This window comes from Bacteroides sp. D20 (genome assembly GCF_003436255.1).
GTDB classification, from domain to species: Bacteria; Bacteroidota; Bacteroidia; order Bacteroidales; family Bacteroidaceae; genus Bacteroides; species Bacteroides uniformis.
On the sequence record NZ_QSOO01000009.1, the window covers coordinates 57,672 to 115,342 of the forward strand.

Annotated in this window: 55 protein-coding genes and 2 pseudogenes (2 of these 57 cut by a window edge); 26 read left to right on the forward strand and 31 right to left on the reverse strand. The window is 42.7% G+C overall.

The features are described from left to right. The 3 genes from cbiD to DXD78_RS10900 form a co-directional block, all read left to right on the forward strand. Nucleotides 1–1,734, forward strand: partial view of a cobalt-precorrin-5B (C(1))-methyltransferase CbiD gene (gene cbiD / locus DXD78_RS10890; RefSeq protein WP_009038552.1) — the 3' portion only. Its footprint begins 162 nt before the window's first position; only the last 1,734 of its 1,896 coding nucleotides appear in the window; its start codon lies beyond the left edge, outside the window; it ends in the stop codon at nt 1,732–1,734. Beyond that, on the forward strand, nt 1,731–2,405 hold the full coding sequence (locus DXD78_RS10895; RefSeq protein WP_009038553.1) for an outer membrane beta-barrel protein: 675 nt from the start codon (nt 1,731–1,733) through the stop codon (nt 2,403–2,405). The genes cbiD and DXD78_RS10895 overlap by 4 nt, the downstream gene beginning before the upstream one ends. A 67-nt stretch (nt 2,406–2,472) precedes the next feature. Then, nucleotides 2,473–3,558 (forward strand): linear amide C-N hydrolase, encoded by a 1,086-nt coding sequence (locus DXD78_RS10900; RefSeq protein WP_005829400.1) that lies wholly within the window; start codon nt 2,473–2,475, stop codon nt 3,556–3,558. Nucleotides 3,559–3,571: 13 nt separating this feature from the next. Here DXD78_RS10900 and DXD78_RS10905 read toward each other — a convergent pair whose 3' ends face one another. From DXD78_RS10905 to DXD78_RS10935, 7 genes are all read right to left on the reverse strand, one after another. Continuing rightward, complete coding sequence (locus DXD78_RS10905) at nt 3,572–4,951, reverse strand: MATE family efflux transporter (RefSeq protein ID WP_050756867.1); 1,380 nt, start codon at nt 4,949–4,951, stop codon at nt 3,572–3,574. Then, nucleotides 4,948–5,967, reverse strand: coding sequence for an ABC transporter ATP-binding protein (locus DXD78_RS10910; RefSeq protein ID WP_009038555.1), 1,020 nt, complete (start codon nt 5,965–5,967; stop codon nt 4,948–4,950). The genes DXD78_RS10905 and DXD78_RS10910 overlap by 4 nt, the downstream gene beginning before the upstream one ends. Further along, on the reverse strand, nt 5,960–6,997 hold the full coding sequence (locus DXD78_RS10915; protein WP_034529853.1) for an iron ABC transporter permease: 1,038 nt from the start codon (nt 6,995–6,997) through the stop codon (nt 5,960–5,962). The genes DXD78_RS10910 and DXD78_RS10915 overlap by 8 nt, the downstream gene beginning before the upstream one ends. After that, nucleotides 6,997–8,166 carry an ABC transporter substrate-binding protein gene (locus DXD78_RS10920; RefSeq protein ID WP_009038557.1) on the reverse strand — a complete coding sequence of 390 codons (1,170 nt, stop codon included), beginning with the start codon at nt 8,164–8,166 and terminating at the stop codon, nt 6,997–6,999. Before DXD78_RS10920 ends, DXD78_RS10915 begins: the two co-directional genes overlap by 1 nt. A 102-nt stretch (nt 8,167–8,268) precedes the next feature. After that, the gene (locus DXD78_RS10925) at nt 8,269–9,624 is read right to left on the reverse strand and encodes an FAD-dependent oxidoreductase (protein WP_009038558.1); all 1,356 of its coding nucleotides are present in this window, start codon (nt 9,622–9,624) and stop codon (nt 8,269–8,271) included. A 4-nt stretch (nt 9,625–9,628) separates the two neighbouring features. Further along, complete coding sequence (locus DXD78_RS10930; protein ID WP_009038559.1) at nt 9,629–10,219, reverse strand: DUF417 family protein; 591 nt, start codon at nt 10,217–10,219, stop codon at nt 9,629–9,631. Nucleotides 10,220–10,309: 90 nt separating this feature from the next. Then, nucleotides 10,310–11,167, reverse strand: a complete 858-nt coding sequence (locus DXD78_RS10935; RefSeq protein WP_009038560.1) for a helix-turn-helix domain-containing protein — start codon at nt 11,165–11,167, stop codon at nt 10,310–10,312. 123 nt (nt 11,168–11,290) lie between these two features. Here DXD78_RS10935 and DXD78_RS10940 point away from each other — a divergent pair, with 123 nt between their 5' ends. The 6 genes from DXD78_RS10940 (at nt 11,291) to DXD78_RS10965 (ending at nt 19,596) form a co-directional block, all read left to right on the forward strand. After that, nucleotides 11,291–11,998, forward strand: coding sequence for a precorrin-2 C(20)-methyltransferase (locus tag DXD78_RS10940; protein ID WP_187370428.1), 708 nt, complete (start codon nt 11,291–11,293; stop codon nt 11,996–11,998). Between the two features lie 91 nt (nt 11,999–12,089). Next, nucleotides 12,090–12,485: a DUF1573 domain-containing protein gene (locus DXD78_RS10945; RefSeq protein WP_005836647.1), complete on the forward strand. Its 396-nt coding sequence runs from the start codon at nt 12,090–12,092 to the stop codon at nt 12,483–12,485. 97 nt (nt 12,486–12,582) lie between these two features. Continuing rightward, nucleotides 12,583–14,574 (forward strand): OPT family oligopeptide transporter, encoded by a 1,992-nt coding sequence (locus DXD78_RS10950; RefSeq protein ID WP_009038562.1) that lies wholly within the window; start codon nt 12,583–12,585, stop codon nt 14,572–14,574. A gap of 18 nt (nt 14,575–14,592) precedes the next feature. After that, a complete protein-coding gene (locus DXD78_RS10955; protein ID WP_005836645.1) occupies nt 14,593–15,480 on the forward strand; it encodes an alpha/beta hydrolase in 888 nt (295 codons plus the stop codon). Between the two features lie 8 nt (nt 15,481–15,488). Continuing rightward, nucleotides 15,489–18,710, forward strand: coding sequence for a glycoside hydrolase family 2 TIM barrel-domain containing protein (locus DXD78_RS10960; RefSeq protein WP_009038563.1), 3,222 nt, complete (start codon nt 15,489–15,491; stop codon nt 18,708–18,710). 97 nt (nt 18,711–18,807) lie between these two features. Further along, nucleotides 18,808–19,596, forward strand: a complete 789-nt coding sequence (locus DXD78_RS10965; RefSeq protein ID WP_034523162.1) for an N-acetylmuramoyl-L-alanine amidase-like domain-containing protein — start codon at nt 18,808–18,810, stop codon at nt 19,594–19,596. 78 nt (nt 19,597–19,674) lie between these two features. Here the strand turns inward: DXD78_RS10965 and DXD78_RS10970 are convergent, their stop codons facing one another. Both DXD78_RS10970 and DXD78_RS10975 read right to left on the reverse strand, forming a co-directional pair. After that, nucleotides 19,675–21,240, reverse strand: coding sequence for an ATP-binding protein (locus DXD78_RS10970; protein ID WP_005836639.1), 1,566 nt, complete (start codon nt 21,238–21,240; stop codon nt 19,675–19,677). A 128-nt stretch (nt 21,241–21,368) separates the two neighbouring features. Further along, on the reverse strand, nt 21,369–22,319 hold the full coding sequence (locus DXD78_RS10975; protein ID WP_057098064.1) for a glycosyltransferase family 4 protein: 951 nt from the start codon (nt 22,317–22,319) through the stop codon (nt 21,369–21,371). 60 nt (nt 22,320–22,379) lie between these two features. Between DXD78_RS10975 and DXD78_RS10980 the strand changes: the two genes are divergently transcribed. Further along, nucleotides 22,380–23,240: a KilA-N domain-containing protein gene (locus DXD78_RS10980; protein ID WP_005836635.1), complete on the forward strand. Its 861-nt coding sequence runs from the start codon at nt 22,380–22,382 to the stop codon at nt 23,238–23,240. A 17-nt stretch (nt 23,241–23,257) separates the two neighbouring features. On the opposite strand, the gene DXD78_RS10985 is transcribed toward DXD78_RS10980, so the two are convergent. From DXD78_RS10985 to DXD78_RS11025, 9 genes are all read right to left on the reverse strand, one after another. Beyond that, nucleotides 23,258–24,238, reverse strand: coding sequence for an NAD-dependent epimerase/dehydratase family protein (locus tag DXD78_RS10985; protein WP_009038566.1), 981 nt, complete (start codon nt 24,236–24,238; stop codon nt 23,258–23,260). A gap of 121 nt (nt 24,239–24,359) precedes the next feature. After that, nucleotides 24,360–25,190 (reverse strand): glycosyltransferase, encoded by an 831-nt coding sequence (locus tag DXD78_RS10990; RefSeq protein ID WP_022400683.1) that lies wholly within the window; start codon nt 25,188–25,190, stop codon nt 24,360–24,362. Between the two features lie 38 nt (nt 25,191–25,228). Then, entirely contained in the window at nt 25,229–26,419 is a 1,191-nt protein-coding gene (locus DXD78_RS10995; RefSeq protein ID WP_009038568.1) for a glycosyltransferase family 4 protein, read from the reverse strand. 13 nt (nt 26,420–26,432) lie between these two features. Next, complete coding sequence (locus tag DXD78_RS11000) at nt 26,433–27,269, reverse strand: phosphorylcholine transferase LicD (protein WP_009038569.1); 837 nt, start codon at nt 27,267–27,269, stop codon at nt 26,433–26,435. Continuing rightward, nucleotides 27,269–28,519, reverse strand: a complete 1,251-nt coding sequence (locus DXD78_RS11005; RefSeq protein WP_034529821.1) for an oligosaccharide flippase family protein — start codon at nt 28,517–28,519, stop codon at nt 27,269–27,271. The genes DXD78_RS11000 and DXD78_RS11005 overlap by 1 nt, the downstream gene beginning before the upstream one ends. 19 nt (nt 28,520–28,538) lie before the next feature. Next, on the reverse strand, nt 28,539–29,522 hold the full coding sequence (locus DXD78_RS11010) for a hypothetical protein (RefSeq protein ID WP_022400686.1): 984 nt from the start codon (nt 29,520–29,522) through the stop codon (nt 28,539–28,541). Between the two features lie 6 nt (nt 29,523–29,528). Next, on the reverse strand, nt 29,529–30,962 hold the full coding sequence (locus tag DXD78_RS11015; protein ID WP_157131994.1) for an O-antigen polysaccharide polymerase Wzy family protein: 1,434 nt from the start codon (nt 30,960–30,962) through the stop codon (nt 29,529–29,531). 229 nt (nt 30,963–31,191) lie between these two features. Next, the gene (locus DXD78_RS11020; protein ID WP_009038573.1) at nt 31,192–32,532 is read right to left on the reverse strand and encodes a Gfo/Idh/MocA family oxidoreductase; all 1,341 of its coding nucleotides are present in this window, start codon (nt 32,530–32,532) and stop codon (nt 31,192–31,194) included. Between the two features lie 4 nt (nt 32,533–32,536). Beyond that, a complete protein-coding gene (locus tag DXD78_RS11025; protein WP_022400688.1) occupies nt 32,537–33,616 on the reverse strand; it encodes an alanine--glyoxylate aminotransferase family protein in 1,080 nt (359 codons plus the stop codon). A 468-nt stretch (nt 33,617–34,084) separates the two neighbouring features. On the opposite strand from DXD78_RS11025, the gene DXD78_RS11030 reads away from it, so the two are divergent. Together DXD78_RS11030 and DXD78_RS11035 are read left to right on the forward strand one after the other, a co-directional pair. After that, a complete protein-coding gene (locus DXD78_RS11030) occupies nt 34,085–34,714 on the forward strand; it encodes a BT4734/BF3469 family protein (protein ID WP_009038575.1) in 630 nt (209 codons plus the stop codon). Between the two features lie 54 nt (nt 34,715–34,768). After that, nucleotides 34,769–36,544, forward strand: a complete 1,776-nt coding sequence (locus DXD78_RS11035) for a DUF3987 domain-containing protein (protein WP_009038576.1) — start codon at nt 34,769–34,771, stop codon at nt 36,542–36,544. Nucleotides 36,545–36,647: 103 nt separating this feature from the next. Here DXD78_RS11035 and DXD78_RS11040 read toward each other — a convergent pair whose 3' ends face one another. After that, complete coding sequence (locus tag DXD78_RS11040; RefSeq protein WP_005829478.1) at nt 36,648–36,866, reverse strand: DUF4248 domain-containing protein; 219 nt, start codon at nt 36,864–36,866, stop codon at nt 36,648–36,650. A 208-nt stretch (nt 36,867–37,074) separates the two neighbouring features. Here DXD78_RS11040 and DXD78_RS11045 point away from each other — a divergent pair, with 208 nt between their 5' ends. From DXD78_RS11045 to DXD78_RS11110, 14 genes and pseudogenes are all read left to right on the forward strand, one after another. Next, on the forward strand, nt 37,075–37,560 hold the full coding sequence (locus DXD78_RS11045; RefSeq protein WP_009038578.1) for a DNA-binding protein: 486 nt from the start codon (nt 37,075–37,077) through the stop codon (nt 37,558–37,560). A 39-nt stretch (nt 37,561–37,599) separates the two neighbouring features. Continuing rightward, on the forward strand, nt 37,600–37,707 hold the full coding sequence (locus tag DXD78_RS21055; protein WP_005829485.1) for a smalltalk protein: 108 nt from the start codon (nt 37,600–37,602) through the stop codon (nt 37,705–37,707). Nucleotides 37,708–37,709: 2 nt separating this feature from the next. After that, nucleotides 37,710–37,916, forward strand: a pseudogene (locus DXD78_RS11050) (N-acetylmuramoyl-L-alanine amidase); the annotation flags it as partial. A gap of 68 nt (nt 37,917–37,984) precedes the next feature. Then, nucleotides 37,985–39,664, forward strand: a complete 1,680-nt coding sequence (locus tag DXD78_RS11055; RefSeq protein ID WP_009038580.1) for a recombinase family protein — start codon at nt 37,985–37,987, stop codon at nt 39,662–39,664. 61 nt (nt 39,665–39,725) lie between these two features. After that, nucleotides 39,726–40,682: a hypothetical protein gene (locus tag DXD78_RS11060; RefSeq protein WP_009038581.1), complete on the forward strand. Its 957-nt coding sequence runs from the start codon at nt 39,726–39,728 to the stop codon at nt 40,680–40,682. A 196-nt stretch (nt 40,683–40,878) separates the two neighbouring features. Beyond that, nucleotides 40,879–41,172 (forward strand): hypothetical protein, encoded by a 294-nt coding sequence (locus DXD78_RS11065; protein WP_009038582.1) that lies wholly within the window; start codon nt 40,879–40,881, stop codon nt 41,170–41,172. Between the two features lie 499 nt (nt 41,173–41,671). Continuing rightward, nucleotides 41,672–41,854 (forward strand): hypothetical protein, encoded by a 183-nt coding sequence (locus DXD78_RS11070; RefSeq protein ID WP_009038583.1) that lies wholly within the window; start codon nt 41,672–41,674, stop codon nt 41,852–41,854. A gap of 505 nt (nt 41,855–42,359) precedes the next feature. After that, on the forward strand, nt 42,360–43,205 hold the full coding sequence (locus DXD78_RS11080; RefSeq protein ID WP_009038585.1) for a winged helix-turn-helix transcriptional regulator: 846 nt from the start codon (nt 42,360–42,362) through the stop codon (nt 43,203–43,205). Between the two features lie 201 nt (nt 43,206–43,406). Beyond that, nucleotides 43,407–44,420 carry a DUF3871 family protein gene (locus DXD78_RS11085; protein ID WP_009038586.1) on the forward strand — a complete coding sequence of 338 codons (1,014 nt, stop codon included), beginning with the start codon at nt 43,407–43,409 and terminating at the stop codon, nt 44,418–44,420. Nucleotides 44,421–44,479: 59 nt separating this feature from the next. Continuing rightward, nucleotides 44,480–44,752, forward strand: a complete 273-nt coding sequence (locus DXD78_RS11090) for a hypothetical protein (protein WP_009038587.1) — start codon at nt 44,480–44,482, stop codon at nt 44,750–44,752. Between the two features lie 92 nt (nt 44,753–44,844). After that, a complete protein-coding gene (locus DXD78_RS11095) occupies nt 44,845–45,480 on the forward strand; it encodes a recombinase family protein (protein WP_009038588.1) in 636 nt (211 codons plus the stop codon). A 580-nt stretch (nt 45,481–46,060) separates the two neighbouring features. After that, nucleotides 46,061–47,005 carry a DUF4595 domain-containing protein gene (locus DXD78_RS11100; RefSeq protein ID WP_009038589.1) on the forward strand — a complete coding sequence of 315 codons (945 nt, stop codon included), beginning with the start codon at nt 46,061–46,063 and terminating at the stop codon, nt 47,003–47,005. Nucleotides 47,006–47,042: 37 nt separating this feature from the next. After that, nucleotides 47,043–49,034 (forward strand): PL29 family lyase N-terminal domain-containing protein, encoded by a 1,992-nt coding sequence (locus DXD78_RS11105; RefSeq protein ID WP_009038590.1) that lies wholly within the window; start codon nt 47,043–47,045, stop codon nt 49,032–49,034. Between the two features lie 423 nt (nt 49,035–49,457). Next, nucleotides 49,458–49,676 (forward strand): annotated as a pseudogene (locus DXD78_RS11110) (N-acetylmuramoyl-L-alanine amidase); the annotation flags it as partial. Nucleotides 49,677–49,689: 13 nt separating this feature from the next. On the opposite strand, the gene DXD78_RS21060 reads toward DXD78_RS11110, so the two are convergent. From DXD78_RS21060 to pseC, 12 genes are all read right to left on the reverse strand, one after another. Beyond that, nucleotides 49,690–49,827, reverse strand: coding sequence for a hypothetical protein (locus DXD78_RS21060; RefSeq protein ID WP_162612924.1), 138 nt, complete (start codon nt 49,825–49,827; stop codon nt 49,690–49,692). A 104-nt stretch (nt 49,828–49,931) separates the two neighbouring features. Next, a complete protein-coding gene (locus DXD78_RS11115) occupies nt 49,932–50,327 on the reverse strand; it encodes a HEPN domain-containing protein (RefSeq protein WP_034529826.1) in 396 nt (131 codons plus the stop codon). Continuing rightward, nucleotides 50,327–50,641, reverse strand: coding sequence for a nucleotidyltransferase domain-containing protein (locus DXD78_RS11120; RefSeq protein WP_008663357.1), 315 nt, complete (start codon nt 50,639–50,641; stop codon nt 50,327–50,329). Before DXD78_RS11120 ends, DXD78_RS11115 begins: the two co-directional genes overlap by 1 nt. Nucleotides 50,642–50,729: 88 nt before the next feature. Continuing rightward, nucleotides 50,730–51,743, reverse strand: a complete 1,014-nt coding sequence (gene pseI / locus DXD78_RS11125) for a pseudaminic acid synthase (RefSeq protein ID WP_009038591.1) — start codon at nt 51,741–51,743, stop codon at nt 50,730–50,732. 8 nt (nt 51,744–51,751) lie between these two features. After that, entirely contained in the window at nt 51,752–51,976 is a 225-nt protein-coding gene (locus DXD78_RS11130) for an acyl carrier protein (protein ID WP_009038592.1), read from the reverse strand. Between the two features lie 4 nt (nt 51,977–51,980). Continuing rightward, nucleotides 51,981–53,561: an HAD family hydrolase gene (locus DXD78_RS11135; RefSeq protein ID WP_009038593.1), complete on the reverse strand. Its 1,581-nt coding sequence runs from the start codon at nt 53,559–53,561 to the stop codon at nt 51,981–51,983. Continuing rightward, complete coding sequence (locus DXD78_RS11140; RefSeq protein ID WP_009038594.1) at nt 53,558–53,962, reverse strand: VOC family protein; 405 nt, start codon at nt 53,960–53,962, stop codon at nt 53,558–53,560. The genes DXD78_RS11135 and DXD78_RS11140 overlap by 4 nt, the downstream gene beginning before the upstream one ends. A 6-nt stretch (nt 53,963–53,968) precedes the next feature. Then, nucleotides 53,969–54,571, reverse strand: a complete 603-nt coding sequence (locus DXD78_RS11145; RefSeq protein ID WP_009038595.1) for a GNAT family N-acetyltransferase — start codon at nt 54,569–54,571, stop codon at nt 53,969–53,971. An 87-nt stretch (nt 54,572–54,658) separates the two neighbouring features. Then, complete coding sequence (gene pseG, locus DXD78_RS11150) at nt 54,659–55,648, reverse strand: UDP-2,4-diacetamido-2,4,6-trideoxy-beta-L-altropyranose hydrolase (protein ID WP_009038596.1); 990 nt, start codon at nt 55,646–55,648, stop codon at nt 54,659–54,661. Further along, the gene (pseF, locus tag DXD78_RS11155; protein ID WP_009038597.1) at nt 55,629–56,312 is read right to left on the reverse strand and encodes a pseudaminic acid cytidylyltransferase; all 684 of its coding nucleotides are present in this window, start codon (nt 56,310–56,312) and stop codon (nt 55,629–55,631) included. Before pseF ends, pseG begins: the two co-directional genes overlap by 20 nt. Next, entirely contained in the window at nt 56,309–56,644 is a 336-nt protein-coding gene (locus DXD78_RS21320) for a DapH/DapD/GlmU-related protein (protein WP_227224503.1), read from the reverse strand. Before DXD78_RS21320 ends, pseF begins: the two co-directional genes overlap by 4 nt. A 286-nt stretch (nt 56,645–56,930) precedes the next feature. After that, nucleotides 56,931–57,671, reverse strand: the 3' portion of a protein-coding gene (pseC, locus tag DXD78_RS11165) for a UDP-4-amino-4,6-dideoxy-N-acetyl-beta-L-altrosamine transaminase (protein ID WP_009038599.1). It continues 423 nt past the right edge of the window; the window shows 741 of its 1,164 coding nt (coding positions 424–1,164); the start codon falls outside the window, past its right edge; it ends in the stop codon at nt 56,931–56,933.

The following is a 57,671-nucleotide window of genomic DNA, read 5'->3' on the forward strand; positions in this document are numbered from 1 at the left end:
ACATTCTGTGCACAGCATCACATAAAGCTGCTGATAGACGCCGCGCACCCCTTTGCCACACAGCTGCATGAGACTCTGGAACAAGTCTCCGTGGAATCGAATATCCCCGTCATCCGTTTCGAGCGTATCTTCCCGGAACGCGATGAAGAACACATCACCTGGTGCAGGGATTATGACGATGCCATCGAGAAGATACAGAAAGAAAAGATTTTCATCTTACTTGCACTGACCGGCGTACAGACCATAGGTAAGCTGAAGCCTTTGTGGCAGAATGCCTGCTGTTACTTCCGCATCCTTGACCGTGACAGCTCGCGCAAGCTCGCCCGGGAACAAGGTTTCTCCGAGAAGAACCTCTACTACTACACGCCCGGAGAAGACGAGCAAATCCTGATGAAACAGCTTCATCCCGAAGCCATCCTCCTCAAAGAAAGCGGGATATCCGGTGGATTCTGCGAGAAGGTGGAAGCTGCCCGGCAACTGGGTATACGCATCTTTGCCATCTGCCGCCCCAAGACATCCGGCAAGTTTATCTGTGTAAACGGCGAGCATGGCCTGCGCCGCATAATCGAGAAACATTTACCCGACTTCTTCCCCCTGCGCAGCGGACTGACCACCGGAACATGTGCCGCCGCTGCCGCCGTAGCCGCCACCTGGGATGTATTCAATATCTACTTCAAAAAGCGTCCTACGGAATTTCCGGTAGTTCTTCCCAACGGAGAAACCATCCAGGTTCCCGTAGAGCCTCAGCACCATATTCCCCACTCCGACCTTCTGGAAAACGGTGACGGCATGTTCGAGACAAGCGCTACCGTCATCAAGGATGCCGGCGACGACCCGGACATCACCAACGGGATGAAAGTTGTGGCCAATATAGCCATACCTTTCCGCATAGACGACCCGCTGCCGGAAGACACTCCCCAGGACGACTACAACATCATCGTCTGCGGCGGCGAAGGCGTAGGTGTCGTCACCATGCCCGGTCTGGGACTTGAGCTCGGTAGCTCTGCCATCAACGACACCCCGCGCGAAATGATAAAGAAGAACGTCAAGCTATGGCTTGAACGCCTCCATATTGCCAAACAGCCCAATCCTATTCTCATTACCATCTCCATCCCCGGTGGAGAAGAAATAGCCAAACGCACCTTCAATCCCCGCCTCGGTATCGAAGGAGGCATTTCCATTATCGGGACCTCCGGCATCGTGAAGCCATTCTCCTCGGAAGCCTTCGTCAATTCCATCCGGAAGTCCATGGAAGTGGCAAAGGCGACCCGGAACCCTCGTATCGTCATCAGCTCCGGTGCAAAGAGCGAACGTTTCATCAAGGCGTATTATCCCGACCTCCCCACCCAGGCTTTCGTGCATTACGGCAACTTTATCGGCGAAACCTTGAAAATAGCAGCCGAAGAGCAAGTACCGCACGTCACCCTCGGCGTGATGATGGGAAAGGCCGTGAAACTGGCCGAAGGCAATCTGGATACCCACAGCAAGAAAGTGACCATGAATAAGGAATTCATTCAAGACCTGGCACGCCAGACGGGATGCAGCGAAGAAACACTTGCCGCCATCGGACAGATGAACCTGGCGCGCGAACTCTGGGACATCATTCCCGAAGAGCTGCTGGAAAAGTTTGGCAAGGCACTGATTGAGCTCTGTCACCGGCACTGTGCCCCCTTACTGCCCAATGGCGAACTAACAGTATTACTCATAACCGAAAACGGAAAAATTTACTCATGAAGAAGAAGATAATCATTACCGTCTGTATGGCAATGACCGTACTGACCGGTCTGGCACAAAGCCCGCTGTCCTTTCATGCAAAAGCTGGAATCGGTACCTCCCATTTTCATGGAAAACACTCCAGTAGTGACACCCAAATAGCTTACAAAGCTGGTGTCGGTGCAGAATATGTCCTCAACAAGACCTGGGTGCTGCAATCCGCATTGGAGTTTGTGTCCATCGGCGGTAAAGACGAGATAAGCCACATCGGCAAGGCCAAAATGCATGAACTGTATCTGCAAATCCCCCTCATGATAGCGGCCCGCCTCCATCTGGGCAGGGATTATCATGCCTCGCTGAGCGTCGGCCCTTATGCGGCCATAGGCGTGGCAGGCAAGACCTCCGGCGAGACCTACGATTATAGCAGCAGCAGTATGCAGGGAGGATACCAGTTCAAGATAGACACTTTCGGCAGTATGGTAGACGGGAAAATGGGTAACAACCGTTTCGATGCAGGTATTGCCCTGGGACTTACTTTTGAATACAGAAGATTCATCATCGGTGCAGAGACACAAGTGGGACTGGTAAAAGTCAATGAGCAGATAAACCAGATGATAGGTCATTCGGAAGAAGGAGGATATTTTCCCAAGAACTTCGCCGCATTCTTTACGCTGGGGTACCGGTTCTGGTAAGGGAACATTTTGCCATACAGAGTTGTTTAGTATACAAACAGATACTCAACAATATAAACTGAATAATATGGCAAAAAGAATTCCTATCCTGCTGGCAGCAATGACAGCCCTCACCTTCGCCCCTCAAACAGCAGAGGCATGTACCGGTATCACCCTGACGGCCAAAGACAATGCGCACGTCGTAGCCCGCACCATCGAATGGGGAGGCAGTGAGCTGAACAGCCAGTACGTCATCGTACCGCGCGGTTATTCGCAACAATCACTGACACCCGGAGGCAGTCTGTCCGGCATGGAGTTCACCTCACGCTATGGCTACGTAGGCCTGGCAGTGGAGCAAAAGGAGTTCGTGGCCGAAGGTCTGAATGAAGCCGGGCTCTCCGCCGGGCTGTTCTACTTTCCCGGATATGGCAAATATGAGGAGTACGACCCCACACGAAAAGCGTCGAGCATAGCCGATTTACAATTGGTATCATGGCTGTTGGGAAGCTTTTCTACTGTGGACGAGGTAAAGGAGGCTATTGAAAATGTGACGGTCATAGCCATTGACCCACGCGCCTCCACCGTACATTGGCGGATTGCAGACAAGACCGGCCGCCAACTGGTATTGGAGTTCATCGACGGACAGCCCCGTTTCTATGAAAACAAACTGGGAGTATTGACAAACTCCCCCGGCTTTGACTGGCAGATGACCAACTTAAACAATTATGTGAACCTCTACCCGGGCAGTGCCGAAAGCAAATCGCTAGGCAATGTGACTATAGCCCCTTTCGGTTCGGGAAGCGGCTTTTTGGGAATTCCGGGAGATGTGACTCCCCCTTCCCGCTTTATCCGTGCCGCTTTCTACCAGACTTCTACACCACCACAGAATACCGCACAGGAAACCGTTCTCCAATGTTTTCAGATACTGAATAACTTTGATATACCCGTAGGCATCGAGTTTCCCCTCGGCCAGGTTCCTGCCAATATTCCAAGTGCCACCCAATGGACATCGGCCACAGATATGACAAACGGTATCATCTACTATCGCACCATGTACAACAGTACAATCAGAAGCATTGATTTGAGACAGATAGACTTCGGGCGCATCGAGTACCATGCAGCTCCCCTCGATAAAGTGAAGCGGCAACCGATAGCTCCCGTGAAAATTGAATAGGGACGCAGAAACTTCAAGATTGCCGCTGTTGCAGTTGTTCCGCCTCCTTCCTCTTCATCTCCGCCAGCACCCCGCAGGTCAATGGAATGGCGAGGAAGAAGGTCAGCATGTCCGACGCCGCCTGGCACATCTCCACCCCTTTCAGTCCTAAGAAATAAGGAAGAATGAAGATGAGGGGGATGAAGAACAGCCCTTGACGGGCAGAGGAAAGTATCGTAGCGCGTACGGGCTTGCGGATAGTCTGCAGCATCATGTTGCTGACCACAATCCATGCACCCAACGGATAGGTGATGAACTGCCAGCGCAATGCTGCCGCACCGGTAGCTACAACAGCAGGGTCTCCCTTGCGGAAGATGGAGACAATCTCCTCGGCATATCCCATACCTGCCACCACACAAACCAGCAAAAAGAAAAAGCCTACCTTCACACAGAACCAGAATCCTTGGCGCACTCTGGCATACAGCCCGGCACCATAATTGAATCCGCATACCGGTTGGAAGCCTTGCCCGAAACCAATTAGGAAAGCATTGATAAACATAGAGATACGCGTCACAATGGACATCCCTGCAATAGCTGCGTCACCATATGCACCGGCCGCCACGTTCAGCAAAATGGTTGCCACGCTTGCCAGTCCCTGCCGGGTGAGTGACGGAGTTCCACCCCCAATAATTTCCTTGATGAAAGCCAGTGTAGGCGTAAAGTTTCTGTAACGTATACGTATATTTCTTCCTCTGCGCCCCATATATAGCAAAAGGATGAAACTACATATCTGGCTGACTACTGTGGCAAGTGCGGCACCGGATATGCCCATATCGCATACAAAAATCAGGATAGGGTCGAGCACCACGTTGATGACCGCCCCACTCACAATCCCCACCATGGCATACGCCGCATTACCTTGAAAACGTATTTGGTTATTCAGCACCAATGAGGCGGTCATAAAAGGAGTACCCAGCAGAATGATTCCCAAATAGCGCTCCGTATACGGAAGAATAGTAGGCGTCGACCCCAAAGCAAGGGAAAGCGGTGTAAGGAACAGCAATCCCAGCACAGCCAGAGCCGCTCCGATAAACAAGGCAAAAAAGAAGCCGGTGGATGCCATCTTCTCGGCACTCTCCGTTTCCTGCGCCCCCAACTTACGGGAGATGTAGTTCCCCGAACCATGACCGAAGAAGAATCCCACAGCCTGGATAATGGACATCACAGAAAACACGATACCTACGGCAGCCGTAGACTGGGTATTTATTTTACCCACAAAATAGGTATCTGCCATGTTGTAGAAGGACGTCACCAGCATGCTGATGATGGTCGGCACAGCCAATGACGTAATCAGCCGGGGGACCGGAGTCGTCGTTAAGTGGACATAATTATCCTTTGCAGAATGGTGCATCATAGGGAATGGAATGACAAGACTATTTGCAGCAATTTCTCAATGGAGTACACTGTTACCGGCTCCTTGCCCGGTCGATGGAATACGAAGCTGCCGTCTCCCTTCAAATCTCCGGTTTCGATATAAATCTCCGATTCAACATTCCGGTTTGCCAGAATCCCGTTTCTCTGGAGTGCCTTGCGCACCATGGCATACTTCTGCCCGTGGCCCGCCAAGCGTATCTGGGAGGTATATTCATTGGCTACCCTGAACAGTCCCGTTTCCAAATCAAAGGCAATACCCTTACGGGCAAAGAAGTTGCTCAGGCTGCCGTTCAACGAAAGGTCCTCGGGCGTACCGATAGTTACGCCGTTCACCTTGTCCATCAGCCATATTTTGTCCGCTATCTGCAGGGCCAGTTCCAGGTCGTGAGTAGAAAGGAAAATCGTCTTGTCCGTTTGCCGGCTGAGCTGGTGAAGCAGTTGCATCATCTCTACTTTACTGGGAAAATCAAGGAAAGCTGTCGGTTCATCCAGATAGATGACGGGAGTTTCCTGGGCGAGCGCCTTGGCTATCATCACCTTCTGCCGTTCACCGTCACTCAGCGTATGCACCATGCGGTGTGCCAGATGGGGAATGCCTACCAGGGCGATGGATTTGTCCACCACAATCTTGTCCTCTTTCGAAAGGGTTCCCCAGAAACCGGTGTAGGGGCTACGCCCCAGACCTATCAGTTCTACGACGGACATATTGCGTATATCGCACTTCTCCGTCAGCACCACACTAATGACGCGCGAAAGCTGCTTGTCGGTATAGTCCCCAATCTCTTTTCCTTCAATAAATATGTTTCCGCCAAGTTTCGGCTGGAAGGCGGACAACGTACGGAGCAGCGTGGACTTCCCCACTCCATTAGCTCCCAACAAGCAAGTCAGCTCACCACTGTTGATTCCGGCGCAAATGCCGTCTGCCACCACTTTCACATCCCCCTTACCGGGGTAACCGATGGAAAGATTCTCTATATGTATGGTTTCCTTATTCATTCAATTCTCCTTTCCGTTTTCTAAAAAGTACAGAAGCCACTACCGGCGCACCTACCAGTGCCGTCACCGAGTTGACCGGCAAAGCTCCCTCGAAGCCGGGCATACGGGCTATCAGATTGCAGACCAATGCCAGGGAAGCGCCTACCAGCAATGTGGCAGGCATCAGTACCCGATGGTCCGAAGAGTGGAAGATGGCACGGCACAGATGGGGAACCGCCAATCCGATAAACATAATCGGACCGCAATAGGCCGTTACAATAGCCACCAGCACGCCGGAGCATGAGATAACCAGCAGGCGTGCCCGCTTGATGTTCAGTCCCAGATTGCGTGCATAGCCATCGCCCAGCAGCAACAGATTCATCGTCTTTATCAGCAGGAAGGACAACGGAAGCAGCACAGCCATGATGCAGACAAACAGCACCATCTGGTCGCCCGAAACACGGGCAAAGCTACCCAATCCCCAAATGACATATGCACGTATATCTTCCTCCACACTGAAATATTTCAATACGCCGATGACGGCACTTGCCACATAGCCTATCATCACACCGATTATCAGCAGCGTCACGTTGCCCTTCACCTTCTGGGAGACATAGACAATGAGCGCCATCACAGCCAGCGCACCGATAATGGCGGCAACCGACAAGGCAACCTCGCCCATATACCCCAAACGGCTCAATGCCACACCGCCCATCGCCCCGGACAGTAATACCACACAAGCCACACCCAGGCTGGCACCTGAACTGATGCCCAATACCGAAGGCCCTGCCAGCGGATTGCGGAACACCGTCTGCATCTGCAGACCGCTGACTGACAGCCCTGCTCCCGCCACCAATGCCGTCAACGCTTGGGGCACGCGGGACTTCCAGATAATATTCTGCCAAATAACGGATTCATCCGTATTTCCCCACAATATGTTCCACACGGAGCGCAGAGGAATGTGAACCGACCCCAAAAGCAGGTTCAGCAGGAAAAAAAGAAAGATAGATGCCAGTGTCAGCAACATCAACGGAAGTACGGGTCTTTTTATCATTTCAGCAGTTCGTAGTAAGTCGGTTTATAGTCAGGCAACAAATCGGGATGGAAAGCATGTATCAAGTCTTCCAATACAATTTCGGGCTGCATGGGCATACTTTCGTAGAAGGGTTTCTCACGCATGTTGCAGTATACCACTCCCTTCTCACGAAACGCACGGAAGTCGGCATAACGCGGGTCGAGGGACTTCAAGGCATCATACGTGAATGTCCCGTCATAGCTGTTGACAATGCGCCAATAGTCGGCACTCTCCGCCTGGCTATATACGGTTTCAAAATCCAGCGTGACACCTCCCGAACGGGGATCGTCTTTCAAGAAATAATCCGCACCGGCATCACGGAACAGTTCGGCAAGAAAGCTCTTTCCTCCCACTGCATACCAGTTGCCACCCCGTATCTCGCCGCTGAATACCATCGGACGCTTCTTCACGTTGGCAGCCAGCTCCTTCAATTCGTTATAGCGCTTCTCTATCGCAGCAAACTTTTCATTCGCCTCCACTTCCTGGCCTATAAACATGCCGATGAATTTTATCCATTCAGCCTGCCCCAACGGGGTCATCTCCTTATATCCCAAATGGGGAACCAGTGGAATACCGATTTCCCGCATGGCATCATATCCGCCCCGCTTGAAAGGAGAGATAAAGATAACATCCGGATTCATGCTCATTATCACTTCATTATCAAAGTTCCCTTCGATACCAATCTTCACGGTCTCGCCGGACTTCAAACGTTCGTTCATCTCCTTGTTGAAGAGATGGCGCGTACTGGTGATGCCCACCACATAATCGCAGGCATCCAGACGGATGAAGTTGGAAAGTTGCAGGGATGTCATACACATAACGTGCTCTACCGGCGTTTCAATCACCGTATAGTCGCTCGGTATACCGACAGGCTTTATGCCTTTCGGTACCAGCGCATAGTGGAAAGTGCTGCTGCTTTCTTTTTGAGGGTCGTGTATATCCACCAGACGGACATGGTGCGGAAGATATTTCACCGTATAGCCTTTGGCATAGCACGGTACAATGGTGGCTGCCGTGTCTGTCGTAACCGGAGAATAGCCCGTTTCGGAAGAAGATTCGGTAGTAGTCTGTCTTGATTTTAAGCCGCAAGAGGTTACGCATAAAATGCACAGCAGTGCAATGCCTATGGCAGATATCCGGGTCATGACTATTGGGGTTTATAGAATTCGGGCACAATATTCGTCATTTTTGGGGAAATACGCAAATGCTCTTCCCGCAAATTGGTGGATATTGTGCCTAAATAATCTTTAAAAGCCCATCAAGTCATTCAGCGCTTCGCTCATGCTGGGATGTGTAAAGACAAAATCACGGAGGAAGGTATATTCCTGCCCGGTCTTCATGGCCATTGCCACCAGGTTGATGACCTCGCTCGATTCCGGACCAAACAGCGTACATCCCACTATCTTGTCCGTATCGGCGTCCACCACCACCTTGAACAATCCGTTCGTATCGCCCAAAGTCCTGGCACGCGGAACAGCGGCTACCGGCAGTTTGTTGACCTTTATATTCAATCCTTTCTTGCGTGCTTCCGCTTCGCTCAGCCCGATGCGTGAAAGCGGCGGGTCGATGAATACCGAATAGCTCACCGGGTCACGGTCGGACACCTTGCGTTCTCCTGCCCCGAAAAGGTCTTCGCGCAGAATGCGGTAATCATCCAAAGAAATGTAGGTAAACTGCAAACCGCCCTTTACATCACCGATAGCATGTATCTTGGGGTTGGTAGTCTGCAAATAGTCGTCCACCACAATAGCACCGCGCTCATTCACCTCTACACCTGCCGCCGCCAGATTCAAGCCAGCCGTATTCGGACGCCGGCCGGTAGCCAGCAGGATGGCATCTGCGTGTAACTGATGTTCCTCTCCCGTGACCGCATCCCGGTAAATGACGTCAGAGTCTTTCACGGACTGCACGCGTGCATTCAGCTTGAAAACGATTCCTTTCTGTTCCAATACCTCCCGGACACTGTCCGCAATGTCCCGGTCCTCCCGGGATATCAGTTCGGAAGAGCCCTCGAGCACCGTGACTTGCGAACCGAATGAAACATACATGGAAGCAAATTCTAGTCCGATGTATCCCCCACCTACAATGACGAGCTGTACCGGCAGCTCAGTCAGTTCCATAATGGAGGTGCTGGTATATACCCGTGGGTTACCTTGTATCCCCTCTATCGGTGGAATGACGGTTTCGGCACCCGTATTGATGAATATCCGGGGAGCTTGCAATTGTAATGTCCCTTCCACCATCCCAACTTCCACCACATCCGGACCTGCAAAGGAGCCGATACCCGTATAGACCGTTATATGAGGATTGTCGGCCAGATTGTGATAATTCTTCTGACGCAGGAAAGAGACGACCTCTTCCTTCCTTGCAATGGACTGACGATAGTATGCCTTCTTGACCTCCCAAGAAGCGTCTTTGTCCGCATGCTTTGCCGCATGCACCAATGTTTTTGTGGGAATGCAACCGATATTGATACATGTCCCTCCGTACATCTTTTCCGAACGCTCCACTACGGCAACGTCCAGCTTCCGTTTTGCCAACTCGGCAGCCAGCGTCTTTCCACCTTTGCCGAATCCGATGATAATGGCATCATACTGTTTCATACGTCTATTTCCTTAATTGGTTCAATACTCTTTTTGCACTGTCAGACAGTACGACAATGGCACCGGCAAGAATGGCCGTATCCTTGATGACCAAGCGCCCTGCCCCCGTCAGCAACGGAAAGCCGTGCTCCTCGCTTCCCAAGTCGGGCACCCACACCTCAGGGGTTGTCACCAGGAAAGAGAGGGTACCCATCGTCATGACAATGACAAGTGCGGCTCCCGCCAGTCCGATTTTCGGAGAGAATATCCCCAGAAATGTCAGGATGCCGATGGCCATAATCAGAATGCCCAGACCGTGAGAGAAACCATACGTATTGTTCTCCACGTGCCACTGATGTTTCGCCTCATTGAACTCGCCCTCTTTCAGCTTATACTCCTTGTACTCCGGGGCACTCTTTGTATAAAAGAAGCTCATGAACGGGCTGTTCGCCACAAAAGGGACAATCCCTTCAGCCTCATAATTCCAGAATTTCAACCCACCAATCCATACGAAAATAACCAGGATGGCTACACGAATCAAATTAACACCCAACTTTTGAGTGGAAGCGGCCAGCGTCAACGCAGCCATAAACAAGTTTTGCAATTTCGTTTTCATCTTTGTTCTACTTTTTAAATGGTTTCAGTAATATGACTTGATTTTTGTTTTTGCAAAGTTCCTTGTTTTCCACCACGTACGAAATGGCAATTATTCCGCAACAGTTGGCAATTCTTCCCGTTTCACTCTTTTCCGGTAGTCCGAGACACTCTCGCCGGTCATTTTCTTGAAAAAACGGCTGAACGCGGGCAAGTCTTCAAAGCCCAGAATGGAGCTGATTTCTTTGGCGCTCTTGCGGGTATACAACAGCAGTCTCATGGCTTCCGCCTCAATGCGCTCATGAATCACCCGCAACGGGGAAGGCAACCCGCAGGCCGAGAACAGATTGGAAAGTGTCTTGGGAGAACGGCAAAGAATATCGGCATAATCCTGCACCTGCTTCTTCTCCTTGAAGTGCCGGTCCACCAGCACATAATACTGCCGGATGATGTCAAACGTCTTTTCCTTCTCCTGCCCCACCCCGAAAAGCTGGCGCGCAATGCGTGTGCAGGTAATGATGAAACGTTTCAAGACAATGCGCAGCATCTCCTCCTGCAGATTGTCATGAATGACCGACTCCTGCCGGAAAATGCGGACTATGTCATGCAGGTTGGAAGACTGCCCGGCAGAAAGCGCCAGTCTCATCACCCTGGAAGAGCCATAAAAAAGGAGTCCGTTGCAAGAGACCTCGTTGTCATGTCCATAGATGCAATAAAAATTGCTGTTGAATACAAACGTCAGGTATTCACCGTCCACCTCTTTTACCTCCAGGTGATGCAACGGGGTCAAGGTCACGATTTCATCCTTTTCCAGGCGCATGGGGATATGGTCTATTTCCAGAGTCAGCGTACCGCTCTGTACCCAAATGAATTTATACAGAGTCTTGTCACGTTGCAGCGACGCACGCTCATGGTAGCTGGAAGTCATGGCTATGTTGCCATTCAAGCGGGTGTTCAGTTGATAATCCATAAAAAACAGATTGTTTTAGTAAATAACAAAGATAGCGAATATCTTGTTTGCTACTGATTATTTCCCCACTTTTGTAGCCGTTTTGCTGTTCTTTAATTTTTAACCTTTAATGTCTTCATGCAAATGTTCCCCGTCATATTTGTATCTCTCGGTCCCGGCGAACCGGAACTGATTACCGTAAAAGGCTTGAAAGCCCTGCAGACAGCCGACTGTATATTCTGTCCCGAGACACTGGCCAAAGATGGAAACAGAGTTTCACGCGCAGCCGACATCCTATTGCAACTCGACATTCCGGAAAACACGGTGTACCGCTTTCCACTCCCCATGAGCAAACAGCGCGAAAAAGCCCTGAGCGCCTACGACGAGGTCTATATGGAGAGCTCCACCCTCCGGCAACAAGGAAAGAAGGTCTGTATCGTTGCCGAAGGAGATGCCGGATTCTACTCTTCCATACATTATGTATATGACAAACTGCAGGCAGACGGCATCCCCGTGAAGCACATCCCCGGTATCCCCGCCTTCATTGCCGCCGGCGCACTGGGCGGGCTCCATGTGGCCAGCCAGGAAGAGCGGCTGACGGTGATACCCGGCATTACTACGACAGAAGAGATAGAGAAACTGACAAGCGAAAACAGTGCGGTTGTCATCATGAAGCTGTCCAGATGCACCGATGAGATTCACCGCTGCATCCGCCTGCATCCCGAATACCGGTATCACTATTTTGAGAATGTAGGCACTCCGGAAGAGAAGTATATCAATGACAGCAAGCGGATAGCGACCATCCGCTTCCCCTATTTTTCCCTGCTTATCATTCGTACAGAGACCTTTTGAGCCCGATTTAATACAATTTCGCACGCCATAGGCATTATTTTAATGAAAATGGGTTACCTTTGCGCCGTTGAAATATAAAAAAGATAAGAACATGAAGAAAGTCGTTTTTTATATGATGCTGCTGGTTATGAGCATCGGTTATGCCTATGCACAAGGAAAGGCAGACATCAAATTCGAACAGACCACCCACAACTTCGGCACATTCTCCGAAAACAGTCCTGTGGTCAGCTACACCTTTAAGTTTACGAACGTAGGCGATGCTCCGCTTGTCATCCATCAGGCTGTAGCTTCCTGCGGATGTACCGTTCCCGAATATTCACAAGAACCGATAGCACCGGGAAAGACTGGAACAGTGAAAGTAACTTATAATGGAACCGGAAGATACCCCGGACACTTCAAGAAATCCATTACCCTGCGCACCAATGCCAAAACGGAAATCATGCGATTATTTATCGAAGGGGACATGACCGCTAAAGATGCCAAATAAGCATTTTACCATACAGAATTAAGGAGATTTTTTTAAATCTCCTTTTTTTTTGCTTTCTTTGAAGTCTATTAAAGAAAAACATAAAACTACAAAACCTATGAAACAAGAAGAAGAACCTATTACCGGACTACCGGAAAATGCGTTCCGTGAATTGAAACCGGGAGAAGTGTACAACCCTCTGATGAGCCCGGATAAGAAGTATTCAGAAGTAAATGCCTGGTCGGTGACATGGGGTATTCTGATGGCCATCCTCTTTTCGGCCGCAGCCGCCTATCTGGGGCTGAAGGTGGGGCAAGTATTCGAAGCCGCCATCCCCATCGCCATCATTGCCGTCGGCGTATCGGGTGCCGCCAAACGCAAAAACGCATTGGGCGAAAACGTCATTATCCAGTCTATCGGTGCCAGCTCGGGCGTCATCGTGGCAGGTGCCATCTTCACCCTTCCGGCACTCTATATTCTCCAAGAAACCTATCCGAAAGAAATCACCGTCACCTTTGCACAAGTCTTTATCAGTTCCCTGCTGGGAGGTGTGCTGGGTATTCTTTTCCTTATCCCCTTCCGCAAATATTTCGTGAGCGACATGCACGGCAAGTATCCCTTCCCCGAGGCGACAGCCACCACACAAGTGCTCGTCTCCGGTGAAAAGGGCGGCAGCCAGGCAAAACCATTACTCATGGCAGGTATTATCGGAGGTCTATACGACTTCATCGTGGCAACCTTCGGCTGGTGGAACGAGAATTTCACTACCCGCGTATGCGGCTTCGGCGAAATGCTGGCCGAGAAAGCCAAGCTGGTATTCAAGGTTAATACGGGTGCTGCCGTGCTCGGTCTGGGTTATATTGTGGGACTGAAATACGCGTCCATCATCTGTGCCGGTTCGCTGGCCGTATGGTGGATTATCATCCCCGGCATGTCCATGATTTGGGGAGACTCCGTACTGAACCAATGGAACCCCGAAATCACGGCAACCGTAGGCGCCATGGCTCCGGAAGAAATCTTCAAATACTACGCCAAGAGCATCGGTATCGGTGGTATAGCCATGGCAGGCATCATCGGCATTATCAAGTCCTGGGGCATCATCAAGAGCGCTGTAGGACTGGCTGCCAAGGAAATGGGAGGTAAGTCCAACGTGGAAGCCAGTGTGAAACGCACACAGCGGGACATCTCTATGAAGATTATCGCCATCGGTTCCATCATCACGCTGCTGCTGGTTGTTCTCTTCTTCTACTTCGATGTGATGCAGGGCAACTTGACACATACCATTGTAGCTATCCTGCTTGTTGCAGGTATCGCTTTCCTGTTCACCACCGTGGCAGCCAATGCCATTGCGATTGTGGGCACAAACCCCGTATCCGGAATGACGCTGATGACATTAATCCTGGCATCCGTAGTCATGGTAGCCGTAGGGCTGAAAGGTCCCGGAGGAATGGTTGCGGCACTGGTGATGGGTGGTGTTGTATGTACGGCACTGTCCATGGCGGGAGGCTTCATCACAGACTTGAAAATCGGTTACTGGCTGGGTAGCACGCCTGCCAAGCAGGAGACCTGGAAGTTCCTCGGAACCATCGTTTCTGCCGCTACCGTAGGTGGTGTAATGATTATCCTAAACAAGACATACGGTTTCACCAGCGGACAGCTGGCCGCTCCGCAAGCCAATGCCATGGCGGCCGTTATCGAACCGTTGATGAACGGTGTGGGTGCGCCCTGGCCGCTCTACGGTATCGGTGCAGTGCTGGCCGTCATCCTCAATTTCTGCAAGATTCCCGCACTGGCATTTGCATTGGGTATGTTCATCCCATTGGAACTGAATGTTCCGTTGGTAGTGGGCGGTGCCATCAACTGGTACGTGACCAGCCGCAGCAAGGATGCCGCTCTCAATGCCGAACGCGGGGAGAAAGGTACCCTGCTTGCCTCCGGTTTCATTGCCGGCGGTGCATTGATGGGCGTGGCAAGTGCTGCCATGCGTTTCGGAGGAATCAACCTCGTAAACGATGCATGGTTGCAGAACACCTGGTCCGAAGTGCTGGCGCTGGGTGCTTATGCCATTCTGATATTCTACCTCATCAAAGCTTCCATGAAAACCAAATAACTTTTAAATACCAAGAACATGAAAAAGATTCTACTTTTATCTTTTCTATTTGCAGCGACCATGTTATCTGCACAAAAGCCCGTTGAGCTGCCCCTATGGCCCAACGGTGCCCCCAATAACAACGAACTGACCAATTCCGGACAGAACCATAACAACGAATGGGTGTCCGATGTCACCACCCCTACCCTTACGGTGTACCCTGCCTCCCACCCCAACGGCATGGCCATCATCATGTGTCCGGGAGGCGGCTACGGGGGGCTGGCCATGAAGCACGAGGGACACGACATGGCTCCCTGGTTCAACACACAAGGCATCACCTATGCAGTACTGAAATACCGTATGCCCAACGGGCACCATGAAGTGCCCCTTTCCGATGCCGAACAAGCCATCCGCATGGTACGCGAACATGCCGCCGAATGGGGTGTCAATCCTCAGCGTGTAGGCATCATGGGCGCTTCTGCCGGCGGCCATCTGGCAGCTTCGCTTGCCACACTATACAGCAGTGACAAGACCCGTCCCGACTTCCAGATCTTGTTCTATCCGGTGATTTCCATGCAGAAAGGCGTTACCCATGGAGGTTCCCGTAAGAACCTTATCGGAGAAAATCCATCTCAGGAACTGGAACAAAAATACTCCCTCGAAAGGCAAGTGTCCCCACGCACTCCGCAAGCTTTCATCATGCTTTCTTCGGACGATGACGCGGTGCCGCCCATCAACGGCATCGGTTACTTCCTTGCCCTGCGCGACCATAAAGTACCTGCCAGCCTGCATGCCTACCCCACCGGCGGACATGGCTGGGGATTCCGGGACAACTTCACCTACAAGCGTCAATGGACGGAAGAACTGGAGAAGTGGTTGCGTGAAGGGCTCGTATTCCCGGTCTCTGAACCTACCACAAAGAAATAAAAGCAATTATGAATAAAAAGTATTTTTTACTCACTTGCCTCGCAGCGTTTCCCTTTGCCCTGACTGCTCAGGAGAACAATCGCTACGAAGAGATTACCAACCCCAAGCTGACAAGCATCAACCGGGAGCCTGCCCGCAGCACGTTCACCTCCTACGTCACGGAGGCTGATGCCGTCATCAATGACCGCAAGAACGGAACCTTCCGCTTATCCCTTAATGGGAAATGGAAATTCCATTACGTGGAAGCCTTCGCCGACCGCCCCACGGACTTCATGATGGACCGTGTGGACGCCAGCCGTTGGCCGGACATCAATGTACCCGGAAACTGGGAGTTGCAGGGATTCGGCACGCCCATCTATGTGAACCAGCCTTATGAATTCTGTTCTTCGGGCTATCCTCCTTATTGGGACAAGCCCAATCCTCCATACGTTCCCCAAGAATGGAATCCCACCGGCACCTACCGCCGCGAGTTCACTCTTCCGGGAGACTGGGACGATAAGGAAATTTTCCTGAGTGCCGACGGCGTACGCGGGGCAGCCTTCTACTACCTCAACGGCAAGTTTGTAGGCATGAGTAAAGATGCAAAGACTCCGGCGCGTTTCAACGTCAGCGCCATTGCCAAGAAAGGGAAGAATGTCATTGCCATTCAGATACACCGCTTTTCCGATGCCAACTATCTGGAATGCCAGGACTTCTGGCGCATCAGTGGTATCGAACGGGACATTTACTTATATGCCCAGCCTCAAATCCATCTCACGGACTTCAAGGTGGAGTCTCCTTTGGATGAGAACTACCGGAACGGTATCCTCAAGGTAAAGGTGCAGTTTACCAATGAAAGCGGACAAAATTCCCCATTTGTCGTTGGTTACCGCCTGCTGGACAAGAACGACCAGCAGATAGCCCAGTCCTCTACTCAGGTCAGCGGTGACCAGACAGAGGTGGAGTTCACCAAGAAAACCATCCAGGAACCTTTGCAATGGACAGCCGAAACGCCCAACCTCTATACCCTTGTCATCAGCCTAAAGCGCCCGAATGGAGATGTGATTGAAGCGACAAGCTGCAAAGTAGGATTCCGCACAGTGGAAATCAAGGACAAACAACTGTTGGTAAACGGACAACCTATCCTCGTGAAAGGCGTGAACTATCACGAACACAACGAGAATACCGGTCACTATGTCTCCGAAGAACTGATGAAGAAAGATTTCGAGCTTTGGAAGAGATACAATGTCAATACCGTCCGCACCTGTCACTATCCCCAGCAGGAACGTTTCTACGAACTCTGTGACGAATATGGTATCTACGTCATCGACGAAGCCAATATAGAAAGCCACGGCATGGGTTACGACCTGCGTGTAGGCGGCACGCTGGGAAACAATCCGCTCTTCATGAATGCCCACCTCGACCGTACCATGAATATGTACGAACGGGACAAGAACCATCCGTCAGTCATCATCTGGTCGCTGGGCAACGAAGCCGGAAACGGATTGAATTTCTACGTTACCTACAACACCTTGAAGACGCTCGACAGTCGTCCCATCCAGTATGAACGCGCACTGTTGGAATGGAATACGGACATCTACTGCCCGATGTACGCTTCCCCTTCCTATCTGGAAAAGTATGCCCGGAACAAGGAGATGACGCGTCCCCTCATTCTTTGCGAGTATGCCCATGCCATGGGCAACAGCCTCGGCAACTTCCAGGACTACTGGGACATCATCGAGAAATATCCTATCCTCCAGGGCGGCTGTATCTGGGACTGGGTAGACCAGGGCTTTGCCGCCAAGACAGACGACGACCGTAAATACTGGACCTATGGCGGCGATTATGGCGAGAACGGCACGCCCTCCGACGGCAATTTCTGCATCAACGGCGTGGTATACCCCGACCGCAGTGTCAAGCCGCAGACAGAAGAGATGGGAAAAGTATACCAGAACATCAAGTTCCTTGATTTCGACAAGCAGACTTCCACCGTGAAAATCCGCAATGATTTCTCCTTCACCAATCTCGACAAGTACGACTTCTACTACATCATCCGCGACCACGGAAAGGAAGTCTACCGTGGCAAGATTGAAAATATCCATGCCGCACCGGGCAAGACGGTAACCACCGGCTTCCTGAACGGCATACCCAAAGAGAAACAGACAACGGGAGATGTGCGTATCGAGTTCTATGCAGCCATCAAGACGGCAGAGCCTTTCCTCCCGGCCGGCACGGTCATCGCACGCGAACAGACCTACGTCCATACTTTCTACAAGAAAGAGGCTACGGCACAGCAGCCCGCCACTTCTAAGGAAGAGGGAAATTTGGTGGCGTTCTCCGGTCCCGACTTCAAAGCCACCTTCGACAAGCAAAGCGGTCTGCTCACCTCCTATTTATACAAGAAGCACGAGTACATACTGAACGGTCAGGGTCCCCGGCCATTCTTCTGGCGTGCACCGACGGACAATGATTATGGAGCCAACCTCCCCGTCCGCCTCAAAGCCTGGAAAGAGGCAAGCTACCAGGAACCAAAAGCCGAAAGTTTCCAAGTGACTCCGGGCAGCAATGCCACGACAATAAAGGTGACCTACCGTTTTCCACAGACAGACGCCCGTTGGGACATCACCTATAAGATATATGCCAGCGGAGTCATCAAGGTAGACAACCGGTTCGTGGCCGAAGGAGACCAAGCTCCGATGATACCGCGTGTAGGCCTGCGGATGCAGTTGCCGGAAAGCTTTACAGACTTGACCTACTACGGTCGCGGTCCGAAAGAGAATTACCGAGACCGCCGTACCTCCCAGTTCATCGGAGAGTATGCCATCCCGGTCAAGAACATGTACGAGCCGTATGTCCGCCCACAAGAGAACAACCATCGCACAGATATCTATTGGTGTGCCTTTACCGATAAGACGCAACGGGGCCTGCTGCTCATCGCCGACCGCACCTTTGAGCTGAACGCCTCCAACTATCCCCTGGAAAGTATGGACAGCGGCGATACGATTGACAACGGCGCTCCGCGTACCGAAAAGACCCATCACCGCCACCTCACCGACCCTCTGCCGGAAAAGATGGTCGATTTGTTCATTGATTACCGCATGATGGGTGTCGGTGGAGACGACAGTTGGGGCGCAACCGCCCATGAGCCCTATCTGATTCGTCCGGGCAAAGAGAACGCCATTGAATACGGTTTCTCCCTTGTTCCGTTCGATAAAAAGGAGGATTATAAATATTTAATCCGGCAATATTGAATTTAATCCCTCCGGATTAAGCTTTTATAAAAAGGATGTAGTAAATTTGCTGCATCCTTTTTACGTTCAAGAACAATAATAATCAAAAGAAAGAAAAATGAAAACAATGACTAAATTTATGTTCAGCGCCCTCTGCGCCGCAGCCATGGTAACTTCCGTTTCTGCCCAGGGAGGGAAAGATATGTTGAGCAATGGAATAAAGTATCTGGATGTGCCATACGTAGCCCATACGTTGGAGGCTGATGGTCCCGAAGAACTCGTCATCAACTGCGATGAAGTAGACTGTACCACGCTGGTGGAATATGTACTGGCAGAGACACTCACCCCCAAATTGGCCGACGGAGACATCTCGGAAAGCGCTTTCGCCGATAACCTGCAAAAAATCCGTTACCGTGACGGTAAAATCGACGGGTACACTTCCCGCCTGCATTATATTGCCGACTGGATAAACAATGGCGTACGCAACGGCTTCCTTCAGGATGTAACGGGCGCCATGAGTCCCGACACCGAACGGTTGTCTATCTCCTACATGTCTTCCCATCCCCAACTTTACAAGCAGCTGGCCAATTCGCCGGAGAACGTAGCCAAAATGAAGAAGATTGAACAATCCTTGTCCGGCAAGGAAGTTCACTATCTTCCCAAAGCCAAACTTCCCGCCGATGGTCTCCCGTGGATTAAAGACGGCGATATCATAGCCATCACCACCAACACTCCGGGGCTGGATGTAGCCCACATGGGAATCGCTTTCTATGCGGATAGCAAACTCCTGCTGGTACACGCTTCCTCTACCGACAAGAAAGTGGTCGTCTCCAAAGTCCCCTTGTCCCAAATGCTGAAAGACAATAATAAGTGGACGGGAATACGGGTGCTGAGGATGAAGAAATAAAATGAAATACTATAATATGGAAAAGGCGATGAAGATTTGATTCTCCATCGCCTTTTCCGTATATAGGATTGTTCGTTCCTATTCCTCCACGACAATATATTCATCAATATTCCGTGTTTCTTTACTGAAGTTCACACCTACTTTCACTAATTTCCTGCCATCCAAGGTATAAGGAATCAGATAACCTTTCTCATCTATTTGCTTCAGAGCTGCGTCGGCCGTACCGTCCAGTTTGAACTCAAAAACATAAATAGCGGTAGGGGTATGAACTACTGCGTCCGCACGGCCGCGGCTGCTGCGAACCTCGGACCGGATGAACTGTCCCAGCAAAGTAAACACTACATGAAAAATAACCTGATAATGACGTTCCGTATCATCACTCAACTCGTACGGAATACCGGAGAAGAATATCTTAAGACGCTCCATAAACGCCTCCACATCCCCACTCTTCAATTCACGCATGAATTTAGCGATGTGGAAACCAGTTTCATCATCAGTAACTTTAGTATAAAAAGGAACCAGAAAATTGAGGAAACCATAACAAACTTCATCATTCGGAAATTGAAGCGTATAAAGGCAAACCTCTTTATCATAAGCTTTTATAGTCAAGTAACCGCTCTGATAAATCATAGGCAGAGGATTATTAGCTTCTGCACGATATTCAGAGAAGGCAGAGGCAGTAACCTCTACGCCATTCAGCAAAAGGCGAAGATCATAGTCACTCTTTTTTAATAAATCCACCAAATAAGTAGGTGTACCCGTCTGAAACCAGAAGTTGCCGAACTTCAATTTCTGGAATACATTCAGAAGGCTGAAAGGGTTAAAAAGCCCCACCGAAGTATCTTCACAAAAATGATAGCCGTCATATTTCTTTGCCAAACGAAAAATCGTTTCCTCCAAAGTCAGTTCTTCATTCTCACTTAACCGTTGTATTTCCGGGCCAAATGTTTTTATAAGTTCATCTTGTGTAATGCCGCACAAAGCATTGTATGCTCTATCCATGCTGATATCATTCAGCTGATTCAAGTCACTGAACACACTTACTTGCGCAAACTTGGTCACTCCGGTCAGGAAAACAAAACGAAGATAACGGTCAGCGCTCTTCAAGACACCGTAGAACGCTTTCAATATTTTCCGATACTCATCCAGCAAGTTCTCATCCAAGACCGCTTGAAGCAATGGCTTGTCATACTCATCAATCAGCACAACAACCTGCTTTCCCGTCAGCGTGCATGCCCGCTCTATCACGTAAGCAAAACGCTCCTCCGGACTACGGTCTTCCTTCTCCTGACCATAGAGCAGCTCCCATTTCTCCAGATATTGATTAAGCATAGCCGTCAGGTCAGCAGCAGTTTCATATTTCCGGGCATTCAAGTCAAGATGTAGAACAGGATACTGTTCCCACTTCGTTTCCAACTGTTCGATGGCCAAGCCCTGAAACAAGTCTTTGCGTCCTTGAAAGTAAGCTTCGAAAGTGGAAATGAGCAGACTCTTGCCAAACCGACGGGGACGGCTTAGGAAATAAGGAGTAGAAGTAGATGCTATTTGATAAATCATAGCAGTTTTATCTACATAAAGAAAACCGCCTTCACGTAGTTTATCAAAAGTCTGTATGCCTATCGGCAGCTTACGTATCTGTTCCATGTTATTATTATAACCTGATTGGTGTATGACAAAGGTACGATTTATATTTCAAAAATAAGACGAAAGGCGATGGAGATTTTAGTCTCCATCGCCTTTCATTATTTTACTAATCATCATTTCAGCATTACTCACGTAGACTGGTGCAATCCGAAATACTTCTTCATAAAACAGATATAAAGAAAACAAAGCAAAAGAATTATACCTGCCAAATACCAATAACTGTAACCTAAACACATTATATATCCTACGATGATGATTGCCTGCACTGCCATGTAAATAGAAGAAACCATTATATGGGGAATCTTCAGCTCATTCGCCATAATCTGATACAGATGCTTGCGATGCGGTAGCCCGATATTCTCATGAAGCATCAGGCGGTGAATGATAGTCAATACACTGTCTACCCCATAAACGGACAAAAGAACTATCCAGCTGAAATCACCCGTTCCAATGATAAGTCTTCCTATCAAAAAAAGAAGGATGAAGGCAATGCTCACCGAACCCACATCACCGGCAAAGCATTTGGCACGCTTGCGGAAATTGAAGAAGCAGAAGACTAGAACGGAACAGATAACGGTATAGATGAAATCCGCTTCTACAAAAGTAACCACCTCCTTATTGATATAGGCCAACGCAGCAAGAATAACCAGAGAATAACCTCCCGTTATCCCATTAATCCCATCCATAAAATTGTAGGCATTGATGATGCCCGTACAGACTATCAAGGCTATGACTATCCACCACCAGGACAAGGAGAACAGCCCCCACTGATAAAACATCATAGCCATAGCAGAGAAATGAAAAAGCAGTCTTGTCATCTGTCCGGTGGATTTTATATCGTCCACGAAGCTGATGAACGTCACCAGTGTCAAGGCAAGCAGGAACCAGGGATATTCAAAGCCACTCGTCAGGAAATAGGCAAACGCCCCGAAATAGAAAATAATCCCACCACCGCGTAAAGTCACTTTCGTATGGGAACTCCGCTCATTGGGATTGTCGATGATATTGCACCTATCAGCTATTCTAAAATAAAAAAGTTCTGCTAAAAACAATAAGATTACAATTATCAATAAATACATGTCTTAAAAGTAAATTATCAAATTAAAAAGGTTTATCTTTGTGAAAAATAGAAAACACGAATGAGCCCTATAAAAAAAATAAAAGTCAACAACCTGGATATTTCCATTTCGATAGAAAGCAATAAAGACGACTACTTCTGTTTAACAGATATCATAAAAGATAAAGAAGGAGAAGATCACATACGAAATTGGATGAGGAATAAAAACACAATTGAGTTTCTAGGTACTTGGGAAATCTTAAATAATCCGGATTTTAAAGGTGTCGAATTCGACACCTTTTTAAATCAAGCCGGACTCAATAGATTTAATATGACTCCCAAAAAATGGATCGAAGCAACCAATGCTATAGGAATAGTCTCTAAAGCAGGTAGAAATGGTGGAACCTATGCACATAAAGATATTGCATTAGAATTCTGCTCTTGGTTCAATCCCACCTTCAAACTATATCTTTTAAAAGAATATCAGCGTTTAAAAGAGTTTGAAAATGACCCATTAAAAGTAGAATGGAAAATTAAGCGCATATTATCTAAGACAAACTATCACTTACATACTGATGCCATAAAAAGCTATATACTTCCTCAATCCAATATGTTAAAAGACTCACAATGGCTAATATATGCAAAAGAAGCAGATTTATTAAATGCAGCGTTATGGGGATGTACAGCCTGCGAATGGAGGGATGCAAATCCTGAATATGCATCAAAAGGCCTTAATATAAGAGACATGGCAAGCATAAATGAATTAGTCGTATTATCTAATTTGGAGTCTTTTAATTCTGAGTTAATCAAGTTATCTATACCCAAACAAAAACGTTTCAAACAACTGCAAGAAATGGCACAAAAACAGATCCAGCAATTGAACACATGGGAAACTGAAAAAAAGTTCAAACAAATAGATAATAATACAAATTTGATAGAATAGTGCTTATTCTATCAAATTCATAGTGAGAACGACTTTATCGTTCTCACTATCCCCTCCTCTGCCCTCACCGGCATTCTGTCAATACCAAGGGCAGCCTTTATCTTCGCATTACTCACCACATAATTCTCTGTCAACTTGCGCAGACGCTCTGCATTCAAAGGCAAATGGAGCAGAGTCCCAAGCCGGGCACAGAATTCCATCAGTCCTCTGTTTATCTTCCAGATATGCGGCTTGCGCTCCAAAGCCCGACACATCAAAGTTATCAGTTCATTTGTGGACAAGGCATCGTCATCTCCCATGTGGTAGATACCACTCGCCACCTCCTTGGTCAAAAGACCTTCCACCACGTAGCAGAGATTGTCTATCGAAGTAAAAGACCTTCTGTTCTCAAAGGCCCCCAAAGGCCAGGGAATGCCTTTCCTCACCACATTATAAAGAAGATTCAGATTGCCTTTGTTGCCGGGACCATGAATCATGCAAGGACGCAGGATATAGACATCTTTGCCATCATATAGATTAGCTTTCAATCTGCCATCCTCGGCCTTCAACCGGCCAAGGATGTAATTCTCCGCAGCTATCTTGCTTTCCCCATACGGCCCTACCGGGGCAGGCACCACATCTTCAGTCAGCATATCCCCCACCACACTGTCGGCAGCAGCTTTTACCGAACTGAAGAATACGAATTTCTTCGCGGACGATTCCAGAAAAAAATTAAATATCTTTTGGGTCAATCCCGTATTGATATCAAAATAGGATTGGGCTGCGGACCGGTTTTTCATATCATGGGCTTTACCAGCCAGATGAATAATGGCATCGAATTCAGGAAGATCCCGCATCGGAAAAGAAGCCGGTTCAATATCCTTCCAGAAAAAAGTCTTTATCACCCCCTCCTTTTCAGGTGCGACAATATCCAGCCCGTAAAGACAATGACGTTCCTTTAGGGCAATAACAAGATTGGAGCCCACAAAGCCGTGGATTCCAGTGATTAATATGTTCATGGAATTATTCTATAAAATATACTGACCAGAAACGTGATTACCAGTTAGGGACAAAGCCTTTACCGAGGACAAAGGTAGGTCATTTATTACTTGCCAGAAATAGCATATAAGATATTCCTATTTACTCTCTCATTTTACGGGGATTCATGCGATTCATCAGCCCTTGAAAATAAACATTTAAAGGATATGGCAATAAAGAACGGACAAAGGGTATACAAACTCCAATATATGCAATGAAAGACAAATGAAGTCTTCTACAGCCACGTAAACCTATTTTCATTCTATGCCACCCTACTTCTATACTGTTTTTTCTCACACTGTCAGCAAAGAAGCGATAATGCAACAATGGTTCCGAAATATTGGCAAAATGCAATCCTTTTTCTGCACACCTGAACCATAAATCATAATCATCCTGACGCGGACCGGCATCAGGTTTATACCCACCTACTGATAAGATTGCATTTTTTCGATACATCACAGTAGGATGATTCAAGGGACAAGTCCAGACCAGACGAACAATATCCTCATGCGAAACTGGAACCTTTATAACCTCTTCAAGATTATTTCCACATTCGTCAATTTTAGTCGCATAGGCCCCCACAATATCTATCGTAGGATGTGATTGCAAAAAAAGAACTTGTTTCTCAAAACGAGATGGATAGCAAATATCATCTGTATCCATACGAGCCACAAACTCATAGCTACAATGCTTTAAGCCTATATTAAGTGCCTTGCTTAATCCTAAATTATTAGGCAAAGGAATAATTTTAAGCAAATTAGTATCGTAAGAAGATAGAACTTTTTCTAATTCAACAGTGAGAGGTCCATCCTTAATCAATATGATTTCAGAAGGAGGAAGCGTTTGGTTCAGTACACTATCAAGTGCAGACTTCAAATAAATCGGCCTTTCTTTATAATAGACCGAAATCAATACAGAATAGTTAGGTGACATTTATATAAGATGAATTATTTAAGAATCCATAGCTATTCTCAAGCCTTCTGCCATAATTTCGCATAAGATAATATCATAGCCTTTTGAGAAAATTTTTCTTCATAAATAATTCTTGACTTTTTCCCCATTTTTACAAAATCAGGTCTGTCAATCAATATCTTTTCAAACAACTCAGAGAGTTGTTGTTCATCTACATCTACCAAATAGCCTGAAATACCTTCAACAATCATTTCTGGAATACCTGCTATACGAGTAGATATAATGGGCAAACCACAACGCATAGCTTCAATAATTGATATTGGCAATCCTTCGTCTTTAGAAAACAAAATAAAAGCATCCGAGTTAGTCAAATAGTCATTTACTTGGTTTGAGTTGCCCACAAAATAAATATCAGCAGAAAGTGTAGCTGCTACTTTTTCCAAAATATTACGCGAAGGACCATCTCCGACAAAAGTCATGGAAAAAGATTTTTGTTGTTCAGAGGTCAATTTAGATAATGCATGAAGTATGCCTATTTGATTTTTACGATTACACAATGTTCCTACGCATACTAACCTAGTCTGATTGGTTGAAGATATACACTTACTTCCACCTTCAATATCAGGGATGCCATTATAGACAAATGAAGTCTTTTGCGAAGATATGTGGGGGTAAAGATGACAAAAATTCCAACGTGGGAAATCGGCTACAAAATTTACTTTATCCACTCTATTCAGTACAACATCCTCTATCCTACGTTTCATAATACCAAAAAAACAAGAACGAAACAAAGGGTAATACTCTTCATACATTGACCATAAAGAGCCATTACTATGCAGTGTCAAATACACAGATTTTTTGTTTTTTCTTTTACGCTTCAAATAGTAATAACAAGCAAACAAGTCTTGGAAATGAATAATATCCGGCAATTCATCATTGGGTATTTCATCGAAGGCTTCTACTATCCGTTTGGAATATCGTAATCCAGAAAAATAAATCATAGCATACGTCATGAGATGGCTATATTTAGCATATCTCATTAACTTGTTTTTTAGTGACGCTTTCCTCTTGATTTTATCATTGTTAGAAAAATTTCTTACTTCACCATGTACATCGTCAAGTGTGAAAGTTGATAGTCCGATTCCCTGATTCGCAAAATCATTGATGCAACTTCTTAACCCAAAGACAAACTGTGCAGCCCCATTAGGTGCTTTTATCCATCCGGGGAAAATAATCGTTACTTTTTTCATTATACTCCTATTTTCATTCATTCCATTCTAAACTTTCTTTGTGATTACAGCGTGTAAAAGGTTCTATTCCATTATTATGACTGACTCGTTTGTTAAGAGGAGGCAATTGCATATAATCGCCAAAATATTCGCGCAAATAAGTATCATAATTACATGGGATATTAAACATCTCTCCTTCAAACTCGTGACGTTTCAAAGGGAAAAGAACATCTTTGGATAAAAGCTTATACTCATTTATTTCCATGGCCCAAGCCAAGCTATCGGCTTCCTCCATTGTTTCAGCATGGAAAAAGTCATTGAGCCAATTATAAAGAGGAATATGTGAATATCTAATAAAACGTTTCATCAAATACCCCACTGTACGTTGCAAAAAAGCTCCATGTCTTACTACTGAATAATTGGTATCGTGAAGAAATAATTTCAGATGCGATTGCCACCATGAATGTTTTACATAATCAAAAGGGAAAATATCTAAAAATATACCTTTATGACATTTCAATCGTTCATACATTGGCTCATGAAAAGTACTGTATTTATCACGTAATTTCGCAAAAAACATGGGATAATCAGAATCTGTTTCTCTGGTTTGCAGGTAGATATCATCGCGTAATTCAGTTTTTGCAACTTCTAAAAAACGATAATAATCATTACGCAACATCGCTACATCAATATCATCGTCCCAAGGAATAAATCCACCATGGCGAATAGCTCCTAACAAAGTTCCTCCATCAAGCCAATAAGGAATATCATATTTTGTACAAATGCGATCTAACTCTCTAAGTAATTTAAGCATAACAAGCCTGGCTTGCTCATTCACATTCTTACCTTTTTCACGGTCATCTTTCAGCATTATCTTAATATTTTAAATTTTCTAATGTAATATGCTCTTGCCACTAATAATGAAATATTAGTTATAAGCTGTATAATCAAAATTGATAAAAGATTGGTATGCAAGTTGAAAATAAATACAAATAACATGCATGCAACGTAAACCCCCAAAGAGCACCACATGGTTATGTTAAATGCTTTAAAATAGCCAGCTGCAACCAAGATGGGACTACCTTGCAAATAAATGATAGAATTGGTAACTATCAGCGGAGAAAGAATATATACTATTTCAACAGAGGGTTCCATCAACCCTTTGCCCAGAAGTTCAACTCCCCAAGGTGCCAGCAGCACACACAGCCCCCATATCAGTATAGCAACCCAAAAAGATATTGCCATAACCTTACGCATTAATCGAAAATTACGTTCAGATGCCACTTTAGGATAGAGAACTTGATTAAGAATCATTATAGGAAAAGAACCTAAACGAACTATCTTATTAGCTAAGTCATAATATGCCACTTCCTGCATACCAATAAAATTACCAAGCAAAATAGCATTGCTTCGTTCTATTATCATATCAGCAATACGTGAATAAAAAATGGAAGTAGAGCGTTTGAAACGATACACCACATTGCGCATTTTTACCCCTATCAGCCTAACCTTATATTTCTCAAACATCACATACAATCCATAAGCAGTGCCAAACAAGCTACCAAGACTGAACAAAATAGGATAATACAGATAGTCGGCTTTCGAATGAATGAATACAACCATCAATATCACAAAAACAAGTTTACAAATCAACTGAAAATAGGTAACATACTTCAGTTCTTGTATTCCTTGAAAAAACCAACCCGGGAATAATACAGAAGCTATGCAATGTCCTGAAAAAAGGATATAAAGCATTTTCATCTTTACATCAAATAACATTAATGCTCCCACTAATAGCAACAGCAAAAACATACAAAATATAAAGCGAATGTAAAGCACCGATGATACAATCTCATTCAATCTGTGCTTGACATGTTGATATTGGGCTACATCTTTCACCGCAGAGATATCAAATCCCCACGCAGCCACCATTTCAATATATGTAATTACCGTAAACGAAAATACAATGTAGCCATATAATTCATCACCCAGTTTACTAATAATGTAAGGATAAGTAATTAATGGTAAAAACAAAGCTAATACATTAAGTATAGAAACAAAAAAATAGTTCTTTACCAAGATTTTATTTGATAATATTTTATCTATTATTATCCGTTTCAACTTTACCTATTTAAGATATTCAACATCCATTATTTATTAATAGAGCCCTCATTTCTTCCCTACTTTTAACACAATCAAATCCCCAATATTTGAAGGCAAGAAGTCGTTTATCCACTTGTGCTTGTGATGAATCTTTTTCAAAAGTTTCCCATAAATCACGCCATAAAGGATTCACTTCTTCCAAGGTTTGTACAGGATTAATTACAAGATGAGGTTTGCCGAGATATACGCAATATCCTGTATGAGTACCAATACTATTTGAACAAGTATAATCAGATAATAAGATAATCGTTTTCAGACGATTCAAGAAGTTTATATCCAACTGATGACCAGCAGTGGTCACTTTAAATCCAGCTTTATTATATAAATCACCAAAACCGTTTTTATTTTCATCTAAATAATACATATTCACAATTACAGTATCAAATCCAAGCTTCTCTTTAAGTTCTAGCAATTCATCAATCATACAATGTATTTCATATTCTAAGCCACCCTCACAGCATGTATGTGTAGGAAAGAAAAGAAGAGTTTTGCCTAATTCCTTTTTCAAGGAATTCATCTCTTCACTATTCAACATACATTCAGCATAATGTATGTAAGGGCCAATAGCAATCACGGGTTTATGTAAACTTCCAAGCCCCTTCACTCGTATGTTGCTGAAAGTCATGATACGTTTGGTCGTTTTACACCACGCGGCCATAGGCACATAATCATCTACATAAAGTCCATGTTCTATTGACCATCCAAACTTATTTACACCTGAGTATTGTTTCAAAGCATAAGCCTGACCATAAAAATTAGAATCCTTAATAGCCTCTATTGGATAATAAGGTATAGGTTTTACTAATTCCTTATAATCAAACATGCTCAATGCCTGACGACGGTTAATCTCTTTCCAAAACCGTTTCTTGTTTCTCAAGCGATAATAAGTGTTATAGAGTGACAATAAAAGGAATGATTCTTTAAGTATTTTTATTAAGAAAAGTTTTAACACATTACTCATTGCTATTCAAAAAATAATAAGTTTATTAAAAAATGCATCTTTCAATTTTCGTTTATTCCATGTTACAACAACTGCCCTTAACGTAACATAAAATAAAACTCCTATCATAATTAAGAATGGAGATGGGAAATAACTACCTCTTGAGGTCCATATTAAATGTGGAATAATAAACCAAGAAAAATACACATAAGTATATGACTTATTATAATTCCGTTCATACCATTTTATGATTCGCCCTATTAAATAGCTACCTATAATCAATGCCAACACACCTCCTAATTGATAAAGTTCAGCAATATACGAACTCCCATAGCCAACACCAGACAAATATAACTCCGGATTGACGGCATACATTAATTGATCATCCAAACTTAAGGTATGTTGTACCAGTTCCTCTGACTGTCCTTTCCTATAAAGAGGGTTAAAAAACCATAAGAAAGTAGTACATAAAGAAAACAGAATAGAATATCTTGTGGAATTAGCGAAATCGCTAGAATAATCTAAATAATTACCTAATAAGACATAAGTAGCACCTTGAGAATAAAATAAAGCAAAGAGCATCTGAGAAATGCTTAGATTAAAAGAAGCATCTTTGTCCCTCAAAAACAAGATTCCCTGAGCTACAAATGCCACAAAAAGAATGAAACAAGCTATATTTTTTACTGAAATCTTTTTAGTAGAATAAAAAGAATAATAAAACCAAATAAAATAAACGATAGGAGCTAATAATGTACTTCTACTCCCTTTCAAAAAAGATACTGAAGACACCAGAAAAAATAGTACACAGTAATATTTAAACTGTTTTCTTGACGGAACAAACATTAATAGCATTGGAAAAACTATATTAAAAAATCCCCAACTAGCTCTCGCAAAAAGAGGTGCAGGAGGCATTTCCATAAACATGATTAAATAACCATATTGTTTTATCAACATCAAGTCATGCATGCCCTTATAAAGTACTCCTGGTGCAGATAGCAGAATTAAATAATAGAGAATTTTTTGTAATTGTTTGTCCGTATAAACATAAGAACTGGCTTGCGATGTAAATTGCGTGTAATCCTTTGCTTTAAAATCTGATTTTGCATAACTCGATAAATATCCGATTATTACCGAAACAAAACTCACAGAAAGTATTAATAATACTTCAAGAACAGTGGTATCAGCAAAAGTATAAAAGACATACTTATCCGATTCAAACAAAATCGAACTATCAAAGATGGATAAAAATACTCTTGAACAAAGAAAAAGAATAAATCCATAAATAAAAATCATTATACAGCTAACGACCTTAACAAAACGAAGAAAGCTTACAAGTATATATACGATAAATAAAATTAGAGCATATTGCAAACAAGGAATAGACTCAATAACATATCGAGCAAAAAACACAAATAGTGCAAAGAATATTGACACAATCAATATTTGTAATTCTTTTTTCAACAAATACAATTTCAAATTTACCATTTCACTCTTTGTAACTCTATTAATAGCACTATGTGAGAAGCTTTCTCTTTAAATAGATACCTCTTACGTCTTAAATAATCAAAACATACCATATCTATTAATATTGAATTTTGCCAAGTCTATTTAATCGGAACATAAACTGAAAGATGTTTTGTAATACTTAAATATTTTAGTTACTAACTACCCTCGCCAGTCAATAATAGTGCTACAACTTGTACACATTCTTTCCTAATATATATATTTCCTGAACCTCTGCCATCATAAGGTTCTCTTCCTTCGACACCTTACTAAAATAATAACCATCCGTTAAGATTGCAGCTACAAAGTCTTTGATTTCATAGCGTAAACCTTCACCTACATATGGATAAAAATACTTCTTATTATAATTTTGGTCTTCATAACGGACTTCAAAACAATCAGTCTTCCACCATGGAGCCGGTACATACACATACCCCTTGGTTCCTGCAATAGTCAAAGAGCCCTCTGTTTTAACCCCCAACCCTACCTGAAATGAAGCAACAGCATGATCATAACGAAAAACAGCCTTAGTGAACATATCCACATCATTCTTCATCTTTGAATAAAAATTAATGTTTCGGAACTTTGTCCCCAAAAACTTAAAGATAGGCAGCAGAGGAAAACAAGCATTCTCGCTCATACTACCGCCAAAATGTTTACTGTCAAGCTTTGCTGAATTTTCGTCTGTAAGAGTGGTTACAGAAGCATTTACCTCAACGATCTCACCAATCACACCGGATTTGAGCAGAGAGAATAAGTGCCCGAAAGCAGGACAATAAGCAGTTTTGAGTGCAATCTGAAGCAATAAACCTTTTTTCTCTGCAATCGAGTAGAGTTCTTCTGCCTGCTTCTTACTAAATACAAATGGAGTTTCACAAAGAACAGGCTTTCCCGCGTTCAAAGCAGACTTTGCATATTCATAATGAGTATAGTGTGGAGATGCAATATAAACGGCATCGCAATTTTCATACAACTCTTCTAAATCACGAGCAACTATAGGAATCAAGAATTTTTCACAGAACGAAACACATTCTTCTTGATTAGGATTGTATGCAACAGAAACGGACGCACTATTCACATTTTTCGACTCTGGAACAAAACGTGAAGCAATACTGCCAGTACCAATAATGCCAATATTGACAATAGGATATTTCTGGCGAAGCAAAGTAGATGATATCCCTTGAGTACGAGGAAGATAAATCACTTTACAGAACTCGTTGAGATAGTCAAAATAGCCTTCCCAATCTGAACCGATTGCAAAAATATCCACTCCATATTTCTGTATATCATCAATCTTCTGCCCACGATATTCTTCTATCACAATCTGATCTGCAAGACCGGTGGATTTAACCGCTTCAATACGTTCCATCACGTTATTGCACGTGTTCATCTTGCCTCTCTCCAAGTCGAAACTATCTGTGGTAACACCCACAATGAGGTAATCACCTAAAGCTTTCGCACGTTTTAAGAGGTTATAATGCCCCTGATGAAACAAATCGTATGTTCCGTAAGTAATAACCTTCTTCATAACCTTAGATAAATCGCTTTTCTCTTAAATCAATAAATGCAGCAATCAGTTTGTCGTAATCCTCCTTCTGAAGATGACCAATATGACCTATACGAAAAATTGTATCCTTCATATTTCCACCATTAGGACATATCCACATTCCATACTCATCCTTCATCTTAAGGAAAATTTTAAAAGCAGATTGAGTTATGGGATGGAGCGGAGTGACAGCATTACTAAGGCTTTCACTGACAATTTCAAAAGGAAGATTATTCTCAACAAGCTTATCACGAAAATACTTAGCCAATTCTGCACAACGCGCAATCTCCACCTCCGCACCACCTGCAGATTCAATTTCTTTTAAACGGACATTAATTTGACGAAGGATACCAACAGCAGGAGTCCAAGGAGTCTGCCCTCTCTCCATATTTTTAAGAGCAAGCTTCAAATCAAGATACTGACAGCAACATTGGACCTTTTCTATACGTTTAATAGCCGAAGGAGCAAGAATCATAACTGCAATACCCGGAGCGCAAGCAAGAGCCTTCTGACTTCCAGTAATCATCACCCCTGCATCCATTGCCGCCATATCAAATGAATCGCAAAGGAAGGTAGAGATTGTATCAACAATCAAGAAACAATTATTACGTTTGCAAAAATCAGAAACAAGATTGATATCGTAATGTACCCCCGTAGAAGTTTCGTGCTTCTGCATAAGGAAAGTAGTGTAACCCTTGCTCTCATATTCAGCAAGATGTTCAGGCTTCAAAGCTCTACCATACTTAAGCTTAATTTCCGTAAAGGGAATTTTATGAAGGGTAAGCAATTCCACAAAACGCTCACCAAAGCTACCACCATTGATTACAAGAGCCTTATCCTGTGGCGTAAGGCAATTTATGATGGCAGCCTCCATACCACCAGAGCCAGAACATGTCATGAAAACAACCTTACTATCTTTAGTCGCATTAGCAAACTTCTTAACAAGACGCTCATTCTCAAGCATCATTTCTGAGAACTCTGCTGTTCTAAAATATGGCACCTGTTCGGCACCTATGGCCCGTACAGCATCAGAAGATTGCACCGGACCTACTGTAAAATTAATCATTTATATAGATTCCTTTAATTATCAGTAATAATCAACCAATCCAATCATCACTCCCCCTTCTTCCTAGCCTCCAGCCATTTCTCCACCCATTCCCCAGCCAATTTCCTGATTTCGTCATCATCCAGTTCCTCCAGTTCATCGATATAGTATCGCAGAAGAGTTTCGTATGTACTAAGTGGGGCGTTACACCCTTTTTTTTAAGTCTATGTACGTGGATGGAGAAATATGCAAATCCTTGCAAAGAGTTTCAATAGTGACTCCACTCTGTTTTCTCGTTCGCTCGATAAAAAAGCCCAATGAAGGGTGAATAAAATTTTTGCCCATTTAGATAAATTTTAAGTAATTAGATAGAATACTATGTTATATATTGTTATTATTTACTTTGTTCCTTTAAAATCTTTCTTACATGTGGGAAAGATTCAACGAAAGAGAATGAATACCTTTGAGCCAACCATTTAAACATATAATATGCCAAAATCTTTTAAAATGTCGCTTTTCATGCCACCCATCTCGCCGATGAAGGACGGAGCGACCGGGAAAACCGTGAAAAGCGCCACGCTTACCCCCCTGCGTACTTTAGAACTGAACGAAGTTTACCAACTCATCACAGCCAACAAACGGCTGATCACCCTAACACAAGCCATCCGCGAAGCTGCCCTACAAGGCGATGATAACAACTGCCGGATGCTGAAACAGCAAACCTTACCCTACGTCACCCCCTGCGGCGTATTCACCCGACGACGGAGCGACTGCCTAAAGCTACCCTCCGGACTGGTGGTGGTGGACGTAGACCATCTCGACTCGCCTGACGAAGCCGGACGCCTGAAGCAACTACTGTTCAAAGACCCTTACCTCGCACCGGTACTGGTGTTCATCAGCCCTACCGGACGAGGTGTAAAGGCTTTTGTACCCTGTCCTATCGGAAAAGACAGCACGGAGGCGGTGCGCTGGGCCATGAATTACGTCCACTGCATGTATGACACCGAAAATACACAACCCGGAAAAGGAGTGGACACTTCGGGGAAAGACCTCGTACGTGCCTGTTTCCTCTGCCATGACCCGAAGGCACTGCTCAGAGAAGTTGTGAATTTCGAATGATGAGTCATTGCAAATCACCGACTACAAATTACTAATTATAAATTACCAAATCCGATGGAACCACTATCTTCATTGCACCTTCTGGCCGAAGCAGTCAGAAATGCAGGAGCAGACATTGCTCCAACCTATCAAGAATATATACAACTGGCATTTGCTATTGCCACCGACTGCGGAGAAGCAGGACGGCATGATTTTTTAAGTCTGTGCAGCCTGTCGTCCAAGTACGACCAACGGGCAGCCGACAAGCTCTTCAGCAATGCCCTGAAGACCGGCCGTAACGACGTGCATCTAGGAACCGCCTTTCATCTGGCCGAGCTTTGCGGCGTGAAGATTCAGCATGAAGCCGCACCCGCCATTGGTACACTTGGTACACAAAGTTCACCCCTCTCTTCTACCTCACACACACGCGCACGCGAGGAAGAGTCCGCATCGGGCATTGAACCACTGTCTCCATTACCCACTTTCGACGAACACCTCCACTGGCCTTATCCCCTGAATCGCATCATGAGCTGCGGAACCTCCCTCGCCCAATACGATGTACTGCTACTGGGTGCCATCACCGTATTGGGTGCCAGTATGGGAAAACACGTCCGATGTTCCTACGGAGGAAAAATGATGTCCCCCTGCCTGCAAACCTTTGTAGTAGCCCTACCTGCATCCGGCAAAGGAGTGCTCTCCTTGGTACGCCTGCTTGCCGAGCCCATTCACGATGAAATACGTGGGCAGGTAGACGAAAGCATGGCATGTTACCGCCGCGAAAAAGCAAAATACGACACACTGGGCAAGGAACGTGGAAAAACGGAGACTCCCGTAATGCCTCTCAACAAGATGTTCCTCATCTCGGGCAACAACACCGGAACCGGCATCCTGCAAAACCTGATGGACTCCGACGGTACCGGACTGATATGCGAAAGCGAAGCCGACACCATCTCCACCGCCATCGGTTCGGAATACGGACACTGGAGCGACACCATGCGCAAAGCCTTCGACCACGACCGACTGTCCTACAACCGGCGCACCGACCACGAATACCGAGAGGTAAAGAAAACTTATCTTTCCGTACTTCTGTCAGGCACCCCCTCACAAGTGAAACCACTGATTCCCACTGCTGAGAACGGGCTCTTTTCTCGCCAGGTATTCTACTACATGCCTGCCATACATCATTGGCAAAACCAGTTCGACCGCAATGACAGCGATCTTGAAGATACCTTCAAGGCTCTGGGCATGGAATGGAAGGACAAACTGAAAACCATTGTCATGAACGGAATATTCACCCTTCACCTTACGGACGGACAGAAAGATGAATTCAACCGGCTCTTCTCCCGGCTTTTCGTACGCTCCGGACTAGCCAACGGAAACGAGATGTCAAGCAGCGTGGCACGTCTGGCCATCAACATCTGCCGCATCATGGAAGTGGTGGCCATGCTCCGCGCAATGGAACAAGGGGAAATCACCGCCTCGCCTTACGTGTCGCCCGACCCTCACACAGCCACAGACAATCTGAAAGACCACATTGTCAGCCGATGGAATCTCCTCATTGCTTCCGCTGACTTTCATGCCGTACTCTCACTGGCCGAAAGCCTTTACCGGCATACCACCCATATCCTCTCCTTCCTGCCCAACACCGAAGTGACAAGCCGCGGCAATGCCGACCGGGATGCGCTGGTAGACAGCATGGAAGAAGAATTCACACGGGCCTCTTTCCTGCAGAAAGCCGGAGAGATGGGCATCAAATCGGAAACCGCCTCCACCTGGCTCAAACGTATGCAGAAACACGGGCTGGTGGAAAATGTAGATGGCAAGGGAAACTACCGGAAACCCAAAGTCTGACATTCACTTCGCTTCACGCACGCGTATGTGTGTGAGACGAAAGGATGGATGAACCTCTGTACCAAGTGTACCAACCTGACCTTTACGCCATCCAACCTCAGGTTTAAGGCTCTCCCAGTGCAGCCACTATCAGCCGCACCTGGGCAGGCGTATAAGAGCGGGAACGGGAAGAACCACCCAAGGCGGAAAGTCCGTCACGCAAATCGGGACAAAGGTCTATCCAGTGTTTCAGTTTGCGGAAGGCAGCCTCCGGACAAAGATTGGGACAATAGATTTGGGCCAATTCGGTACGCCCGTATGTACGTATGACAAAAGAATCCATAGTTGACAGTTACGATTTATATTTCATCAAAAGTAACTATAAATCATGACATTATCAAACTTGCAAGCGTAAATAACCGACTAAAACAGACCCAAACAGACGAGAACCTGCAAAAACCGGCAAACGCCCATATCCACAGCCTTATCTTTGCATCGTTGAGTTCAACACAGCAAATGTTTTTATCCTTTAACTTCTAAATTTTAATTGTATGATTCGTTACAAAAAGTATCAAGTGACGGGCGAAGACAGCCCACTGAAAGGCCTCTGGTATGCACGCCCCGTAATCGAAGAAACCTTCGACATCGAAAAATTGGCCAAGCACATGTCCAATCACAACACCCCCTATTCGAGTGGTGTCATCAAGGGGGTACTGGCAGACATGGTTTCCTGCACCAAAGAATTGATTCTGGACGGCAAGAACGTGAAACTGGATGACCTTGCCATCTTCTCCGTAGGAATCGTCAGCAAGAAAGGGGCGCAATCCGCTGCCGACTTCTCGCTGGCCAACAACGTGAAGGGGCTGAAGCTCCGCGCCCGTGCCACTGGCGAACTGAGTAATGCCCAAATCAACCTGGATGGACAGCTGAAGGAATCTTCCCTGTACACCGTAGGCGGAAAAGCTCCCGATGGCAGTGGTTCCGACGGCGGTTCCGGAGGAAGTGACGGTGATCAAGGCGAGAATCCGTTAGGATGAGAATAATTACAAATTACTAATTATCAATTACCAATCATCATGAGTGAAGACAAAAAGTCAAAATCCGTGTGGGGCATTGTCCTCAAAGTAATCATCACCGTAGCTACCGCCATAGCGGGAGCTTTAGGTCTGGGCGCTTGCAAATAGCCATGCGTACGATTACCCTGCTCATTGTTCATTGCTCAGCCACGCCTCAAGGCGTGGCCCTGGGCTTTGAGGATTGCCGCCGCGACCACATCCACCACCGCGGCTTCCGTGACATCGGCTATCATTTCTATCTGACCCGCAACGGCGAAATACACCGCGGCCGCCCGTTGGAAAAAATAGGTGCGCATTGCCTCAATCACATATTTCATTAGATATTTTAGATAACTTGTTACGTTTTTAATTAACTTTGCATCATAAAAATCAAAAAGCATTGATAATGAAAGCAATACTATTAGTCAGAGTATCTACAAAGACACAAGACTTTGACGAACAAGAAAGAGCAATATATGAGATGGCGATTAAAGACGGTTATTCACCAGATGATATTATACCTATCTGTGAAAAGGAATCCGGTATCAAGCTATCAGAAGAAGAACGTGCAGGACTTAACAGAATGAAAGAACTGATAGAAACGGACAATGCCATTAACTGTGTCTATTGCTGGGAAGTGTCCCGTATTGCCAGAAGAAAGAAGATTAACTTTAGTGTGCTGGACTATCTAATCAACCATAAGGTGCAGTTGGTAATAAAGGAACCGTCCATACGTTTATTTAAAGATAACGGTGATATTGACGAGGGTGCAGAAATGATATTCACATTGTTCAGTCAGATGGCGGAAAGTGAGATGAGAACCAAGTTAGCCAGATGGAAACGCACCAAGGATGCCAAAAGGAAAGAATCATACTATACCGGAGGCTGGTTATTGTATGGCTATAAAGTGGACGAAAAGACAAGGAAGATTGTGCCGGATGAAAGTGCTGCCGTAGTAGAACAAATATTTAATATGTATCTAACTGGGAAATACAGTTATGGAAGCTTAGCTAAAGAATTGATACACACTGGTATCTTTAATTATAAATTATCTACAGCCAGAAGTATGGTATCACTCATACTTAATAATACAGCCTATGCCGGTCTGCCGTCCAGTAGCAACGGTTACAACAAGCTGCGAACAGAGGGCAATGTTTATCCCGCCATTGTAACTTTAGAAATGATTGAACGTTGTAAAAAAATAGCGGAGGGCAATGTTTACAAGGCAAAGAAGCAATACAATAACTATTATTTTGGCAAAGGCTTGTTAAGATGTCCTTATTGTGGGGGGACTATGGTAGCCAAGAAGAATAATAATACCTATCATTGCCAAAACTGTGACAAAGGATTCTGGATTCAAATAAATTTAGTTGATAGTATATTGTGGTATACTGGTAGTATGATTTATTTAGGAAGGATGACCTCCAATAATGATGAAGCCAGAAAGCAATACCAACAGCAATTGGAGAACTATGACAATAAAATAACCACTTCTGAAAATAGAATAACCGCCATACAAAACAAGATAGATGTAATAGAGCATAGAGCTTATGTGGACGGAACACTTTCTATTAATAAGGCTGATTCGTTCATTAAAGAATTGAACGATAAGATAAGTGAGGAAAACAAGGCTCTCAATAAATGGAAGAATGAGCAATCAGCAGTCAAACAAATGCTGATAGACATTGAATCAAAGGTTACTGGTGTAACACTCGAAACAATCAATAATATAAAGGATGATGAAACCAGATTCAAAATCATACATGAAGTGCTGGATAATGCTTTTATTGACAAACTGGGTGCATACCAATATAATATTTCCATTTATCCTACACTTTCAGAGAAACCGTTACAGTTCCTTTTAGATACAAAAAAGAATAAGGCTTATACTGACCTTAGAAAGGTTAAAGGCATTAACAGATTGCAAGAAATCAACTGTTATGAACAACGCTTTAAGCCAATAAGAGATAAACAGAAGAACAGAGAATATAATGTGAAGTATTGCCAAGAACATAAGGAAGAAAATGCCAGAAGACAAAGGGAATACAGAGCCAGACTAAAGGCACTCAAAGAAGATAAGAAATAAAGTCTTCTGCAATTAGCAGACTTTTCTTTTATTTTGCAGTATAACTAATAATGAATGTACCATGCCAGAAGAAAAACTACACCGGATAGAGGAACTTCCAGATTTGAAAGCTAATTGGACTGAAAGCTACAAATGTCTAAATGAGCCACTATTAGAATATGTGTGGGAAGTTGCCAATCACTTCCTGCCCGGTTACGAAGAAACAGATAAGGGAATGATACCAACTGAATCTATTGCACCAATCATATTCTGTAATAGATATTTTGAGAGAAATCTTACCATAGAAGAACGGTATGAAAGAGCCAAAGAAATAGGTATGTGTAATACAACCTTTGAACAATATTCACAATCAAAAAATAGATACAGACCGTTAGATGTCCGTTTCAAGAATGAATATCTGAAATCGGAAGAAATCTTGGATGTATTAAACTCATATCATATAGATATTAGTAAATTCTGGTATCTGGCACTTTTTATAAAAGATGTGGTACTGGATAAATGCGTTGATGCCATGCCTGCCGAAACATCTAATGAACGGATTCAAGAATTGATAGGTAGAATAAATGAAATACCCAATGGAAAAAATGCCGGATTAATCTTCAAACTGGAGGGAAAACAAAAATATGTCATAGCTGACAAACCTACAATTAAGGAAATCGGAGTGGCTTTAGCCGTATATAAAGAACTTATGGAGAACAACGGACTCTACAGAGGGCAACTTGACTTAAAGAAAATGCTAAATGAAAAAGTTACCATAGACAAAACTCCCATGTATGCTTTGTTCACTAAAATGATGAAGTTTTTTTTAACTCCTTACACAGCAATGCCACCTTACCCCAAGTCTATAGACAAAATGTTGCTTATTTCCAGAATGATAAAGATATTGGGACTATCAGATGATGAAAGATTCTATCAAGAATACGACCTTGCCACTAATGAAAAGAGGAACTTCTTGAAAAACCTTATTAGAAGATATGAGAATTATAAATATACTACTATTGGTGTCATTTATGGCTAATATGAAACAGACCCATTTTTAAGTGTTTAAGATTGGTGTGTTGAAAATCGCTCTCTTTTAACACATGTATAATTATTTGATAATCAATCTATTATATATTGTTTGAGTCAAAATATTGCTTACCTTTGCATCGTCTCAGAGGAGATAGGGACGAAAGTTGAAAAGAGTTTTTTCACTGGGTAGCCCTTAAAGAAATATGAAAGAATTAACAAAGCTATTTACTTTTTTGGAGAAGTATAGCATAAATTTTAATGAGTATATGTTGGCAAAGATGTTGGCTTGGGCACAAACCAAACAAAATGCAGAAGTGGTAAGTGAATACTTTTCAATGAGAGTGTGCTGTCGTGGGTTTACCATTCAGTTATTGCAAGGTCTTAAAGATGCAAAATTAATAAATGAATCATACGAAATTCCAAAGGCTGGAAGCGTTTTTGACCCTTGCTGTGTTCCTCTGAATAGGGATTTTATGCAGGATATACTCAATTACTAATCCTACGGCAAAGAAAGCCAGTCGAACGACTGGTTTTCTTACTTCAAATAATATTTCATCTTGAAATGGGTTCACAAAGGCGGCAGGGCAACTGACTGCCTTTTTTTATTTCAGTTTTTCATGTGCTAATAAGTTTTATAGCACCTACTCCGGAGGCTGTAAAAATTACTAATATACAACTGTTTACCTATCTATTGCCGATTATAGATATATCCGTAATGGTTGAAAATACGGACTGGAATCAAAAGGCTGCATAAAACGGTTATTCTTACCTTCCAGTGCAGCGGCATGGGGAAATAGCGGCAATATGGCGGCACTGATACGGTCTTTATTGAAAGTGTGCCTTTGATTAGGGACACCGACCAGAGGTGAGTATAATCGTATAGAGATAAAAAGATAAAGAGTTCCACGAGCAGGGGTATATCCAGAACTGCCTAGAGTAATTCAAGTACTATAGATTTTACAGTATATAATGAAACTAACCTAAAACAATTAAATTATGGAGTATTACACCTTTGAACAATTAAAAGAAATGGCTTTTAGTGATGGAATTACTGGTAATAAGGTGGCTGTCGGTATATGGGCTAAAATGAACGGCTTTCTAAAGAAAAAGAAGCAGGTGAACAAGCGTAGAATTACATTCTACTTTAAACTGGATAATTGGCAGTCTCGTAATTTATGACTACCGGAGCCTCTCTATAAAGCAGTATCAAGAACTGCATATAATACTTGTTCCGGCATACATAACCAGCCAGATAACACAAGGAAGTAAATTACAGTTGTTTTTTAAAGATAGTCTTAGTGAAGTGGTACTAAGGAAAAATGAGCCGTAGTCTATGGGAAATTTGACACCAAATATAGGGGAAAAATGATACTCTATACATTACTACATTACTAACATTACAACATAGATAATTCAGTGCTTCGCACTTCATTATCAAATTTTGAGCTTTCGTAGATAAGTAACTAATGATAAAAACGTAACATTATGATGATATACAACAACAGACTGTTCAATACCAGAAAGGAATTGAAGCGGTATCTAGGCGGAACACGTAAATACAACAAGGCTCTGAAAAGCGGAGAGATTTATAACATATACCAAGAAGAATCAAATAACCAACCGTTTGCGCACAATGGAACAACAATATACGACACTGACAAAAGACATTAATAATATAGATAATATGGATACCATAGTATATGCCTATATAAAATCAAGGATAAATTATAAAACTTCCATTGCGGATAATATTACGGAAAAGGAGATTTCCGAAAAACTAGGCATATCATTAAGCACTGTAAAAAGAAGCGTTGCAAGGCTAAAGAAGAATAAGAATCTTGTTGATAAAGTGATAATTAATAATGTAATAGCAGAGGGAAGCTACAAAACGTACAACAAATATTATATGGCAAAATGTAATGAGAACTTCTTCTATATTTATAACAGTTTCTTTAATGATGATATGAACATTACGAAAGCCGGTGAACGAACTAAATTAAAGAACTTCTTGCTTAAAATAAAGGCTCTATGCAAAAAGGAAACGAACAAGTATATAAGTGAAAGCCCGTATCTGGGTGGGCTTAACAAAACGGAGCTTTCTAAAAAACTGGGCATTGCTACAAAGACATTAGACAAATATCTGGAAATGACAGTCAATGCAGGACAGATAAAATATATAACTAATGGTTTGCTGATACTGAACAAGTCCATTATTCCAGATTTTAAGAAAGATGATACAAATACAAGAATCTATCATATTATTTATGACTGGTGCATTGATAACGATGTTGCTCCACCAGACAGAAACGATGAAATAACAGTAATGGAAGATGGCAGTGTCAGAAGAAGAAACAGATTGCTTGCTGAACTAGCTTGTAAACTGGTTTATATGAAAGATGAAGAAATTAGGAGTTTGCTAACTAATAGAATAACTTCCGAAGAAATAACTTTGGAATATATAGTTAAAGTGCTGAATATAAATATTACAAAGAAGAAAGAAGATATACAGTATTCCGTCATGCTTGACTAAACTAGCTAATCACCTACATTGAGTTTAGCTGAAAGTCAAGAAAACAGACATATAAGGTACTTCATATAAGAATCCCCCTCCCCATTCAATCAGTAATCTTAAATATATAAGAGTGTCTGCCTTGCGTGCCCACAACCCCCTTAGTCCCCCTCTGTATATTGATATAAAAAAGAACTATTAATCATTTAAACTTTTATCAATATGAATAATTTAGTTATCATGCCAACGGAGAAAAGAACTTTGAATTTAGGTGAGTATGCAGAAGAAGCTACTATAATTGTGGAAGAAACTGCAACGCCAAGTATTACTTTCTTGGAAGCTAATACGGATTCTATCACACTGGAAGAACTTGCAAACAAATGTGTTGTGCCTACTTGGGCTAACTTGGAATCAACCATTTCACACCAAGACTTTATTTCTTGTGTGCATGAGGCTGCAAGTTCATTCTATGCAGGTGAAAAGGTGAGCTTTCCCGAAATAAGAGTTTCGCATATAGTACGTGGTAGAATACCGTCCGCGCTTGGTAAGAAAGCAAGTGAACTGTTGGAATGTGAAAAGACACAATTCTATCAAAGACTTGCGTTTGCTTTTACTGTTCCAACCATTTTTGAAACGATAAGAGGGCAAAAACTTGAACTGTGCATAGGTGGGGTAAGAAATTACAGTGACTTGAATCTGTACCGTTCTTCCAAAGGCTTAGAAAAGTTTTCCGTCTTTATTGGCTGGAGAATGAAAATTTGTTCCAATCAGATTCTTACCGGTGAGGGTGTGAGGTTCAACATGGAAGTAACCAATATCAATGAACTTTACAGAAATGTACTGGAATTGCTTAACGGCTTCAATGCAGCCAAAGAAATACATTTGATGCAGACATTATCAGATACTTATCTATCTGAAACACAGTTTGCACAAGTGGTAGGCAGAATGAGAATGTACCAGGCACTTTCACCAGCAAGACAGAAAGCAATACCAAGACTTCTAATCACTGACAGCCAAATAAATAGTGTGTGTCGTGATTATTACACCAATGAAGTTTTTGGAATGAAAGATAATGCCATATCTCTTTTTGATTTTCATAATTTACTCACACAATCAAACAAAAACAGCTACATAGACAGCTATTTACAACGTGGGGTAAATGCTACAGAAGTAAGTGTTGGACTGAACAATGTATTACAAGGACTGGATAATAAATATTCTTGGTTCTTGGGCTAAACTAATCAATGAGAGGACATCTATTTATTTAGGTGTCCTTTCTTATTTTTTATAAAACTATGGATAAACAGATAGATAATGTAATACAACACATTAAAGATTTGGAAAACAGATTGGGTTATGTGGATAATAATCTCCGATACATCAAAGTGATACAAGCCTTAAAATACTGGTTGGATAAATTTGATAATCAGTTGTCAGAAAAAGAAAGAATAAAAGGAAAATTTGCAGCCATTTATGAAAGTTACTTCTGTTCCGGTGGTGGATTTTCTTTTTATGATAGGGTGTGCAATTCCATATTGGAATATAAATATGGGAACAGACCTTTTTAATTTGTGTGTTCAAATGGAAAATGTGTTCAAATTAATCTATAAGGTTGCTTTGAACACATTCTTTTTAGTTATCAATTAATTCAAAGAATAAAATGAAAACAGCAGTAATATATGCTCGTGTTTCTTCTGCCAATGATAGACAGGACACAACAAGGCAGATAGAGGATTTGAAACGTTTTGCCAATTCCCAGAATATAGAAGTTATTTCCATATTTGAAGAACACATAAGCGGTGCAAAGAAGAATGAAGAGCGTCAGGTGCTTACTGACTGCCTACAGTTCTGTATAAAAAAGAATGTGGATTACCTACTGTTATCTGAACTTTCCAGACTTGGCAGAAGCACGTTACAAGTGCTTAAATCTCTGGATATGCTACATGAATCCAAGGTATCAGTATATATACAGAATTTAGGCTTATATACTTTACAACCTAATGGAGAGGTGAATCCAATAGCTTCCATCATGGTGACTGTACTCGCAGAAATGGCAAACATTGAACGGTCAAACATTACTTACCGTCTTAATTCTGGAAGGGCAAATTACATTGCCAAAGGTGGCAAACTTGGCAGAAAGCAAGGCAGTATTAAGACTGATAATAAGAAGAAAGAGGAATACAAAGATACCATCGCTTTATTAAAAAAGGGCTATTCAATTAGGAATATAGCCAAATTACAAGGTATTGGAATCTCTACAGTTCAACGGATAAAGAATCAGTTTATAAAGTCTTAAACATTTATTGAGGTAGAATTATTCAGAAATTTGCTTTTATATGCCGACTTCTGAATTTTCTACCTACTTGAAGTGATAAAGAAGAACAGCTTACCAGGTGATTTAATAAACAATAGTTCTTGCTAATCAAACGTAATTTAGTAACTTTGTGCCAATTCCAGACACCTAATGAGTTAGGGACTGGAAGGACATATTAGTTAATAAAGAGCGTTATTGATATTATCCCTTATTGGAATCTGGACAATTTCAAAAGTCAAGGATAATAAGCAAGGACGCTCACGTCAATGTTATATACCTATCTATAAAGATGGTCTATATATCGTTTGGCGTGGGCTATTGTTTATTACTTGACTTGGGCAGTCCAGAGCCTCAATAAGATAATACTCAATAGTTCCCACGCTTCTTTTATTTTGTAACAGTCAATAGGGAACATTGGCTATAATACTATGGTAAAAACAGACAGTCTATCTATCAATTAATAAGTATGCAGCTTCTTGTTGTGTTCCTCATGCTTATTCTGAACTTATTTATTAATGCTATCTATTGGGAACATAGAGGCACAAATAAACTTAGATTAAAAATGAAAACTTTTAGATTAATTGGAATGGCTTTACTAGCCGTAGTAATGTGTGTGAATTTTGTTTCTTGCAGTGATGACGATGACCCAATCAAAAATGATGATGGTATTATCACCAACCAAAAGAAACTAATGGAGATTAAAGAAACATCTGATGATGGGTATATCAGTATATATACATTCTCGTACGACAATCAAAGCAGGCTAACATCCATTGTTGATAACGAGGATGGACATTCAGACAACAATATTATCAATTTCACTTGGGGCAATAATACCATTATTGCAACAAAACGTGGAGATGCAAGAAGAACATACACACTTTCTGATAATTTAGTGAGAAAACAACAGAACAACGAAGGAGCTTCAAAAACATTTACCTATAACTCATCCAACCAATTAATTAAAGTAGATGAAACGGATGAAAGACATAGTGGTGACGATTGCAGCTATACTTATACTTGGGATAATGGGAAAATGACAAAACATATATACAAAGAGAATAATAGTGAAAAATCTTATGTTTATGAATACACTTACAACGGAAAGACTTGTAAGGGATGGTTCCCAAATATGGAAGATGAAGGCTGGGATGCTTTAGATGATGATTATATTTTCTTCGCACATCCCGAACTCGTAGGTATGCGCACTAATCAACTGCCCGAACAGATATTTAGTAAGGATACTGAAATATATGAATATTATGATGAATATTTCAAGGAAACTTGTAAGTCTGAATATACTTATGAAGATACAGTTAAATTTGAATATAAATTAGATAAAGATGGATATGTGGAAAGCTGCACTGTAACATATACATACGTGAACACTACTAAACAATCATTTACAGATAAAAATGGTGACGGTGTTATTACTGATGATGAAAGAAATGTAACAGAAACTCGTACCGAAACTGATATTACAATTTATTCTTTTAAGTGGGAATAAATACATTAAATAGATTCATATTAAAAATAAAACAACAATGAAAGCATTCAGATTAAATGGAATGGCAATTATTGCCATCCTCTTTAGCATAAGCTTTACGTCTTGCGGTGATGATTATGATGATTCTATTATTATAGACAGAGTAGATAATTTAGAAAATAGGGTTACGCAACTGGAAGAAATCTGCAAACAAATAAACACAAATATCTCCTCTCTGCAAAACATTGTGGCAGCGTTGGAAAACAACGATTATGTAACAAGCGTAACTCCTATTACCAAGGATGGTAAGGAAGTGGGTTATACTATTACATTTACTAAAAGCCAACCTATAACTATCTATCATGGAAAGGACGGGAAAGATGGTGCAGATGGAAAGGATGGAGTAAATGGTACTGATGGAAAAGATGGAGTCACGCCTATTATTGGGGTGTCAAAGGATTCTGATGGAATTTACTATTGGACACTCGACGGAAAATGGCTTCTGGATAGTGGCGGAAATAAAATAAAGGCTATAGGCACTGATGGAAAAGACGGAGAAAGTGGTACGGATGGAAAGGACGGTACCACTCCACAATTAAAGATAGAAAATAATTTCTGGTATGTGTCTTATGACAAAGGGGCTAACTGGACTAAGTTAGGGGCTGCCGCTACAACTGTTGATGAAACATTTAAAGATGTGACAGTCAATGATAATACAGTAACCTTTACATTGGCAGACAATACAACTTTTACTCTTCCCCGATATAAAGCTGTAAGTATTATTTTTGATGTGCAAGAACAAGGCATTTCAGCAGGGCAGACTGTTCAGATTCCATATACACTGAAAGGGGCTACAGATAAAACTATAGTATCAGCCTCGTCAGATGGAAATTATAAAGTAAGATTGGAAAATCAGACTACAGACGGTGGCATTATAACAGTGACCGCTCCCGATTCTTATGTTGATGGGTATGTCAATGTGTTGGTTTCTGACGGAAACGGATATACATCTCTGAACGTGATTAACTTCTACGAATGGGAAATGAATATCAGCAGTTCAGAAGAAGGACAACCGCTTACCTACAGCATACCTACAGACGGAGGAAAAGTAACCATACCATTAGACGTAAATTTTGATTATGAAGTGCTCATTCCCGAAGATGCGACTGATTGGGTGAGTGCGACAATAAAAAGTCGTGCAGTGATACGCAATGAAATAATATCATTTAATATAAAACCCAATATGACATCCAATGCCCGCGGTTGTGTTATCCCTCTTTTGCCAAAGAATGGGACAAAAGCATTGGCTAAATTCAGAATCCAGCAGCGTTCACAAGCCCAGACCCAAGCAGAAAAGGTATTCAAGAACAAGTTTCCACAACAAGTGGATGATATGAAATTCACTTATTCAAATGGTTTTCTTACTAAAATGGAGGATGACTATGGAACGGCTACATTTACCTACAATTATCCTGCAAAGACTAAAGCTGTTGGCGTACCTGATGTTATAGTAGAGTATGATGGTAGTAATAAAGCCCCAAACTATACGATTGAGGTATGGGTGAACTCACAAGGATTTGCAGAAGAAATTTATCAGACGATTACTGAATCCGGTGGTTATACTTATTCCAATACAAAAACATGTAAATATGATTCCGAAGGACATCTCATCTTTATGAAAGACAATAGAGAGAACAGAGAATACACTATCACATGGGAAGATGGAAACATTATTAAAGTTCAAACAAAATGTTTCTTTGACAGTGATAACAAATTGGAATGGGAAAGAATTCACGACTTCGATTACTATGCTACTCCCAATAGTAAAAACATGTTGTTCTACTATCACATTTATAGTATAGACATTGACGAGGTGGATTGCCTTTATTGGGCAGGCTATTTAGGTATCGCTCCTAAAAACCAGACAAAATCATTGAATGGTAGTACTATAGACTATAATGGTTTTAGTCAAACCGAAAATTACAATTACACATGGAGCAGCAATGGAGTAACAATTGATGGTGGTAGAGAGATTTATTTTATACCCTAATTTGTTTATAGCCCAACAGCACTATTAAGCCCAAAAGCCAACCTACCCATTATAAACAAATGGATAAGTTGGCTTTTTCAGTTCTGAACAAATTATTAACGCTTTCTCCTTTTGAACTTCATGGATGGGGTAAGTCCATACGCACTTTCAGGAAAATATGTGCGGAGAAATTTATCACTTGCTAATCTATAAGTGGTAATAGTGTGCGTTTCCATATAATCGGGTATAAGGCATACCCTTACATCTTTTCTTATCTAATTTTTCATAGCTATAAAATTTTGAGTTTCACATATACAACTGTATTCTGGATTATGGAAAATTCAAAGTAAACAAAAACAATATTTTGATATACAGCACTTTAAGTCTACAATTAGCTTTTTAGTTTATTATATCATAACACGATACCTAAAATATACAAAATAATACAACCGCCACTCCATCGGCATCTGTTACGAAGGAGGGTTGGATGCCGAAGGCTGTCCTGCTGATACCCGCACTTTGGAGCAGAAGGCTTCGTTGCTGGCACTGCTACGCGAGTTGAAACGCATCTTTCCACGGGCACTGATTATTGGGCATCACGACTTGAATCCGGTGAAAGCTTGTCCGTGCTTCGATGCGGAAAGGGAGTATAGGGGGCTGTAAAAGGCTCCCTTTTTTATTCTATATCCAAATTCATCAACCCCATGCGCACTTCTTTATTGGGGATATCCAGCGTATAAAGATGTGTAAGCGGAGAATAATTCTTTATCGTCACATACCCGCTTTGGTAAAGCAATGGGGTGATATTTGTCATTCGTTCCGTAGGGGCATTGTTTACTTGCAAAGGAACAAAATCTGTTCGTATTTTCCTAACGAAGGGGGATGAAAGATACTAAAAAAAGAGGGGAAGAAGGAAATCTATTTTTCTGTAATCAATCTATCAACTTCACTTATCAAGAATGAAATCTGAGGATACAAATTATCAATTTCATCTTTGGTAAACTCTTTGAAATCATCATAATCACTTGACTGCCTTTTATCGTAAATTTTAGAAAAGATACGCCCGCATTCAGACGACAACAAATTCGTCTTTACAAAATGAAGTCCAAAAGCTTGTCGAACTCCCATGTGACTTTTCACTTCAATTCCATGCAAAATCAACAATGCTGAAACCATATGAAAACAAGCGTAATACATCCTATTTACAGCAGAATTCCATAGTTCATTATCTATCAAGACATCAACATCATGCATCAAGTCACATGCCTTTTGACGCCTATAATTGACAATATCACGCTTTATATCCTCTTCCATCACAGCAACACACCATCTTTCATTACATTATAATAAAATACAGTCTTTCTCTTTGCTGCCTCCCAAGCTTTACGAGTCATCACAATCGGGCTAATAATAGTACCTGTTTCTATTTCCAAATCATATATTGGAGCAGTAATGACATCCTCCTCCATAGGAGAAACTGTATCTTTATCCACTAAAATCAGAATATCAATGTCACTATTCTGTTTTGCCTCTCCACGTGCCTCAGAACCATAAAGAATAGTCTGAGAGTTGGGAGCAACACTCTTTATCATATATTTCAGACGCTTCACCAATTCCTTGCGATTCATATAGACTATGTTTTTAGTGTTTAGACTACCGCAAAGATAGTTTTATTTTTAAGAATTGCAGTAACAATATTCTCTTTTTTGATGACCTCTAACTATTCACGAACTCCCATGCAAATCTCGTTCCTTTCTCCAAATCCTGATTTACTTTCTTTCCCAATATATCTTTCAGATACTTAGGGTGCAAACCGAAGCCCGGACGAACGGAGCGAACGTTCTGCTCTGTAATCACTTCTCCAGCTTTCATATCCTCGGCTACATAGAGCGAACGGGAGAACTCCCTTCCCGACTTCATCTTATCAGTAAGTTCATACGATACTGAGCCGATAGCCGCTTCGGCCATGCGTATATCTTTCACCATTTGGGCAAACTCCTGCTCGTTCATTGAGAATGAGGCATCGGGGCCGCCAATACTACGGTCGATAATAAAATGCTTTTCAATCATGGTTGCACCTTGTGTCACAGCCACTACGGCAGACACACTGCCAATGGTATGATCGGACAAACCGGACTTCACTCCATAGCGCTCGGCTAAATCCTTTATCATGCACAGATTGGCTTCCTCAATGGGGGCAGGATAAGAGGAGGTGCATTTCAACAGCGTAATATCATCATTGCCCGCCGCACGGCAAGTATCTACAGCCAACTGAATGTCTTCTTCAGTGGCAATGCCGGTAGACATCACCATCGGTTTCATCTTCTTGGCGGCATACTCTATTAAAGGAATATCCGTAATTTCAAAAGAGGCAATTTTGTAAATGGGGTTGCCCAAGGATTCCAGGAAATCTACCGCAGTTTTATCAAACGGTGATGAAAAACAGATAAGTCCTTCCTCCTTGGCCACACGAAACAATTCTTCGTGCCACTCCCAAGGGGTATAGGCTTGCTTATAGAGATCGTACAAACGCATGCCGGCCCAAACACTTGTAGAATCAGCCATAAACTCCATTTTATCATTATCCAACGTTATGGTATCAGCTGTATATGTTTGGAGCTTGATAGCATCTGCACCTGCACGTTTGGCAGCACGAATTGTTTCTATGCCTATCTGCTTGCTGCCATTATGATTCGCCGACATCTCGGCTATGATAAATGTTTTTCCCATAATGGTTCTTATTGTAACTTGTTTGAAATAATATTTTTGATGTCAGAGAAAGATTTCATCAAACTGATTTCATTAGGCTCAAGCTCTACTTCAAAAGTATCTTCCAATTCTATAACCAGATTCAAATGGTTCATACTATCCCACTTTTCGCAATTATTCTGAGAGGTATTCTCATCTACATCTGTTTTTAAAACAGCTCTCATCACATCCATTATTTCTTCATTCGTAATCATAACTTTATTGTTTAACTGTTATTGAATAATAATCAGGTATTGACAAATCTAATTTGTCAATATTCGCCATATAGTATTTAACACCCTCTTCTACTCGCATCACAGAAAAGCCAAGCCGGTCATAAAAATCAGCCACTTGTCTGTTTTTGAGAGTAGGAATAAATTTTGCTTCTAAAGCTGACACACCATCCTCAACCAACAATTTAAATACAAATTTAATGAAAGCCGTTTCAATACCTTTACCTAATATACGACAACTAAGCAATATATTCTCAATACTATTATCAGCGATGAAAACCGCTCCCGTGATACCATTATCACCAAATTTATCTGAAACTCTGATGCAATAGATTTTCCATTGATTATCCAGAAGTTGTCTGACATCAGCTTCAGAATAACGTTGGGTCGTTAAATTAAACTGATTTGTTTTTTGCGTCATCTGAGCAATTCGTGATATATTGAATGAGTCCACCTTCTGAAGCTCAATTTTAATTTCTAATGAACGAAGAAAATCTTCAAAGTTTAAGAATTTGGCTTGTTCGCGTGTACGTTCCGCATTTGCCTTATATTGTTCCGTCTTCTTTTTATCTTCACCGGTAATTTCGTAAACTTCAAAATAATCACGAACTAATTGCATGAAAAACTGCGGTAACATATATGCTTGTTTTGGAAAGTCCGGGACAGCCACCATAGGCAAGGTCTGTTTTACTAATTCACGCTCTGCCGGATTGTCATCAATGAACACCATACTATCAAGACCTATGTTCAGCTCTTTAGACAGCTCCACGATATTCGAAGCCTTGTCATTCCAATTTATACGAATAGCAACAAAATCTTTTTTCCTTAAAACCATAAACGGATTTTGCTCCCAAGCTTCGAATACATCTTCTTCGTTGTTCTTACTACAAACAGATAAAATAATACCCTCTTTACTTAGCGCAGACAGCGCTTCCTGAAAATACAAAAATGCCTTACCTGGATAATCCCCGCCAATTTGTATACCATTAATGCCTTCCTCGCCAAGGACTCCACCCCACAAAGTATTATCCAAATCAAGAATGAGACATTTCTTTCTCTTTAAAGCTATATTCTGTATTTTAGAGTCTACCCATGTAGCAAATTCACTGGTAATTTTAGAAGATATATACATTTGAGAAATAAAATAGAATTTCCATCCAATCAATTCCTCTGACCTATAACGGGAAGTAAACTCAGAAAAGTCAATCACCTTAAAATTTACATTCGTTCCAGCCATATTATACAGTTGGGTATTATACCGGACGATAGCCTCCCTTACAATAAAATTGGCATCAGTAAATCTCGTAGGAAAGATGTCTACCAATGTGAATGCTACAAATTCTTTCCCTTGTGGAACCTGCGAGAAAACAAGCTGCATTTTTCTAATATATGCATCAATTTCGTCAGCCAGTTGCTTCTGATTCCATCTTATGGGTATTTGATACATCCACAAATACAAAGATGTATTTTGAGGTATATATGATACATCTTCGTAACCAGAATACTCCACTTCGTCTGTGCCGAAGATATTTTCCAGCGTATTGTTTCTAAAAATAAAGAATTTCATTTTTGTTCTAATAATTCAATTAAACCGATATCTTTATTATAGAGAAAAGCTACCCGATGATTATTGAGAGCTACTGCTTCTGCCGGATAGCTTACCACCATGAACCTCATTTTACGAAGCCGTGCGATGGCATCTTCTATATTTTCTACACTATAACAGCAATGATACGGACAAACTCCATTCTTCTCAAGATTTTTATTGATTGGAGAATTCTCATCAACAGGTTCAAGAAGTTCAATCATAGGCTCTCCTTCTTTTGTAAGGAAACAGATATTTACATTCTGTATTGGATCAAATATCACAGATGAACAAGAATATCCCCCATCAATGTAATAATACATTGTTTTTTCAATACTGGTAACAGCGTATCCTATATGGTGAAAATGAAAATTTGATAACATGATTCTCTATTTGCGTTTATCTCTAATAAAGCGGACCAATTTACGTATATCATTTCTATATACTGTAGTACTTCTATAATGAAGTTCTGAAAGCTCCCATTCAATGAATTTCCGGTTATGACAACATCCGTCGGATTCCACCGTATCACCCAAAACAAAGCCTAAAAACTCATCCAATAACAATGCATCGGTATTGTTTATATCAATTGAACCTACCAGTTTTATACATTTTGCAACCTCAAAAGAAAAACAGATGATAGTATAAACAAAATCAAGTCCCCCTCCACTTTTCATTTGGGAAGGTGCCATATAATAGCCTAATTCAGCGATTCTTCTTTCATGGTCTATATTGGTCAGATTGAAGACACCATAGGGAACATTATCTTTTGTTACTAACCAATAGTAACAATCTTCTCGTTGAGCAAGGGTTTTCGTAAAATTCAAGTGATTTTCAAGAGATATTACATCTGTATTATACATAAACTGCCTTATCTCAAAAGTATTCCTCCAATCCAATATTTGCTTTAGGAGTTCTTCCGACAAAATAGAGAAGTGTTGGAAAACATAACCATGATATTTATAAACCGCTTGTTTGTCTATTTGTATCATTCAATTGCTAAATAATTAAAATTATCTGTTCTATTCCTGCATCAATTGTCCATTATGAGAATTTTTCCGAAAAGAATGCGATCATCGTCAATGCACATTTCTTCCCAATTCTTCAAACAGATTAATATAGCGTTCACGAATACCACTCTTTATCTGCAAGTTATCAACCCCAGCAATCTCTAAAGATGTCAGAGGTATGGGATTATCCTTAATATTTCCTAAAGGAAGAACTCCTCCAGTAGAGGTTAACAGTGAATAATAATCAGCCTGATTATCTACATACCAACCTACAGCCAACTTGGCACCACAAGCAATGGCCTCAATACTTACAGTACTTGCTGAACAGATCACCCAATCGGAAGCACAAAAAAGTTCGGCCATCTGTTGAGCTGTTAAATTGGAGCAATAAGACACTCGCCTATCCCGTACCCTCGGCTTTTGAGGTTGATAAGCATCACCTACCACTGCAGTTATCTGGCTGACAGTAGGCAATTGCATAGCTTCACGAATGTAATGGCCAGTAAAGTCAAAGGAATCCACACCACCAAAAGTAATGGTTATACTTTCTGTACGTTTTGCACAAGAACAGAGTTTGTTTACAGCTTCTATAAACGGTCTACGCAGTAATGCCCAGTCGAATCCCAAACAAAGTTTAGTGTAAGGTTCCACATCAAAAAGTCCGGAGTCAGTCAAAGTATGATTAATCACAACATCTGCCACATAGTGCTTGTCGTGCATGTCATCCACACACACCAGGCGGCAACCTTTTTGCTTAATGGCACGCTGATAATCGGTAGTGAAGAAATAATTGTCGAGCACCACAATTTCATCACCTTGCAAATGGGAAAGGAAATCAGCAGAATGCGTTTCCTCTTGCAAGGGGATGAAAGGACATACCTTCTCCATCTCACTTACCTGATATGAGGTAGGATGGCAAGTAAAGAAGGTACAATCGAAATCGTCCTTCAGCATATCGGCCAAAGCCAGAGTACGGATAAAGTGACCGTAACCGATGGTAGCGCTTGCGTCGGCACGGAAATAGATTTTCTGCATTACATCATCTATGAAGTAACTCATACTTCATCTCCGCCAATGTCCAGTCAGTCAGCGTATCGAGGTCCTGCACTTCGAGTTCGGAAAGTACCAGTCCGGCTGTGTTCTTCCCCCAAAAGGTTCGGCTCTCTACAAAGGAGTTTATGCGAGAAAAATAGAACTGACCGGCATCATGATAAATCGGCTCCAAATCTTGGGAACGTGCATTCATGTATTCGGGATAAACCATACCGATTCTCCCGTCTACAATATGAAGGCTACGCTGTATAGGATAGGAATAAGCCACACAAGTGAAAACAGAATCAATCTCCGAATTCATTTTTCCGTATGCTTCCCGAAGCCTTTCAGGAGTGACAAAAGGAGCTGTCGAGTAAATGCAACAAACTGTATCAAATTCCCTGCCTCGCTCTTTATACATCTCTAAAACTTCAAGAATTACATCGGCCGTGCCGGCATAATCATTCGAGGTCTCAGCACTGCGCATAAAAGGAACTTTGGCCCCGTATCCGCAAGCTATCTCCGCTATCTCTTCATCATCGGTCGAAACCATTACTTCGTCAAAAAGTCCGCTCTGCAAAGCCGCCTCAATGGAGTATGCAATAATAGGCTTGCCCATAAAGGTTTTGATATTCTTACGCGGAATACGTTTACTGCCGCCACGGGCAGGAATAATACAGATATTTTTCATCGTTTAGCCTTTATAATTAAATGGGGAGAATACCCGAAAACAATTGAATTGTCCGGCACATCCTCATCTTTCACACCAGAATTTGCCCCGATAATCACATTGTCACCTATCCGGCAGTTACCGATAATAGAAGAATTTGCACACATCCGCACATTTTCACCTAAAACCGGATAAATTCCTTTATTGTTTCCCACCGTGCAATTTTGCCCAAAACTGAATCCTTCACCATATTCAGCCCGTCCCATAACGCTACCGACCGGATGATCCAACGTAAAATAATGAGGAAGATTTACCTCATGATACAAATCACACCCATTCATTATCTTATTCAAATAATACAACTTATCTGCCAATAAACGGTTATCAGTATCTTGAGAAATGGTGTTAGCAAAAAAATAGAGAAAAATTGTATATTGTGCACTTTGATAAGGGTTGAAGTATGTCTCACCGTCGCATGAGTAATACTTATTTTTCGTACGGGAAAAACAATATTCACAACGAGAAATTACCCCCCCATTTTTATATTTATTAACATCTCATCTTCTTCACTCAAGAAGAAAAAAGAGGAAAGTTGCTGCAAAAGCTGCTTTTCAATAGCTTCAATAGAAATGGAAGTAATCATTGTTTTATATATTCTATAACCTTGTTAATCACATACTCCTGTTCCTCGTTCGTCAGCGTGGGATACATCGGCAGGCTCAAGCAATGCTCATAATATTCTTCCACTATCGGGAAATCGCCTTTCCTATTGCCCCACTGCTGATAGTAAGGCATCAGATGAAGCGGAGCATAATGAACCTGCGCATAGACATTGTTCTCGTGCAAATAATTATAAAGGCCCAAGCGGTCAGCCACTTGAATGACATAAAGGTGATAAGCATGATAGACATCGGCAGCATTGAACGGAGTCTTGATGCCATCGATTCCGGAAAACGCTTCATTATAGCGTCTTACGATTTCATGGCGGCGGTCCAGACCTGCTTTCGCACGCTCCAGCTGAGAAATACCCAGGGCAGCCTGAAAATCAGTCAGACGGTAATTATACCCTAACTCCTGCATCTCATAATACCAACCGCCATGATGCTCGTGCAATAAAGCAGGGTCTTTCGTAATGCCATGCGTACGGTAAAGACAAAGCTTGTCATAGAGCTCCTTGCTGTTGGTGGTCACCATGCCTCCCTCACCCGTAGCGATATGTTTCACGGGATGGAAAGAGAATACGGCACAGTCGGCAAAACAACCGTTACCACAATGTTGTTTCTTGCCTTTACTGTCCATGAAATAGCCGCCGGGAGCATGGCAGGCATCCTCTATAATCCACAAGCCGTACTCGTCGGCAAGCTTTCTGAACTCTTCCAG

Coding starts and splice junctions, on each gene's coding strand:
- DXD78_RS21060 (WP_162612924.1), bottom strand. CDS start 49,827: ATGACAAATATCACCCCATTGCTTTACCAAAGCGGGTATGTGACGATA.
- DXD78_RS10955 (WP_005836645.1), top strand. CDS start 14,593: ATGAAAAAGATTCTACTTTTATCTTTTCTATTTGCAGCGACCATGTTA.
- DXD78_RS11115 (WP_034529826.1), bottom strand. CDS start 50,327: ATGGAAGAGGATATAAAGCGTGATATTGTCAATTATAGGCGTCAAAAG.
- DXD78_RS10935 (WP_009038560.1), bottom strand. CDS start 11,167: ATGGATTATCAACTGAACACCCGCTTGAATGGCAACATAGCCATGACT.
- DXD78_RS10895 (WP_009038553.1), top strand. CDS start 1,731: ATGAAGAAGAAGATAATCATTACCGTCTGTATGGCAATGACCGTACTG.
- pseF (WP_009038597.1), bottom strand. CDS start 56,312: ATGAAAAATATCTGTATTATTCCTGCCCGTGGCGGCAGTAAACGTATT.
- DXD78_RS11135 (WP_009038593.1), bottom strand. CDS start 53,561: ATGAAATTCTTTATTTTTAGAAACAATACGCTGGAAAATATCTTCGGC.
- DXD78_RS10950 (WP_009038562.1), top strand. CDS start 12,583: ATGAAACAAGAAGAAGAACCTATTACCGGACTACCGGAAAATGCGTTC.
- DXD78_RS11000 (WP_009038569.1), bottom strand. CDS start 27,269: ATGCTGAAAGATGACCGTGAAAAAGGTAAGAATGTGAATGAGCAAGCC.
- DXD78_RS10965 (WP_034523162.1), top strand. CDS start 18,808: ATGAAAACAATGACTAAATTTATGTTCAGCGCCCTCTGCGCCGCAGCC.
- DXD78_RS10990 (WP_022400683.1), bottom strand. CDS start 25,190: ATGTCACCTAACTATTCTGTATTGATTTCGGTCTATTATAAAGAAAGG.
- pseI (WP_009038591.1), bottom strand. CDS start 51,743: ATGGGAAAAACATTTATCATAGCCGAGATGTCGGCGAATCATAATGGC.
- DXD78_RS11100 (WP_009038589.1), top strand. CDS start 46,061: ATGAAAACTTTTAGATTAATTGGAATGGCTTTACTAGCCGTAGTAATG.
- DXD78_RS11045 (WP_009038578.1), top strand. CDS start 37,075: ATGATTCGTTACAAAAAGTATCAAGTGACGGGCGAAGACAGCCCACTG.
- DXD78_RS10980 (WP_005836635.1), top strand. CDS start 22,380: ATGAGCCCTATAAAAAAAATAAAAGTCAACAACCTGGATATTTCCATT.
- DXD78_RS11120 (WP_008663357.1), bottom strand. CDS start 50,641: ATGAATCGCAAGGAATTGGTGAAGCGTCTGAAATATATGATAAAGAGT.
- DXD78_RS11025 (WP_022400688.1), bottom strand. CDS start 33,616: ATGATTAATTTTACAGTAGGTCCGGTGCAATCTTCTGATGCTGTACGG.
- DXD78_RS10920 (WP_009038557.1), bottom strand. CDS start 8,166: ATGACCCGGATATCTGCCATAGGCATTGCACTGCTGTGCATTTTATGC.
- DXD78_RS11040 (WP_005829478.1), bottom strand. CDS start 36,866: ATGGATTCTTTTGTCATACGTACATACGGGCGTACCGAATTGGCCCAA.
- DXD78_RS11065 (WP_009038582.1), top strand. CDS start 40,879: ATGAAAGAATTAACAAAGCTATTTACTTTTTTGGAGAAGTATAGCATA.
- DXD78_RS10945 (WP_005836647.1), top strand. CDS start 12,090: ATGAAGAAAGTCGTTTTTTATATGATGCTGCTGGTTATGAGCATCGGT.
- DXD78_RS11130 (WP_009038592.1), bottom strand. CDS start 51,976: ATGATTACGAATGAAGAAATAATGGATGTGATGAGAGCTGTTTTAAAA.
- DXD78_RS11085 (WP_009038586.1), top strand. CDS start 43,407: ATGAATAATTTAGTTATCATGCCAACGGAGAAAAGAACTTTGAATTTA.
- DXD78_RS10985 (WP_009038566.1), bottom strand. CDS start 24,238: ATGAACATATTAATCACTGGAATCCACGGCTTTGTGGGCTCCAATCTT.
- DXD78_RS10900 (WP_005829400.1), top strand. CDS start 2,473: ATGGCAAAAAGAATTCCTATCCTGCTGGCAGCAATGACAGCCCTCACC.
- DXD78_RS11080 (WP_009038585.1), top strand. CDS start 42,360: ATGGATACCATAGTATATGCCTATATAAAATCAAGGATAAATTATAAA.
- DXD78_RS10960 (WP_009038563.1), top strand. CDS start 15,489: ATGAATAAAAAGTATTTTTTACTCACTTGCCTCGCAGCGTTTCCCTTT.
- DXD78_RS10970 (WP_005836639.1), bottom strand. CDS start 21,240: ATGGAACAGATACGTAAGCTGCCGATAGGCATACAGACTTTTGATAAA.
- DXD78_RS10940 (WP_187370428.1), top strand. CDS start 11,291: ATGTTCCCCGTCATATTTGTATCTCTCGGTCCCGGCGAACCGGAACTG.
- DXD78_RS11020 (WP_009038573.1), bottom strand. CDS start 32,532: ATGAAGAAGGTTATTACTTACGGAACATACGATTTGTTTCATCAGGGG.
- DXD78_RS10975 (WP_057098064.1), bottom strand. CDS start 22,319: ATGTATTTATTGATAATTGTAATCTTATTGTTTTTAGCAGAACTTTTT.
- DXD78_RS11035 (WP_009038576.1), top strand. CDS start 34,769: ATGGAACCACTATCTTCATTGCACCTTCTGGCCGAAGCAGTCAGAAAT.
- DXD78_RS10925 (WP_009038558.1), bottom strand. CDS start 9,624: ATGAAACAGTATGATGCCATTATCATCGGATTCGGCAAAGGTGGAAAG.
- DXD78_RS10910 (WP_009038555.1), bottom strand. CDS start 5,967: ATGAATAAGGAAACCATACATATAGAGAATCTTTCCATCGGTTACCCC.
- DXD78_RS10905 (WP_050756867.1), bottom strand. CDS start 4,951: ATGATGCACCATTCTGCAAAGGATAATTATGTCCACTTAACGACGACT.
- DXD78_RS11060 (WP_009038581.1), top strand. CDS start 39,726: ATGCCAGAAGAAAAACTACACCGGATAGAGGAACTTCCAGATTTGAAA.
- DXD78_RS11105 (WP_009038590.1), top strand. CDS start 47,043: ATGAAAGCATTCAGATTAAATGGAATGGCAATTATTGCCATCCTCTTT.
- DXD78_RS21055 (WP_005829485.1), top strand. CDS start 37,600: ATGAGTGAAGACAAAAAGTCAAAATCCGTGTGGGGCATTGTCCTCAAA.
- DXD78_RS11055 (WP_009038580.1), top strand. CDS start 37,985: ATGAAAGCAATACTATTAGTCAGAGTATCTACAAAGACACAAGACTTT.
- DXD78_RS10995 (WP_009038568.1), bottom strand. CDS start 26,419: ATGAAAAAAGTAACGATTATTTTCCCCGGATGGATAAAAGCACCTAAT.
- DXD78_RS11010 (WP_022400686.1), bottom strand. CDS start 29,522: ATGAGTAATGTGTTAAAACTTTTCTTAATAAAAATACTTAAAGAATCA.
- pseG (WP_009038596.1), bottom strand. CDS start 55,648: ATGAGTTACTTCATAGATGATGTAATGCAGAAAATCTATTTCCGTGCC.
- DXD78_RS11140 (WP_009038594.1), bottom strand. CDS start 53,962: ATGTTATCAAATTTTCATTTTCACCATATAGGATACGCTGTTACCAGT.
- DXD78_RS11145 (WP_009038595.1), bottom strand. CDS start 54,571: ATGATACAAATAGACAAACAAGCGGTTTATAAATATCATGGTTATGTT.
- DXD78_RS11030 (WP_009038575.1), top strand. CDS start 34,085: ATGCCAAAATCTTTTAAAATGTCGCTTTTCATGCCACCCATCTCGCCG.
- DXD78_RS11095 (WP_009038588.1), top strand. CDS start 44,845: ATGAAAACAGCAGTAATATATGCTCGTGTTTCTTCTGCCAATGATAGA.
- DXD78_RS11070 (WP_009038583.1), top strand. CDS start 41,672: ATGGAGTATTACACCTTTGAACAATTAAAAGAAATGGCTTTTAGTGAT.
- DXD78_RS10930 (WP_009038559.1), bottom strand. CDS start 10,219: ATGAAAACGAAATTGCAAAACTTGTTTATGGCTGCGTTGACGCTGGCC.
- DXD78_RS11090 (WP_009038587.1), top strand. CDS start 44,480: ATGGATAAACAGATAGATAATGTAATACAACACATTAAAGATTTGGAA.